Source organism: Streptomyces marispadix (genome assembly GCF_022524345.1).
In the GTDB taxonomy this organism is placed as follows: domain Bacteria; phylum Actinomycetota; class Actinomycetes; order Streptomycetales; family Streptomycetaceae; genus Streptomyces; species Streptomyces marispadix.
The window spans coordinates 2068516-2126186 of the sequence record NZ_JAKWJU010000002.1; the positions used below are offsets into that span (position 1 = coordinate 2068516).

The 57671-nt window shown below is 70.5% G+C and carries 48 protein-coding genes and 1 pseudogene (2 of these 49 only partly in view); 23 read left to right on the forward strand and 26 right to left on the reverse strand.

Annotated elements, in window-relative coordinates; all coding sequences use genetic code 11:
• Positions 1–251, reverse strand: the 5' portion of a protein-coding gene (locus MMA15_RS08830) for an RDD family protein (RefSeq protein WP_241058569.1). It extends 1612 nt beyond the left edge of the window; the window shows 251 of its 1863 coding nt (coding positions 1–251); it begins with the start codon at positions 249–251; its stop codon lies beyond the left edge, outside the window.
• A gap of 266 nt (positions 252–517) precedes the next feature.
• Here MMA15_RS08830 and MMA15_RS08835 point away from each other — a divergent pair, with 266 nt between their 5' ends.
• Positions 518–994: an SsgA family sporulation/cell division regulator gene (locus tag MMA15_RS08835; RefSeq protein WP_241058570.1), complete on the forward strand. Its 477-nt coding sequence runs from the start codon at positions 518–520 to the stop codon at positions 992–994.
• Positions 995–1184: 190 nt separating this feature from the next.
• Here the strand turns inward: MMA15_RS08835 and MMA15_RS08840 are convergent, their stop codons facing one another.
• Both MMA15_RS08840 and hppD read right to left on the reverse strand, forming a co-directional pair.
• On the reverse strand, positions 1185–2552 hold the full coding sequence (locus tag MMA15_RS08840; protein WP_241058571.1) for an FAD-binding oxidoreductase: 1368 nt from the start codon (positions 2550–2552) through the stop codon (positions 1185–1187).
• A gap of 233 nt (positions 2553–2785) precedes the next feature.
• A complete protein-coding gene (gene hppD, locus MMA15_RS08845; protein ID WP_241058572.1) occupies positions 2786–3943 on the reverse strand; it encodes a 4-hydroxyphenylpyruvate dioxygenase in 1158 nt (385 codons plus the stop codon).
• 143 nt (positions 3944–4086) lie between these two features.
• Here hppD and MMA15_RS08850 point away from each other — a divergent pair, with 143 nt between their 5' ends.
• The 5 genes from MMA15_RS08850 (at position 4087) to MMA15_RS08870 (ending at position 8782) form a co-directional block, all read left to right on the forward strand.
• Positions 4087–4599 carry an Lrp/AsnC family transcriptional regulator gene (locus tag MMA15_RS08850; protein ID WP_241058573.1) on the forward strand — a complete coding sequence of 171 codons (513 nt, stop codon included), beginning with the start codon at positions 4087–4089 and terminating at the stop codon, positions 4597–4599.
• A gap of 320 nt (positions 4600–4919) precedes the next feature.
• Positions 4920–5567, forward strand: coding sequence for an ABC transporter permease (locus MMA15_RS08855; RefSeq protein WP_241058574.1), 648 nt, complete (start codon positions 4920–4922; stop codon positions 5565–5567).
• The gene (locus tag MMA15_RS08860) at positions 5560–6882 is read left to right on the forward strand and encodes an ABC transporter ATP-binding protein (RefSeq protein ID WP_372498210.1); all 1323 of its coding nucleotides are present in this window, start codon (positions 5560–5562) and stop codon (positions 6880–6882) included. Before MMA15_RS08855 ends, MMA15_RS08860 begins: the two co-directional genes overlap by 8 nt.
• Complete coding sequence (locus MMA15_RS08865; RefSeq protein ID WP_241058575.1) at positions 6879–7793, forward strand: ABC transporter permease; 915 nt, start codon at positions 6879–6881, stop codon at positions 7791–7793. Before MMA15_RS08860 ends, MMA15_RS08865 begins: the two co-directional genes overlap by 4 nt.
• The gene (locus tag MMA15_RS08870) at positions 7793–8782 is read left to right on the forward strand and encodes a glycine betaine ABC transporter substrate-binding protein (RefSeq protein ID WP_372498211.1); all 990 of its coding nucleotides are present in this window, start codon (positions 7793–7795) and stop codon (positions 8780–8782) included. The genes MMA15_RS08865 and MMA15_RS08870 overlap by 1 nt, the downstream gene beginning before the upstream one ends.
• Positions 8783–8866: 84 nt before the next feature.
• Here MMA15_RS08870 and MMA15_RS08875 read toward each other — a convergent pair whose 3' ends face one another.
• The 3 genes from MMA15_RS08875 to MMA15_RS08885 form a co-directional block, all read right to left on the reverse strand.
• Positions 8867–9703, reverse strand: a complete 837-nt coding sequence (locus MMA15_RS08875) for a hypothetical protein (RefSeq protein WP_241063099.1) — start codon at positions 9701–9703, stop codon at positions 8867–8869.
• A 216-nt stretch (positions 9704–9919) separates the two neighbouring features.
• Positions 9920–10564 carry an IclR family transcriptional regulator gene (locus tag MMA15_RS08880; protein ID WP_241058576.1) on the reverse strand — a complete coding sequence of 215 codons (645 nt, stop codon included), beginning with the start codon at positions 10562–10564 and terminating at the stop codon, positions 9920–9922.
• A gap of 488 nt (positions 10565–11052) precedes the next feature.
• A complete protein-coding gene (locus MMA15_RS08885; RefSeq protein ID WP_241058577.1) occupies positions 11053–12846 on the reverse strand; it encodes a DEAD/DEAH box helicase in 1794 nt (597 codons plus the stop codon).
• 337 nt (positions 12847–13183) lie between these two features.
• On the opposite strand from MMA15_RS08885, the gene MMA15_RS08890 reads away from it, so the two are divergent.
• Both MMA15_RS08890 and MMA15_RS08895 read left to right on the forward strand, forming a co-directional pair.
• A complete protein-coding gene (locus MMA15_RS08890; protein WP_241058578.1) occupies positions 13184–14425 on the forward strand; it encodes an ATP-grasp domain-containing protein in 1242 nt (413 codons plus the stop codon).
• A gap of 43 nt (positions 14426–14468) precedes the next feature.
• Complete coding sequence (locus MMA15_RS08895) at positions 14469–16499, forward strand: hypothetical protein (RefSeq protein WP_241058579.1); 2031 nt, start codon at positions 14469–14471, stop codon at positions 16497–16499.
• A 177-nt stretch (positions 16500–16676) separates the two neighbouring features.
• On the opposite strand, the pseudogene MMA15_RS08900 reads toward MMA15_RS08895, so the two are convergent.
• The 7 genes and pseudogenes from MMA15_RS08900 to MMA15_RS08930 form a co-directional block, all read right to left on the reverse strand.
• Positions 16677–17755, reverse strand: a pseudogene (locus MMA15_RS08900) (YeiH family protein); the annotation flags it as partial.
• A gap of 224 nt (positions 17756–17979) precedes the next feature.
• Positions 17980–18582: a cysteine dioxygenase family protein gene (locus MMA15_RS08905; RefSeq protein WP_241058581.1), complete on the reverse strand. Its 603-nt coding sequence runs from the start codon at positions 18580–18582 to the stop codon at positions 17980–17982.
• Between the two features lie 109 nt (positions 18583–18691).
• The gene (locus MMA15_RS08910; protein WP_241058582.1) at positions 18692–20137 is read right to left on the reverse strand and encodes an NCS2 family permease; all 1446 of its coding nucleotides are present in this window, start codon (positions 20135–20137) and stop codon (positions 18692–18694) included.
• Between the two features lie 231 nt (positions 20138–20368).
• Positions 20369–21274 (reverse strand): LysR family transcriptional regulator, encoded by a 906-nt coding sequence (locus tag MMA15_RS08915; RefSeq protein WP_241058583.1) that lies wholly within the window; start codon positions 21272–21274, stop codon positions 20369–20371.
• A gap of 64 nt (positions 21275–21338) precedes the next feature.
• On the reverse strand, positions 21339–21722 hold the full coding sequence (locus MMA15_RS08920) for a type II toxin-antitoxin system death-on-curing family toxin (RefSeq protein ID WP_241058584.1): 384 nt from the start codon (positions 21720–21722) through the stop codon (positions 21339–21341).
• A gap of 3 nt (positions 21723–21725) precedes the next feature.
• Positions 21726–21929: an Arc family DNA-binding protein gene (locus tag MMA15_RS08925; RefSeq protein ID WP_372498212.1), complete on the reverse strand. Its 204-nt coding sequence runs from the start codon at positions 21927–21929 to the stop codon at positions 21726–21728.
• 41 nt (positions 21930–21970) lie between these two features.
• Positions 21971–23725 carry an MFS transporter gene (locus MMA15_RS08930; RefSeq protein ID WP_241058585.1) on the reverse strand — a complete coding sequence of 585 codons (1755 nt, stop codon included), beginning with the start codon at positions 23723–23725 and terminating at the stop codon, positions 21971–21973.
• A 150-nt stretch (positions 23726–23875) separates the two neighbouring features.
• Here MMA15_RS08930 and MMA15_RS08935 point away from each other — a divergent pair, with 150 nt between their 5' ends.
• Positions 23876–24757: an alpha/beta fold hydrolase gene (locus MMA15_RS08935; RefSeq protein ID WP_241058586.1), complete on the forward strand. Its 882-nt coding sequence runs from the start codon at positions 23876–23878 to the stop codon at positions 24755–24757.
• Positions 24758–24852: 95 nt separating this feature from the next.
• Here the strand turns inward: MMA15_RS08935 and MMA15_RS08940 are convergent, their stop codons facing one another.
• Entirely contained in the window at positions 24853–25680 is an 828-nt protein-coding gene (locus tag MMA15_RS08940) for an IclR family transcriptional regulator (RefSeq protein WP_241058587.1), read from the reverse strand.
• 50 nt (positions 25681–25730) lie between these two features.
• Between MMA15_RS08940 and MMA15_RS08945 the strand changes: the two genes are divergently transcribed.
• From MMA15_RS08945 to MMA15_RS08975, 7 genes are all read left to right on the forward strand, one after another.
• The gene (locus tag MMA15_RS08945) at positions 25731–27347 is read left to right on the forward strand and encodes an MFS transporter (protein WP_241058588.1); all 1617 of its coding nucleotides are present in this window, start codon (positions 25731–25733) and stop codon (positions 27345–27347) included.
• Positions 27344–28492 (forward strand): cupin domain-containing protein, encoded by a 1149-nt coding sequence (locus tag MMA15_RS08950; RefSeq protein WP_241058589.1) that lies wholly within the window; start codon positions 27344–27346, stop codon positions 28490–28492. Before MMA15_RS08945 ends, MMA15_RS08950 begins: the two co-directional genes overlap by 4 nt.
• Positions 28489–29376, forward strand: coding sequence for a fumarylacetoacetate hydrolase family protein (locus tag MMA15_RS08955; RefSeq protein WP_277400105.1), 888 nt, complete (start codon positions 28489–28491; stop codon positions 29374–29376). The genes MMA15_RS08950 and MMA15_RS08955 overlap by 4 nt, the downstream gene beginning before the upstream one ends.
• 107 nt (positions 29377–29483) lie before the next feature.
• Positions 29484–30053: a maleylpyruvate isomerase N-terminal domain-containing protein gene (locus MMA15_RS08960; RefSeq protein ID WP_241058590.1), complete on the forward strand. Its 570-nt coding sequence runs from the start codon at positions 29484–29486 to the stop codon at positions 30051–30053.
• Between the two features lie 102 nt (positions 30054–30155).
• Entirely contained in the window at positions 30156–31334 is a 1179-nt protein-coding gene (locus tag MMA15_RS08965) for an FAD-dependent oxidoreductase (protein WP_241058591.1), read from the forward strand.
• Between the two features lie 9 nt (positions 31335–31343).
• Positions 31344–31682 carry a trypco2 family protein gene (locus MMA15_RS08970; protein ID WP_241058592.1) on the forward strand — a complete coding sequence of 113 codons (339 nt, stop codon included), beginning with the start codon at positions 31344–31346 and terminating at the stop codon, positions 31680–31682.
• Positions 31669–36375 carry a trypsin-like peptidase domain-containing protein gene (locus tag MMA15_RS08975; protein ID WP_241058593.1) on the forward strand — a complete coding sequence of 1569 codons (4707 nt, stop codon included), beginning with the start codon at positions 31669–31671 and terminating at the stop codon, positions 36373–36375. The genes MMA15_RS08970 and MMA15_RS08975 overlap by 14 nt, the downstream gene beginning before the upstream one ends.
• An 84-nt stretch (positions 36376–36459) precedes the next feature.
• On the opposite strand, the gene MMA15_RS08980 is transcribed toward MMA15_RS08975, so the two are convergent.
• Positions 36460–36942 (reverse strand): acyl-CoA thioesterase, encoded by a 483-nt coding sequence (locus MMA15_RS08980; RefSeq protein ID WP_241058594.1) that lies wholly within the window; start codon positions 36940–36942, stop codon positions 36460–36462.
• 363 nt (positions 36943–37305) lie between these two features.
• On the opposite strand from MMA15_RS08980, the gene MMA15_RS08985 reads away from it, so the two are divergent.
• Both MMA15_RS08985 and MMA15_RS08990 read left to right on the forward strand, forming a co-directional pair.
• Positions 37306–37998: an HAD family hydrolase gene (locus MMA15_RS08985; RefSeq protein ID WP_241058595.1), complete on the forward strand. Its 693-nt coding sequence runs from the start codon at positions 37306–37308 to the stop codon at positions 37996–37998.
• A 137-nt stretch (positions 37999–38135) separates the two neighbouring features.
• Positions 38136–38729, forward strand: a complete 594-nt coding sequence (locus MMA15_RS08990) for a GNAT family N-acetyltransferase (RefSeq protein ID WP_241058596.1) — start codon at positions 38136–38138, stop codon at positions 38727–38729.
• A 73-nt stretch (positions 38730–38802) separates the two neighbouring features.
• On the opposite strand, the gene MMA15_RS08995 is transcribed toward MMA15_RS08990, so the two are convergent.
• Complete coding sequence (locus MMA15_RS08995) at positions 38803–40227, reverse strand: hypothetical protein (protein ID WP_241058597.1); 1425 nt, start codon at positions 40225–40227, stop codon at positions 38803–38805.
• 24 nt (positions 40228–40251) lie between these two features.
• Positions 40252–40584, reverse strand: coding sequence for a hypothetical protein (locus MMA15_RS09000; RefSeq protein ID WP_241058598.1), 333 nt, complete (start codon positions 40582–40584; stop codon positions 40252–40254).
• Positions 40585–41167: 583 nt separating this feature from the next.
• On the opposite strand from MMA15_RS09000, the gene MMA15_RS09005 reads away from it, so the two are divergent.
• From MMA15_RS09005 to MMA15_RS09025, 5 genes are all read left to right on the forward strand, one after another.
• Positions 41168–41458 carry a WXG100 family type VII secretion target gene (locus MMA15_RS09005; RefSeq protein WP_241058599.1) on the forward strand — a complete coding sequence of 97 codons (291 nt, stop codon included), beginning with the start codon at positions 41168–41170 and terminating at the stop codon, positions 41456–41458.
• Between the two features lie 33 nt (positions 41459–41491).
• Complete coding sequence (locus MMA15_RS09010) at positions 41492–42724, forward strand: putative T7SS-secreted protein (RefSeq protein ID WP_241058600.1); 1233 nt, start codon at positions 41492–41494, stop codon at positions 42722–42724.
• A gap of 41 nt (positions 42725–42765) precedes the next feature.
• On the forward strand, positions 42766–43890 hold the full coding sequence (locus MMA15_RS09015) for a hypothetical protein (protein ID WP_241058601.1): 1125 nt from the start codon (positions 42766–42768) through the stop codon (positions 43888–43890).
• An 82-nt stretch (positions 43891–43972) separates the two neighbouring features.
• On the forward strand, positions 43973–44293 hold the full coding sequence (locus tag MMA15_RS09020) for a hypothetical protein (RefSeq protein ID WP_241058602.1): 321 nt from the start codon (positions 43973–43975) through the stop codon (positions 44291–44293).
• A 32-nt stretch (positions 44294–44325) separates the two neighbouring features.
• Entirely contained in the window at positions 44326–44595 is a 270-nt protein-coding gene (locus MMA15_RS09025) for a hypothetical protein (protein WP_241058603.1), read from the forward strand.
• 69 nt (positions 44596–44664) lie between these two features.
• Here MMA15_RS09025 and MMA15_RS09030 read toward each other — a convergent pair whose 3' ends face one another.
• The 9 genes from MMA15_RS09030 to MMA15_RS09070 all read right to left on the reverse strand — a co-directional run.
• A complete protein-coding gene (locus MMA15_RS09030) occupies positions 44665–45945 on the reverse strand; it encodes a S8 family serine peptidase (protein ID WP_241058604.1) in 1281 nt (426 codons plus the stop codon).
• Between the two features lie 89 nt (positions 45946–46034).
• Entirely contained in the window at positions 46035–47435 is a 1401-nt protein-coding gene (locus MMA15_RS09035; protein WP_241058605.1) for a WXG100 family type VII secretion target, read from the reverse strand.
• A gap of 21 nt (positions 47436–47456) precedes the next feature.
• Positions 47457–47786, reverse strand: a complete 330-nt coding sequence (locus MMA15_RS09040) for a hypothetical protein (protein WP_241058606.1) — start codon at positions 47784–47786, stop codon at positions 47457–47459.
• Between the two features lie 383 nt (positions 47787–48169).
• Positions 48170–50500: a xanthine dehydrogenase family protein molybdopterin-binding subunit gene (locus MMA15_RS09045; RefSeq protein ID WP_241058607.1), complete on the reverse strand. Its 2331-nt coding sequence runs from the start codon at positions 50498–50500 to the stop codon at positions 48170–48172.
• A 208-nt stretch (positions 50501–50708) separates the two neighbouring features.
• Positions 50709–52790, reverse strand: a complete 2082-nt coding sequence (locus tag MMA15_RS09050) for a 2Fe-2S iron-sulfur cluster-binding protein (protein WP_241058608.1) — start codon at positions 52788–52790, stop codon at positions 50709–50711.
• On the reverse strand, positions 52787–53647 hold the full coding sequence (locus MMA15_RS09055; protein ID WP_241058609.1) for an FAD binding domain-containing protein: 861 nt from the start codon (positions 53645–53647) through the stop codon (positions 52787–52789). The genes MMA15_RS09050 and MMA15_RS09055 overlap by 4 nt, the downstream gene beginning before the upstream one ends.
• A gap of 428 nt (positions 53648–54075) precedes the next feature.
• The gene (locus MMA15_RS09060) at positions 54076–55842 is read right to left on the reverse strand and encodes a beta-N-acetylhexosaminidase (RefSeq protein ID WP_241058610.1); all 1767 of its coding nucleotides are present in this window, start codon (positions 55840–55842) and stop codon (positions 54076–54078) included.
• A gap of 72 nt (positions 55843–55914) precedes the next feature.
• On the reverse strand, positions 55915–56784 hold the full coding sequence (locus MMA15_RS09065; protein ID WP_241058611.1) for a carbohydrate ABC transporter permease: 870 nt from the start codon (positions 56782–56784) through the stop codon (positions 55915–55917).
• Positions 56781–57671, reverse strand: partial view of a carbohydrate ABC transporter permease gene (locus tag MMA15_RS09070; RefSeq protein ID WP_241058612.1) — the 3' portion only. 84 nt of this gene lie beyond the right edge of the window; 891 of the gene's 975 nt are visible here — the last part of the coding sequence; its start codon lies beyond the right edge, outside the window; the stop codon is at positions 56781–56783. The genes MMA15_RS09065 and MMA15_RS09070 overlap by 4 nt, the downstream gene beginning before the upstream one ends.

A 57671-nucleotide genomic window follows, 5' to 3' on the forward strand; every position in this document is an offset into this window, starting at 1 on the left:
TCGTCCAGGAAGACCGGGCCCGTCTCCTCCGCAGGTGCGGGCTCCTCACGTGTGGGAGGCGCGACAGCCGACGAAGACGCGGCGGCCGACGGGGGCGTGGGCAGCGGTTCGCCCTCTTCAGGTTCGGGACGGCTGGTGCCCGGCACCCACGAAGTGCCGTTCCAGTAGCGGATGTAGCCGGGGATGGACGGGTCCGGATAGAAGCCAGGGGCAGGGCTGCCGCCGGAGGATCCTGAGAGGGGCGCGCTCATATTGTCCAGGTCCCGTATCTGTTCGACCGTTGTGTCGTCTTGTGGCTTGTAGATGCTCCGCAGTTGACCGGCGCGGTGCAACCGTGAAGCGTAGTGTCCACATCTACCAGACAGGGCCGGCAGCTTGCCCACCCGAGCCGGACGCGTATGCCCTCCCCCGGAGGAAGAATGAGGCGAACTCGCGAGACCGGCACGGCCTGGGCCCTCTTCGATGCATGCCTCGACAGGCTGCGCGACTGATCACGGGATCACGAAAGGGCGGTCCGATGAACCTCGTCGTCGAATGCGAGCTCGAGATCCGGCTTGTGCTCTCGCCCGAGCACGGGCTGCCCGTACAAGCGCGCCTCACCTACCGGGCGGACGATCCGTACGCCGCGCACATCGCCTTCCACGTCGGTGCCGCCGCGCCCGTCACCTGGACGTTCGCGCGGGAACTGCTCGTCGAAGGTGTCTTCCGCCCCTGCGGCGAGGGCGATGTACGCGTGTGGCCCGCGAAGGTGCAGGGGCGCGATGTGATCTGTGTGGCGCTCTCCTCGCCGGACGGCGACGCCCTGCTGGAGACGCCGTCCGGGGTGGTCTCCGGATGGCTGGAGCGGACGCTGCGGGCCGTGCCCGCGGGCGCGGAGGGCGAAGTGCTGGGCATGGACGCCGCGTTGGCGGAACTGCTGCTGGGCGACCACGGCGACGGCGTGTGCCTGAGCGACCCGTCACCGTCCGACGAAGCAGGCGACGGCGACGGGTGAGGGTGATTTTCCCTGCGACTTTCACTCGATCCGATGAATGTGCGTAGAGCGTGAAAGTCTCACGCACGACGGGGAGTTGACTCGGAGAGGCGAGAGGCTCCCTCTCCTGGTTCCCCTCCCTGATTCCCCTGGGTCCCCGAACCCGCTACCTCGCCGGACCCGCCGTCGGGCCCTCCCCTGCCGACCCCTTTCAGAGGACCTTGCCGGGGTTCAACAGGCCCAGCGGATCGAAGACCTGCTTGATGCTGCGCTGCAACTCCAGCCCCGCCGGACCGAGTTCGCGCGCCAGCCACTCCTTCTTCAGTACGCCCACGCCGTGTTCGCCGGTGATGGTGCCGCCCAGTTCCAGGCCGAGCGCCATGACGGCGTCGAACGCCTCGTGCGCGCGGCGCGTCTCGTCCTCGTCGTCCGGGTCGAAGCAGACGGTGGGATGGGTGTTGCCGTCGCCCGCGTGTGCGCAGACGCCGATGGTCAGGCCGTACTTCTCGCTGATCGCGGCGGTGCCGTCCAGCATCTCCGCCAGCTTCGTACGCGGGACGCACACGTCGTCGATCATCGTCGTGCCCGGCAGCGCCTCCAGCGCCCAGTGCACGCTGCGGCGGGCCTGTAGCAGCAGCTCCGACTCGGCGGGGGTCTCCGCCGGTACGACCTGGCTCGCGCCCGCCGCCTCGCACAGCTCGCCGACGGCGGCCAGGTCGGCCGCGGGGTCGGGGGTGTCGAACGCGACGAGCAGCAGGGCCTCCGTGGAGTCGGGAAGCCCCATGCCCGTGAGGTCGTTGACGGCGCGCAGCGTCGTGCGGTCCATCAGCTCCATCAGCGAAGGCACATGGCCGCTCTCCATGACCCTGCTCACGGCGTCACCGGCAGCGGACGCCGACGGGAACTCGGCGGCCAGCGCGAGCTGTCGAGGCGGCTGCGGCTTGAGCGCGAGCACCGCGCGCACGACCACGCCGAGGGTTCCCTCGGAACCCACGAACAGCCGCGTCATGTCGTAGCCCGCGACGCCCTTCGCGGTCCGCCGCCCGGTGGAGATCAACCGGCCGTCGGCCAGTACGACATCGAGCCCGAGCACGTACTCGGCGGTGACCCCGTACTTCACACAGCACAGCCCGCCCGCTGCCGTGCCGATGTTGCCGCCGATGGTGCACTGCTCCCAACTGCTCGGGTCCGGCGGGTAGTTCAGGCCGTACTCGCCGGCCTTGCGGGAGAGCGCGGCGTTGACCACCCCCGGTTCGACGACGGCGATCCGGTCGGCGGGGCTGATCTCCAGGATGCGGTCCATGCGGATCAGGGAGAGGACGATGCAGCCGTCGGAGGCGTTCGCCGCCCCGGACAGGCCCGTACGTGCGCCCTGCGGTACGACGGGGACGCGCAGGGCCGTGGCCGTACGCATCACGTGCTGCACCTCTTCGACGGTGCGCGGCAGCACGACGGCGGCAGGCGTGCCCGCCTCGCAGAAGTCGGCCATGTCACGGGCGTAGGAGCCGGTCACGTCGGGGTCGGTGAGTACGGCGCTCTCGGGCAGGCCGTCCCTGAGCCGCTGGATCAACTCGCTCATGGGCAAAGCGTCGCACCTGCCCGCGGCGCCGGGAAGGGTCGGCTGCCGCGGGCGGTGGGACTGCGGTCGTCAGCGGGCGGGCACCCGCTGACGACTGGCAGATGACGGCTGGCAGATGACGGCTGACGGCTGACGGCTGTCAGATGACGGCGGGCGGATCACAGACATCAGCTTTCAGATGTCAACTATCAGGTGACATCCGACAGATGACAGATGACAGATGGCAGAGAATGTCAGAGGTTGCCCCGCCTCTCCTGCTCCCGCTCGATCGCCTCGAAGAGCGCCTTGAAGTTGCCCTTGCCGAAGCCCATCGAGCCATGGCGCTCGATCATCTCGAAGAACACCGTCGGACGGTCCTGAACGGGCTTGGTGAAGATCTGAAGCAGATAGCCGTCCTCGTCGCGGTCGGCGAGGATCTTCAGCTCCCGCAGCGTCTCCAGCGGCACCCGCGTCTCTCCGACCCACTCGCCGAGCGTGTCGTAGTACGAGTCCGGGGTGTCCAGGAACTGCACGCCCGCCTCGCGCATCGCCCGTACCGTCGCGACGATGTCGTTCGTGGCGAGCGCGATGTGCTGCACGCCTGCGCCGCCGAAGAACTCCAGGTACTCGTCGATCTGCGACTTCTTCTTGCCGACGGCGGGCTCGTTGAGGGGGAACTTCACCTTGCGGTGGCCGTCGGCGACGACCTTCGACATCAGCGCGCTGTACTCCGTGGCGATGTCGTCGCCCACGAACTCCTTCATGTTCGTGAAGCCCATGACCTTGTTGTAGAAGGCCACCCACTCGTCCATCTTGCCGAGTTCGACGTTGCCGACGCAGTGGTCGATGGCCTGGAAGTTGCGCTTCCGCGGCTCTACGAGGGGCTTCGCCGCCACATAGCCGGGCAGGTAGGGGCCGTTGTAGGCGGAGCGCTCGACGAGGGTGTGGCGGGTCTCGCCGTAGGTGGCGATGGAGGCGAGTACGACGGTGCCGTGCTCGTCCTCCTCCTCGTGCGGTCCGGCGATGCCGTCGGCACCCTGGGAGACGGCGTACTCGTACGCGGCACGCGCGTCCGGGACCTCGATGGCGAGGTCGATCACGCCGTCGCCGTGGGCCGCCACGTGCTCGGTCAGGAAGCGGCCCCAGTCGGTGGAGGGCTTGACGACGGAGGTGAAGACGAAGCGGGCGCCGCCCGATTCGAGGACGTAACTGGCGGTCTCGCGGGTGCCGTTCTCCGGTCCGCAGTAGGCGACGAGCTTCATGCCGAACGCCGTGGAGTAGTAGTGGGCCGCCTGCTTGGCGTTGCCGACGGCGAAGACGACCGCGTCCATGCCCTTCACCGGGAAGGGGTCGGCCTGACGGGCGCCCTCTTGAGGTGTCGCGCTGGGGGCTGCGTGGGTGGTCTCAGTCATGCTTCAAGGCTCCCCCTGCTTCACAAGGTGCGCAATACTTTGCGTATTCACTGGTCACCTTGCTCAGTCGTACTCGGCAAACGCCCGACGATCTGTACAAGGTGCTCAGGAAGCCGAAGGCCGGAGCCGAAGAAAGGACAGCCGTGGGAATCGACGGGCTCGACGGACGACTGCTCGAACTCCTCGCGGACGAGCCGAGGATCGGCGTGCTCGAGGCGTCACGGCGGCTGGGCGTCGCACGCGGCACCGTGCAGGCGCGGCTGGAGCGCCTCAGGACGGCGGGCGTGATCCGCGGCTTCGGGCCGGACGTCGACCCGGCGGCGATCGGCTATCCCGTCACCGCGTTCGCCACGCTGGAGATCAAGCAGGGCCAGGGCGCGGACGTCAGGGCCCATCTGGATTCCGTGCCCGAAGTGCTGGAGCTGCATACGACGACGGGGCACGGCGATATGCTCTGCCGCCTCGTCGCGCGGTCCAACGCCGATCTTCAGCGGGTGATCGACCGCGTGGTGGGCTTCGAGGGGATCGTGCGGGCCTCGACGGCCATCGTCATGGAGAACCCGGTGCCGCTGAGGATCGTCCCGCTGGTCCGCCAGGCGGCGGGCCATGCCGCGCAGCCGGGCCGGACCCCGGGCGGGCTCACGGAGAGCGGCTGACGCCGGGCGACGGGCGATGTCCGGCGCGTACCGGCCCCGGGCGAACCCGGCAGCGGGCCACGCGGCCGGACACTGCGAACGACCCTGGTGAACGGCCCGAGCGAACGACCCTGTTGAACGGGCCCGAGCGAACGACCTCGGCGAACCCCGTCGGCGAACCACCGCGGCGGTACGGCCCCGGCGCGAGCCGCACGGCCTTCACCGAGTCGTGACGCGTCGTTCTCCGCTCGCCGGGCAGAAGAGCACGCGGTCGCCGTGTACGCGGCGAGGAGGACCGGACGGAGAGGCTGCGACGACGTGACGACGCGAGGGGCTGCGCAGTGAGCTTCTGGGAGTATCTCGGCAACCGCCACACGCAGCTACTGGCGGATGCCCTCCAGCATGCGAGCGCGGTGTTCCAGTGCATGGTCGCCGCTACCTTGCTCGGCGTCGCCATCGGCGTGCTGACCTACCGCAGCGAGTGGGCGGCCGATCTCGCCAACACGACCGGGGCGACGATCCTGACGGTGCCGTCGCTTGCCCTGATCGGGCTGCTGATCCCGCTCGTAGGGCTCGGGGTGGCGCCGACCGTCATCGCGCTGACGCTCTACGGGCTGCTGCCCATCGTCCGCAACGCGATCGTCGGGCTGCGCGGCGTCGATCCGGCGCTGGTCGACGCGGCACGCGGCATCGGCATGTCCCGCGCCCGGCAGTTGCTGAAGGTCGAACTGCCCCTCGCCTGGCCGCCGATCCTCACCGGCATCCGCGTCTCCACGCAGATGCTGATGGGCATCGCCGCCATCGCCGCGTTCGCCTCCGGGCCCGGCCTGGGCAACTCCATCTTCCGGGGCGTCGCCTCCCTCGGCAGCGCCAACGCCCTCAACCAAGTGCTCGCCGGGACTCTCGGCATCGTCGTGCTCGCCCTGCTCTTCGACGGCGCGTACGTCGTCGTCGGGCGCCTTACCACCCCGAGGGGGATACGTGCCTGAGACCTCCACCCCTGAGTCGTCCGCCGCGTCCGGGGCCACGGCCGGCGCCGGGACCGGGGCCGCCGGTCCCGGCGGGGCCGCCGCGTCCAACGGTCCCGGTGGCACCACCGGCGCGACCATCCGCCTGGAGGGCCTGACGAAGCGCTACTCCGGGTCCGGCACTCCCGCAGTCGACGACGTCAGCCTGGAGATCAAGGCGGGCGAGACCGTCGTGCTCGTGGGGCCGTCCGGCTGCGGGAAGTCGACGCTGCTGAAGATGATCAACCGGCTGATCGAGCCGACTTCGGGCCGCATCCGCATCGACGACGAGGACGTCACGGGCATCGACGCGGTCAGGCTGCGGCGCAAGATCGGCTACGCGATCCAGTCGTCCGGGCTCTTCCCGCACATGACCGTCGCGCAGAACATCGCCCAGGTGCCCAGGATGCTCGGCTGGCCGAAGGCGAGTATCCAGGCGCGGGTCGAGGAGATGCTCGACCTGGTGGGGCTCGACCCGGCCGAGTTCCAGGGCCGCTATCCACGGCGCCTGTCCGGCGGGCAGCAGCAACGCGTGGGCGTGGCAAGGGCGTTGGCCGCAGATCCGCCCGTACTGCTGATGGACGAGCCGTTCGGCGCGGTCGACCCCATCACCCGCGACCATCTTCAGGACGAACTGATACGGCTCCAGCACGAGTTGCGGAAGACCATCGTCTTCGTCACCCACGACTTCGACGAGGCCATCAAGCTGGGCGACCGCATCGCGGTGCTGCGTGAGCACTCGCACATCGCCCAGTTCGACACTCCGGAGGCCATCCTCACCAATCCCGCCGACGACTTCGTGTCCGGCTTCGTCGGGGCGGGCGCGGCGCTCAAGCGGCTCAACCTCACCCGGGTCCGGGACGTCGACGTCGTCGACTTCCCCACCGCGACCGTCGACGAGCCGGTGGAGCGGATCTCGGAGATGCTCAGCGCCGGTACGACCAACGAGGTGCTGCTGCTCGACCCGAAGCAGCGTCCGTACAAGTGGCTGCGCCGGGGCGATCTCGCCCACGCCAAGGGCTCGTTGGCGCGTGCGGGCACCCTCGTGCACGACACCGTCACCCGTGACGCGACGCTGCGCGACGCGCTGGAGGCGGTGCTCACCGACAGCGGTGGACGCGTCGCGGTGACGGGCAGGCGCGGCGAGTACACGGGCGTCGTGGACCTGGAGACGCTGATGAACTGCGTGCACGAACTCCTCGACGCCGACCGGCTGGAGGCCATCGAGCACCGGCACAGCCTCAGCGAGGCGGAGGCGAAGCGCACCTACGCGGCGCAGGAGGGCCTCACATCGTGAGCGGAGCCTCGACACACGTACCGGGACAGCCGGGGAAGCCCGAACAGCCGGGCGGGCGCGGGGAGTCGGAGCCGCAGGACCGGCCGGACCGGACGCGGCGGACGGGCGGCCCGGAGCGCGCGGAGCGGGAGCAGGCGCCCGCGTCCGCGCCACTCGCCGACGAACGGCGCCGCGACAGGCTCACCTGGCAGAAGCTGACGGTGCTGCCGGGAGTGCTCGCGCTCGTGCTGCTCGGCACCTGGCTGTGGTTCCAGGGCGCCGAACTCGACACCATCGCCCGCAACTCCCTCACGGGCGGCAACGTCGTCCTGCGGCTGCGGCAGCACATCGAGATGACGGCGATCTCCACCTTCTTCGTGCTGATCATCGCCATCCCGCTGGGCATCGCCCTCACCCGTCCCGGGCTGCGCAAGGCGACGCCCGTCGCGATGGCGGCGGCCAACCTGGGGCAGGCCGTGCCGTCCCTGGGCCTGCTGGTGCTGCTGGTGTTCTGGCTGAGCATCGGGCAGACCACCGCCGTCGTCGGCATGGTCGTCTACGCGGTCCTGCCGGTGCTCGCCAACACCATCACCGGGCTGCGCAACATCGACCCGGGGCTGACGGAGGCCGCCAAGGGCATCGGGATGTCGCCGCTCGGCGTGCTGGCCAAGGTCGAACTGCCCCTGGCGGTACCGCTGATCCTCGCGGGCGTACGCAACGCCCTCGTACTGAACGTCGGTACGGCCACGCTCGCCACGTTCATCGGCGGCGGCGGCCTGGGAGACCTGATCTCCTCCGGCATCACCAACCAGCGCATGCCGGTGCTGATGCTCGGCTCGATACTCACCGTCGCACTGGCCCTGCTGGTCGACTGGATCGCCTCACTCGTCGAACTGCTGCTGCGCCCGCGCGGCCTGGAGGGATCGTCCTGATGCGCAGGCACGGGCGTACGTACGCACTCGCCGCCGGCGTCACGGCGCTGGCGCTCACCGGCACGCTGAGCGGCTGCGGCCTGGTCAGCGGAAGCCCGATGACCGACAAGGTGCGGCCGGGCAGCGTGGGGGCGGGGCAGCCCCTCAAGGGCGCCCAACTCACCGTCACCTCGAAGGAGTTCACCGAGCAGATCATCCTCGGGAAGGTCATGGGGCTGGTGTTCCGCGCGGCGGGCGCCGACGTCGTCGACCGGACCGCCGTGCAGGGCTCCATCGGGGCGCGCTCCGCCGTGGAGACCGGCACGGCCGACGGCATGTACGAGTACACCGGCACCTCCTGGATCACCTACCTCGGCCACACCAAGCCGGTGGTGGACCCGATGGAGCAGTGGAGGGCCGTACGGGACGAGGACCGGGCGAAGGGCGTCGAGTGGCTCGCGCCGTCCAAGCTCGACAACACCTATGCGCTCGTCGTCAGCGACAGGCTTCAGAAGAAGTACGGCACGAAGACCCTCTCCGACGTGGCCGAACTGACGCGTGAGAAGCCGGAGTCGGCGAGCATCTGCGTCGAGAACGAGTTCGCCTCGCGGCAGGACGGTCTGAAGGGCATGGCGAAGAAGTACGGCATGCGCTTCCCCGAGGGGAAGGTGCACAAGATGGCGGGCGGCGTCGTCTACACCCAGACCGCGCACGGCAAACCGTGCGTCTTCGGCGCCATCGCCGCGACCGACGGCCGCATCCCGGCGCTGAAGCTGAGAATCCTGGAGGACGACAGAAAGTTCTTCCCGAACTACAACGTCGCGCCGGAGATGAACAGCAAGACGATGAAGGAGCACCCGGAGATCGAGAAGCTGCTGGCGCCCATCACCGAGGCGCTGGACAACAAGACGGCGCAGAAGCTCAACGCCAAGGTCGACGTGGACGGTCAGGACCCGCACGACGTCGCCAGGGACTGGCTGGTGCGGGAGGGCTTCATCAAGACCGGCTGAGGGGCCCACGGCTGACGGATTCCACACCGGCGCCCAAGTCGCCGCGGAGCGGCGGGTACCGGCGCCCGGGTCCGTGAACTCCCGTCAGCAGGCGGGCACTCGGCCGCCGCTCTTCAGCGCCCTGAGCGCCTTCACGGCACCGCCGAGCGTGTCGACCGGCACGAGCCGCAGCCCCTTCGGCCGCTCCGCCAGCGCGTCCGCGCACTCGGCACGCGGCACGAGGAATACGCTCGCACCGTCCCGCTTGGCGGCCTTCGTCTTCAGCGGCACCCCGCCCACGGGGCCCACCGTGCCGTCCGCCTTGATCGTGCCCGTACCGGCGATGGTCCGTCCTCCGGTGAGGCCCCCCGCGTCGTCCCCGCCGCCGCTACGGCCGCTGCCGCCGCCGAGCTTGTCGATGATGCCGAGCGAGAAGAACAGCCCCGCGCTGGGGCCGCCCACGTCGGCGAGGCGCAGCGTGACCCGTACATCGCGGGGCGACTTGTGCAACTGCCGCAGGGCCGCCTTGACCGCGGCCGTCTGCGACTTGTGCATCTCGCCCTTGTTGTGCTTCTCGATCTCCTTGAGGGTGTCGCCCACCGGGTAGACGGCCTCGGTCGGCATCGCCGCCCTGTCCGTACGGAACCAGCTCTCGACGACGTCCGGCAGCCGCACCGTCGCTCCCGGCGGCGTCGCGGCGATCGTCGTCATCAGCAGCTTCCCGTCGGCTTCGCCGGTTCTGCGGCCCTTCTCGCCGGAGAGCGTGATGACGGGCTTGTTCTTGCTGTCGCCGATCACGTTCGCGGTGAGGCCGGGCTGCGCCAGTGCGAACGGCAGCGGTGCGAGCGCCGTCACCGCGAGCAGCGCGGCCAGCGGCGCCGCACAGACGAGAAGGGTGCGCTGCCGCCCCGTGAGCCGCCGCGGGCCGAGTACGGCGCCGATGCGGGAGGGCAGCGAGGAACCAGGGGCCGGTGTGTTCACCCCGGCAACCTAACAACAGCGCCTGGTGCGCTCGCCCCTGCGGGCCCGGACCCGGCGGAGTCGACGGAGAGCCACCGCAGGACGCACCGGACTCACCGCCCACACCGGACTCACCGCGCTCACCCGGCTCCCCGCCCACACCGGACTCACCGGGTACGGCCGCCGGGCACCGGGATGTCAGCGCAGCGCGTCGGACACTTCCCTGGCGGCGCGCACCACCCGCTCCCCGACCTGCGGGGGCACCGCGTCCGTCAGCATCACCACGCCCACGCTGCCCTCGATCCCCGTGACGCCCCGCACGGGTGCGGCGGCGCCGCCCGCGCCGGTCTCCAACTCGCCGTGAGTGAGGACGAATCCGGGACCCAGCTCGCTGTCGGGGCCGCGCCCCGCGAGGATGGCGCGGCCCGCGGCGCCCTTGTCCAGCGGGTGGCGGAAGCCCGTGCGGTACGCGACGTGGTAGTCGGTCCAGCTCGGCTCCACGACGGCCACGGCGAGCGCCTCCGTACCGTCGACCAGCGTCAGATGAGCCGTGGCCCCGACCTCCTCGGCGAGGGACCGCAGCGCGGGCAGCGCCGCCTCCCTCACGAGTGGATGCACCTGCCGCCCCAGCCTCAGCACGCCGAGCCCTACGCGGGCACGCCCGCCCAGATCACGCCGTACGAGGGCGTGTTGCTCAAGGGTGGCGAGCAATCGGTAGACGACGGTGCGGTTGACGCCCAGCTTGTTCGACAACTCGGTCACGGTCAGGCCGTGGTCGGTGTCGGCGAGCAGCTTGAGGACGCGAAGTCCACGGTCGAGCGTCTGAGAGGTCTCCGCAGTCACGGACGCGCTCCTCTCCTCTGGTCGTGGGGGGCGGCGGCACCGGGTGAAGGCACAGCCGTGGGAGGCGTCGCCATGGGCGCGGCCGGTGGGGGCACAGCCGTCGGGGCCGCGGCCGACGAGGGCCGGCCGTGGCCGGGATCACGCTGTGGCCTTGCAACTTAGCGACCCTCTCCGCTGACCGGAAGAGTGCGTCCAGAATCCGGTCACTGCGACTTCGCCCCGCACATGCGGTTCCGTACGACCTCCGACTCGCGCGGGAACCGCTGGACACGGGGCTCTACGGGATCTGCCCGGCGTATGCGGCGTAAGGGACGTACGGCGCACTACGCGAGGCAACGGGCCCTCGGTGTCGGCTCGCAGACGAAGGCGTCGGTCGGCCCACGGCACGGAGCGGAGCGCCGGGCGGAGCGGGTGCGGCACCCCGGAAACGGCACGCAGGGCAGCGGCGCACCGGCGGAACAGCGCCCGAAACGGAACTCGAAGGAGCGCTACCGCATGCGTGTCGCCCACTCCCGCACCTTCGCGATGCGCTGCTCGATCTGCCCCGCGGTGGCCTCCGCGCTCGGCGGTCCCCCGCACACCCGTCTCAGCTCGTTGTGGATCACACCGTGCGGCTTGCCGCTCTGGTGGACGTACGCGCCGACGAGGCCGTTCAACTGCTTGCGCAGCTCCAGCAGTTCCTTGTGTGTGACGACGGGCCGGCGGTCGGCGGGCAGCTCCAGCAGGTCCGCCTCCGCGTCGGGCTTCTTCCTGCTGTGCGCCATCTGCCGGGCCTGCCGCTTCTGCAACAGCGCCTGCACCTGGTCCGGTTCGAGCAGCCCCGGGATGCCGAGGTAGTCCTGCTCCTCGTCGCTGCCGGGATGCGCCTGCATGCCGAACTCGGCGCCGTCGTACATGACACGGTCGAAGACGGCGTCCGACTCCAGTGCCTCGAAGGGCAGTTCGTCCTGCTCGCCGGTGTCCTCGTCCTGCTCGCGTTCGGCCTCCTTGAGCAGGTCCGCCTCCTCCGCGTACGGATCGTCCTCCTGCGCCTTCTTCGGCTTGTCGAGGACGTGGTCGCGTTCGACCTCCATCTCGTGCGCGAAGGTCATCAGCATCGGAATCGTCGGCAAGAACACCGACGCCGTCTCGCCGCGCCGCCGCGACCGTACGAAACGGCCCACCGCCTGCGCGAAGAAGAGCGGCGTCGAGATCGTCGTGGCGTAGACGCCGACCGCGAGACGCGGCACGTCGACACCCTCGGAGACCATGCGGACCGCGACCATCCAGCGGTCCTCGGAGCCCCGGAAGTCCTCGATGCGCTGCGACGCCTTGCTGTCGTCGGAGAGCACGACGGTGGCGGATGAGCCCGTGACCTCGCGCAGCAGCTTCGCGTACGCGCGTGCCGAGTCCTGGTCGCTGGCGATGACGAGCCCGCCCGCGTCGGGCACGGCCTTGCGTACCTCGCTCAGGCGCCGGTCGGCGGCGCTCAGCACCGACGGCATCCATTCGCCGTGCGGGTCGAGGGCGGTGCGCCAAGCCTGGGAGACGGCGTCCTTCGTCATGGGCTCGCCGAGGCGGGCCTCGATCTCGTCGCCCGCCTTGGTGCGCCAGCGCATGTTGCCGCTGTAGGAGAGGAATATGACGGGGCGCACGACGCCGTCGGCGAGCCCGTTGCCGTACCCGTAGGTGTAGTCGGCGACGGAGCGGCGCACGCCGTCGGCGTCCTCGGCGTACTCGACGAACGGGATCGGGTTGGTGTCGGAGCGGAACGGCGTGCCCGTCAGGGCCAGTCGACGCGTGGCCGGTTCGAACGCCTCCTGGCACGCCTCGCCCCAGGAGCGGCTGTCCCCGGCGTGGTGGATCTCGTCGAGGATGACGAGGGTCTTGCGCTGCTCGACGCGGTTGCGGTGCAGCATCGGACGTACGCCGACGCCCGCGTACGTCACCGCGACACCGTGGTACTCCTTGCCGAGCGCTCCCGCGCTGTAGTCGGGGTCGAGCTTGATGCCGATCCGTGAAGCGGCCTCCGCCCACTGCTTCTTGAGGTGCTCGGTCGGCGCGACGACGGTGACCCGCTGTACGACGTGGTGGTGCAGCAGCCAGGAGGCGAGGGTGAGCGCGAAGGTCGTCTTGCCCGCGCCGGGGGTGGCGACCGCGAGGAAGTCCCTCGGCTGCCGCTGGAGATACGCGTCCATCGCCGCCTGCTGCCAGGCGCGCAGCTTGCCGGCCGTGCCCCAGGGGGCGCGGCCGGGGAACGCGGGCGACAGGTGGTGGCTGGTGGAGGAAGTGCTGGTAGTCACGGTCTCCGGTGTGGTCGGGTGCGTGGTCGTCCGCGTGGGCGTCGGCGTGACCTCCGCCCTGGTCCGGGTGGGCGCCGGGCCGTGGCGGCAAGGTCCGTTCAGCGTACCGGCGGCCGGTGACAGGCCCCGGCGCGGAGTCCGTTTCCGGCCGAATCGCCTTGCGGGGTACGGCAGTCGGACGGACGACGCGGGCGGGCCGGTACAGCCCGACAGCGTCGGCTTGGCCGCGACCTTGCGCCGGGTGAGGTGCGTGCGCGGCAGGTCGGCGGGTAAGCGCTGAGTACGGCCATGCCATTCACGCCGTCGATGCGCGCACGCGCCGAAGGAGAAACGGTCTATGCCACAGGGCGAACCGGTCACCAGGGACCCGGACAAGGGCTATGTAGCGCTTCTTGGCTGGAGTATCAATGCGGTGGAAGCTCTCGACCGGTTCGACCGGAGATACGTCGTCGTGGCGCCGGAGTGGGCCGAAGAGTACTGCGTCGAGCACGACATCCCCTACGTGCCCTGGAACTTCGAACGGCTCAACGACCGCTCCATGGAGATCGCCGAGACTCTTCAGAAGAAGGGTGTCGACGTTGCGATCCCGCTGTTCGAGGAAACGGTCGAATGGGCAGGGGCGATCAATTCGGTTCTGCTGGACAACCCGCGTCTGTACGGTCAGGCCATGCTGCTGCGGGACAAGGCGCTGATGAAGCGCCGCGCCCAACTCGGCGGCATCCGGGTCGGAATATTCGAGGAAGCCCACGACCGGGACGACGTGATCCGGTTCCTCAAGCGCGTCAATCAGACCCTGCTCAAGCTGGACGGCGACCCCAACGACCCGATCCACCTCAAGGCGTTCGACAAGGCAGGGTGCCTCGGGCACCGCGTCATCCGCACTCCCGACGAGATCGACACGATTCCGGAAGAGGAGTTCCCGGTCCTCATGGAATCCCACCTCGACGGCTGGGAGTTCGCGGTCGAGGCGTGGGTACACAACGGGAAGATCAAGTTCCTCAACATCTCCGAATACGTCACGCTGGGATATTCGGTGTTCGTGCCGGCGACACCGGAACTGGAGCGGTACCGCCCGCAGATCACGTCACAGATCGAGAAGCTCATCAAGACGTTCGACATCGAGTTCGGCTTCGTGCACCCGGAGTATTTCGTCACCAGTGACGGCGAGATGTACTTCGGCGAGGTCGCCTACCGGCCGCCGGGTTTCAAGGTGTTCGAACTGCTGGAGCGGGCCTACGGATTCAACGCCTACCATGGGCTGGTGCTGGCCTTCGACCCGAAGACGACCGAGGAGGAGATCGACGCCTTCTTCCCGCGCGAGGTCGTCGACGCGTCCGGAGTCGCCGGCTGCTTCGGTGTCTACCCGCGCCGTCGCGTCGTGAGCGGCCTGGAGATCCCGGAGGAGACCGAGGACGACGACTACTACGAGTCGCACGACCTCTCGACGCCGCTTGAGGAGACCGTCACCAAGAGGACCGCGTTCGGCACCCACTGGGGCCTGGTGTACTTCTTCGGTGAAGACCCGTACCGGATGCGCGACCTGCTGAAGAGGCAGGAAGAGCTCGACTTCTACGTCTGATCGACCAGTTGACGCAGGAGAACAACCCGAGGGAAGCAGCCCAGTGAAACCGACCGCCGACGTCAGCGGTGAGGCCACGACGCTGGACAAGCGCGTGGCCTCACTCGACGACGCCATCCAGGCCATGGCCGAAACCCGCGACTTCGGCAAACACACGAAGGTGCGGCGAGTCCTGGAAGCACTGCGGCGGGTGCTCCTGCAGCCGGGCGGTGCCGCGGCGGTCCAGGCCAGAGCGCAGGCCCTTGAGGAAGCCGGGCTTTTCCAGGGGACGGACTGGGCGTCGCCGGAGATCCTTGTCCCGTCGCTGGTCGGCCCCGGCCTGCACAGCGGAGACGCGGACACCGTCGTCTTGGAGGCGACCAGCGAGCTGCGGATGCTGGCCGTCGCCCGCGGCGACTTCGCGCACCCGACGTTTCCCGCCGAGGACGCCCGCCAGTTCCTGTCCCAGGTACTGGCGACGAACCTGGAGCTGCTGTTCACCCCGCCCAGCGAGGCGGAACGAATCCAGCAGGGCCGGACTGCACAGCTCATCCGGGACCTGTTCCGCCACATCGCCGGCGAGATCGGTTACGACAGCGTCCTGGACAACCTGGTCGACGAGATCTGGCGGATACTGCGCCAGCGTCCGATCCAGGTCGAGGCGGTGCAGTCACTGATCACCCGGATCGCGACCTACCGCGAAGACCCGGACGTCGCTCTTGGCCCGACGTCAGGCCAGGGCGTCGACCGGCTCATCACGAGCCTGTTCGGCACCACCGAGGCGTGCCGGGAGGACCCGGGCATCGACGTCTTCCGCTCCCGGCTCGAGGCGATGGACGCCGGCGCCCTGCAGTACGAGGCGACGGGCTTCGCGCGGGCGATGCACGACACCGGCCTGGTGTCGCCGTACCACGCGGAACTGCTCCGGTTCCTCCTGCGCGAGAGCGACTACCTCATCGGTGAGGCGCTCGGGCTGTCCGACACCGGCCGGAACTGCCTGCTGCGCTACAGCCAGCTCGTGCACCGGTTGATCGAGGTAGCCGTGCACCCCCAGACCGCGCAAAGCATCTACGGGCTGGCGCTGCTGCTCGACCGCGGCATCCTTTACGAGCCGCCGGTGGTGCCCGCGCTGTGGCGCCAGTTGAGGCTTGAGATCTCCCCCGTCGCGCGGGAGCGGTTGACGACGGTTTTCGGCGAGGTGCCGGGGCCGCAGGAGCGGCTGGTTGCGGGAGTGCTCTCGATGCTGGGCCAGCCGCTCGGCGTCGGTCAGGGCGACAACCCCACCTGCCAGTCGGCCCGCGCGCTGTCGATGTGGTCCTACAACGACCCGGACTACCTGCTGCAAATGGTGGTCTGGGCGGCCCGCGACGACGAGGTCCTCATGCACTTCGAGGGTCAGCCGATCTCGTCGAAGGACAGCGCGACGGGAGTCGCGAGCACGCTGCCGATGGACCTGGACCCCGTATCGCTGCTCGTGGTACCGCACTTGGACCGGATCTACGCCGAGATGGGGCGACGCTGCGCCGCGCGGCCAGGGGACCCGCACCGGTGGGTCAACCCCGAGTTTCACGGCTGGTGGGCGGCCCGTGGGTTCCACATCAACGTCGACGTCGCGACCGGAAACCTGGTCGGCCTCGATGAGTTCCTGCGGCAGTTCCACGCCAGCTACCACCCGTCGTACAACGGCGAGCAGCCGCTGATCCATCCGCAGCCGGCCGGCATCGCCGTCACCGACAGCGCGGCGCGCTACGTCGGCTGGCACGCGATCACGATTCTGCGGGCGGCGCCGGACCCGCAGGGCGTCATGCGGGTGTACTTCTTCAATCCGAACAACGACAGCGGCCAGGACTGGGGCGACAGCGTCGTCGTCTCCACCGCGGGCAACGGCGAGAGGTTCGGCGAGTCCTCACTGCCGTTCGACCAATTCGCCTCGCGGCTCTACATCTTCCACGCCGACCCGCTTGAGCGCGGCGAGCCGAAACGGGTGCCCGCGGAAGAAGTCGCGCGGATCATCGGCTATATCGAGCGCAGTTGGGGCAGCGAGCGGCTACCCGCGGGGACGCTGCAGGCCCTCGAAACGCCCACGAACCTCTGAGGCTGCGGCGGAACCCTGGGTTCTGGCGGTCGCACGGGCAGAGGTTCCGAGCTGCCCGACGCCGGCAGTGGCTGATGCGTGACCGTGGCTGGTGCACGTCGCCAGGTCCGGCCCCGGCTTACCGCTACCAACGACCGCCACCGGAACATGAAGACCGCGGTCTGCGGCTGGAGCAGCCGTCACCAGCACCCCGCCGTACGACACCCCCGCGACGACGATCCACGCGCACAGCCCGAGCGCCGCGACCCTGCTTCCCGTACGGGCGAGGGTGGGCAGATGCACGGCGCTGCCGAGGCCGAACAGGGCCGCGGCGAGCAGCAATTCCTGCACGTCGCCGGCGAACGAGAGGGCACCGGCGGGGAGAGCCGGCCCGTGCTGCGGACGGCGACCATGAGCAGGAAGCCGGCGACGAACAGCGGGACGAGCGGCGGACGCCGGCCGCCCGCGCCGGAGCCGCCGGTACCGGCAGCGGCACCCGAACCGGCGGGGGTACCGTCCACCGCAAAGTCGCCGACGGCGGCTTCACCGGCGGAGGTTCGGGCGGGGCCTTCCGCAGCCGCACGCCGCCGCGCCCGCACGGAGAGCACCACGGCGGCGACCAGCGGCGCGAGCAGAGCGACACGCATCAGCTTCACCAGCACCGCCTGCCCCAGCGCATGCTGCCCGGCGGTCTGCGCGGTGGCGACGACCTGCCCGACGTCGTGCACGCCCGCCCCCACCCAGCGCCCGAACTCCTCCGCGTCGAGGCCCAACGGGTGGTGCAGCAGCGGCAGTACGGCGATGGCGAGGGTGCCGCAGAGCGTGACGAGGGCGACGGAGGTGGCGACGTCGCGCTCCTCGCTGTCCCGTACCTCGCTGACGGCGCCGATCGCGGAGGCGCCGCAGATCGAGTAGCCGGTGGCGATGAGCAGCGGCTGGTCGCCGGGGAGGCCGAGCCTCCTGCCCAGCCACAGCGTTCCGCAGAAGGTCGCGGCGACGACGGCGAGCACCATGGCGACGGTCGCCCAGCCGAGCCCGAGGATGTCGCCGAAGCTCAACTTCAGCCCGAGCAGCACGACTCCGAGCCTCATCAGCCGCTTGCCGGCGAGCGACAGCCCCGGCCTGGCCGCTCCGCCCGCGAGGGTGCGCACGCCCGGCAGATGCGCGGCGAGTATCCCGAGCACGACGGCCGCGGTCAGCTTCGGCACGGCGGGCACCGCCAGGTGCACGGCACCGGCCGCCGCCACACCGAGCGCGGCGAGGGCGAGTCCGGGCAGCTTGCTCGCGGGGCGGGCCGAACGTACCGCCGTGCGTGCGGGGCGAGTCGGGCCGTCGGTGCCGACAGCCTTACGGACAGGGCGAGTCGCACGGGCCGAGCGGACCGGTGGGTCGACGGGGCGGGCGGCGGAACGTGTGTCCGGGTGCGCGGCGGCGCCGGTGTCCGGCGCGGATGCGGACGCCGATGCGGCCGCGGACCGGCGGTGGCCGTCCAGCAGCGCCATCAGCGGTCCGCCGGCAGCTCGTACACCCGGCGCACGCTGCTGCCCAGGCGGGAGATGTCCGCACCGTAGATGTGGAGCGAGATCGCCTTCTCCCGGCAGCCGTTCCACACCTTGTGAATGTCGCCGGGCGGCGCGAAACCGCAGACCGCGCCGACGGGGTTGACCACGTCCTCCGTGGCGACGAGCCGTGCGCTGCCGCCGGGCTCCTCGGCGGGCAGCAGCCTGTAGCGCCGCTCGTGCTCCTCGCCCTGGTGCACGCCGGTCACGCACCACGAGACGTGGTCGTGCACGGACGTGCACTGGCCGGGCAGCCACACCAGCGCCACGATGGAGAAGCTGCCGTCGGACTCGGCGTGCAGCAGATGCTGCCGGTAGCGCTCCGGGTCGCCCTCCTGCTGCTCGGGCGTGAGCAGCGCGTCCGTGCAGCCGACGGCGCCGAGGTGCGGTGCGAGCTTCTCCCCCGCGAGGTAGGCCGTGACGTCGGGCGCCATGCCGCGTGCGACCACTTCGCGTACTTCACCGACGAGGGCGTCGAGTCGCGCCGTACGGGGCGCGGTGCGTGCGGCGGTCTCCGAGGTGGGGCGCTGCGTCGAAGTGGCCATGTCCGCAGCGTGACGCCGCCGACCCATCACGTCCACTGAGGATTTCTTCGCCGGACCACAACGAACGCTTATGGACGGCGACTCGGCAGAGGCGCCCGCCCGTGCCCCGTCACTTGACGCCGAGGAGCTGCTTCAGCGGGTCGATGGCGAAGTAGACGAGGAAGAGCAGCGCCGTGCCCCACAGCAGCCAGTGCACCTCGCGGACCTTGCCCAGCCACGCCTTGATCACCACGAAGGCGAGGAAGCCCGCGCCGATGCCGTTGGTGATGGAGTAGGTGAACGGCATGACGGTGATGGCGAGGAAGGCGGGGACGGCGACCTCGTAGCGGTCCCAGTCGATGTGCTTGACCTGCGTCATCATCAGGAATCCGACCGCGACGAGCGCGGGGGACGCCGCCTGGAGGGGCACGATCGTCAGTACGGGCGTGAGGAAGAGCGCGAGGCCGAACAGGCCGCCGGTGACGAGGTTGGCGAAGCCCGTACGAGCACCCTCGCCGACACCGGCCGCGGACTCGATATAGGCGGTGGCCGACGAGGACGACGAGGCGCCGCCCGCGACGGCGGCAGCACCGTCTATGAGCAACACGCGGCCCAGATTGGGGACTTGGCCGCGTTCGTCGAGGAGCCCCGCTTCGGACGTGACGCCCACGACGGTGCCCATCGTGTCGAAGAAGTCCGACAGGATGAGCGTGAAGACCAGCAGCACGACGGTCAGAACGCTGATGTGCCCGAACGCGCCGAGCAGGTCGAACTCGCCCAGCAGCCCGAAGTCGGGCGGCGCCACCGGCTTTTCGGGAAGCGCCGGGGAGATCAGCCCCCAGGACTTGACCTCGGCGTACTCGTTGATGACGACGGCGACGACGGTCATCAGCACGATGCTGATGAGGATGGCGCCCTTGACCTTGCGGCACAGGAGCATGATCGTCACGAACACGCCCACGCAGAAGACGAACATGGGCCAGCCGACGAGGTTGCCGGTGCCGAGCTGGACGGGGACGGTGGTCTTCGCGTCGTCCGGGATGCGGGTGACGAAGCCGGCGTCCACGAAGCCGATGAACGCGATGAACAGGCCGATGCCGACGCTGATCGCCTGCTTCAGCGGCTGCGGGATGGCGTGCATGACGGCCTCGCGCAGACCCGTCATCACCAGCACACAGATCAGCAGGCCCTCCAGGACGATGATGCCCATCGCATCGTCCCAGCTCATCAGGGGCGCGACCTGGACGGCGACGATCGCGTTGAGCCCCATCCCCGCCGCCAGCGCCACCGGGAGATTGCCGCCCACGCCCATGATCACGGTCATCACCGCGGCCACGAGGGCGGTGGCGGTGGCCAGTTGGACCGGGTCGAGCTGCTCCCCGAACTTGTCCTTCGCACCGCCCAGGATGATCGGGTTGAGCACCAGGATGTACGCCATCGTGAAGAAGGTGGCGAACCCTCCGCGTATCTCCCGGTTGAAGGTCGAACCGCGCTCGGTCACGCGGAAGAACCTGTCCACGGGTCCGACGGACTTCAGCCGTGGACGGTGGACCGGGCGCGTAGGGCTCGACTGCATGGCTGCGTCTCCTGAACCTGCTGGTGAGAGGAGTGGGCGGAGCGACACCGCCGGGGCTGGGCAGCGCGTTGCTGGCGGATCATACGCGGTATGGCGGATTTCACAATTGTGTTGGGATATTTGATGTTTGAACGGCTACCATCGCCTGCCGGTGTCTCCGGCGAGCCCCGACCGCGGGCCCGTGCGCCGGTCGGCGGGCCGCAGAACCAGAGGGTGGCGGGAGGCGGGCTTCTAGCACCCGACCCGGTTCGCGGCGGCCGCCTTCAACTCGTCCAGCACCAGTGCCGTAGCAGGGATGTCCAGGTGCTCGCGCAGCACATATGCGGAGACCTGCCGCCGTGAGGCCGGGTCCAGCGCGCGTCCGGCGACCTTCCGGTGCACGAGGAAGGACAGCACCAGGCCCGGCATCATGGCGATGCCCAGCCCCTCGGCCACGAGGCTCTGCACGACGAGAATGTCGTCGGTCGTGAAGGCCACATCGGGTGCGAAGCCCAACTCGGCGCACTCGTGAAGGAAGTTGGCGCGGCACCGCAGACATCCCGCGATCCACCGCTCGTCCGCCAGCTCCGCGAGCCGCACCGCGCGCCGCCGCGCCATCGGATGCCCGGTCGGCAGCAGCACCGTCAACTGGTCCTCCATCAACGGGATCTCGACCAGCTCGTCCGGCACCTGCTCATGGAGACCGGGATAGGTGAAGGCGAGGGTGATGTCGCACTCGCCGTCTGCCACGCGCCGCATGGAGTCCGGCGGCTCCGCCTCCTGCAACTCGACCCGTATTCCCGGGTGTTGCGCCCCCAGGCTCGCCAGCGCCTCCGGTACGAGGGTCGCCCCCGCGCTGGGGAAGGCGCACATCCGTACGCGCCCGGCACGTAGCCCGGTGATCGCCGAAAGCTGCTGCTGAGCGGCGGTGATCCGGTCCAGGATCACGCCCGCGTGCCGCTCCAGCGCCTCGCCCGCCTCGGTCAGCCTCATCTGCCGCCCGACGCGTACGAACAGGGGCGTGCCGACGGACCGTTCGAGGGCCTTCATCTGCTGGGTGATCGCGGGCTGTGTGTAGCCGAGTGCCCGCGCCGCCGCCGAGTACGAACCGGCGCGGACCACTTCGTGGAACGTGCGTATGTGCCGCGAGTCGAACATGGTCGAACCATAAGCGGATTTTGGGGCCGGGCGACACAGGAGTATGAGGGCTTAGAGCGGGAGATCACCTGCCGTCGCGAAGAGACCGCAACGCACGCGCGATCACCGTCACTTCCTCGATCTTGCCCGCCGCGACGTCCATGACCAGTCCGTAAGCCGCGTCCTGGTCGGCCTCGACCATCTCCACACCGTTGAAGTCGAGGAATACGACGGTGCACATCCACCCGAGGCGCTTGTTGCCGTCCACCAGCGGATGGTTCACGACGAGCGAGTGCAGAAGCGCAGCGGCCTTCTCGAACAGCCCGGGATACGCCTCCACCCCGAACATCTGCGACTTCGGCCGCAGCAGGGCCGACGAGAGCAGACCGATGTCGCGCACCGCCACTTCCTGCTCGGGGCAGGCGAGTTGAGCGAGATCCAGGGCTTCCTGGAGGGACAGGTACTTCACCGGCTACTCCCCGAGCCTGCGCAGCAGGTCCGCGTGCTCGGTCGCGTACTTGGCTCCCAGCTTGCGGACGGTCGCGCGGTCCGCCTCCTCGACCAGATAGCGCTCCACAGCCTGAACCACTATGGCGTGCATGCTGCGGCCCTCCGCCTCGGCGCGCTTCTTGAGGGTCTCCTGAACATCGTCGGGCAGACGCAGATTCATTGCCATACCGAAAAGATACCAGCTTTGGGGCCACGGTGGTACCGCCTTCAATGCCGCTCCCGGAGCCTCCCCGCGACTCCCACGCCCAGCGCGCACACGAGCGCCGACGCCGCGTAGACCGCGACGAACGCGAGGGGACGCCCTTCCGTACCGGCCGCCTCGGCGCCGCCGGCCGCGTGCCCCGCCGCGCCGACCCGCACCGAACCGCCCCCGCACAGCGCGAACGCCGCGCCCGTGACCGCCAGCAGCACCACGTTGGAGAGGCTGTCGGACATCTGGAGGGCGGCGGAGTTCTTACCCGCCTCCTCCGGTGCGGAGAGTTCCAGCAGCAGAACGCTCGTCGAGGAGATCACCAGGCCCATCCCGTAGCAGCCGACCGCCATCGCCACAGCCAGCGTCCACACCGGCACCGCCGGGGCCAGCGCGAGCGGCGCGTATGCGATTCCGCACGTCACCAGGACCATCCCGGCACGTGCCAGGCGTGCGCGGTACGGGCCGAGCCGCGGCCGTGACTGGGTGAAGGAGCCCAGCGCCCACGTCAGGCCGCCCGCCGCCATCGCCAGACCGGCCATCGTGACCGACAGCCCGCGCTGGCTGACGAGCATCAGCGGCACGAAGCTCTCCGCCACCACGAATCCGCCGGAGGCGATGCCGCGCAGCAGCACCACCGCGGGCAGGCCCCGCGCCGCGCGATAAGTGCCGTGGGGCAGCAGCCGCAGGGCCGCCGGTACGAGCAGCGCGGCGCCCGCGACCGCGGGCAGCAGCGCGAGGAGCGTCAGCCGCTGCCCGGCGTACTGGAGCAGCCCCGCACCCGCGGCGAGCACCACCGCATAGCGCAGCCGCCGCCGGTCGTCCGGCCTTCTCGCCGCTTCGCCGCCGGGCGGCGGGCCGGACGCGGAACGGCGCAGGGCGGGCATCATCACCGCGAGCGGCACCGCCACCAGCACCGGAATCCCGAGGAACACCCAGCGCCAGCCCAGATGCTGGGTCACGGAGCCCGCGATCAGCGGACCCACGACGGCGGGCACCACCCATGCCGCCGCGAACGACGCCATCACCGTGGGCCGCAGCCGCTCCGGATAGGCCCGGCTGACCGTGACGTACAGCGCGACGATGACGAGTCCGCCGCCGACGCCCTGAAGTGCCCGCCCCAGCACGAAGATCCACATGCTGGTGGCAGTGCCGGACGCGACGAGCCCGGCGGCGAACGCTCCGATGCCCGTCGCCACCGGAGGCAGCGGGCCGCGCCGGTCGGACCACTGACCGGAGACGACCATGCCGAGCAGCGAGGTGGTGAACAGGGCGGAGAAGGCGAAGGCGTAGGCCGATACGCCGTGAAGCTCGTCGGCGGCGACGGGCATCGCCGTGCCTACGGCGGTCGCCTCGAAGGCGATGAGGAAGATCACGGAGACGATGCCGAGGGTGAGGGCCCGGTATCCGCGGCTGAGGACGGTCTTCTCACGCCGGGCCGGGGGCGGTTCGGCGGACGGCTTCACAAGGGGCGCTCGGGGCGGGGGCGCGGCGGGCGCATGCGCCGGTGCCGCCGTCGACGCCGGTGCCTGTGAGTGTGCCGGTGCCGGTGCCGGTGCGGCCGAACGGCCCCCGGGCGGCGCCGAGTCGGGCGAACCGGCTGCCGCCTCGCCCGGCGTCTCACCGATCGCCTCGTTCACCGCCTCGTTCACAGCCTCGTCCCCCGTGCCGTAACGCGTGCGGGCCCCCGTACCGCCCGGCGCCGGGCTGCCCTCGGAGCGAGGCGACTTGGGCGCTCCCGCCCGGCCGGGCTCGTCCGCGGATGCAGTCATACGACGCACGCTAAGGCTCCCCGCCTGCGGCGGCACCTGACTTTCGGCCGACTTCGGCGCCTCCCGGCTCGGCCTTTCGCCCTAGGGCGCGCCGGGGGCCCGGCCGAACGGTGACGGCTGTACGCCCCCGCTTGGGGCACGCTGAGGGGTATGCCGCACTATTCGTCGTATGACGGCGCCGAACTGAACTACCGCGTTCTCGGTTCCGATCCCCCGGGACGCGAACGGCCGCCCCTGGTCTGCCTCGCCGGCGGCCCGGCGCGCGACGCCGCCTATCTCGGGGACCTCGGCGGGCTCGGCGCATACCGGCGTCTGATCGTGCCCGACGCCCGTGGCACGGGGGACTCCCCGGCCGCCACCGATCCCGGCGAGTACTCCTTCCCCCGGCTCGCCGAGGACGTCGAAGCCCTCCGCGGCCATCTCGGTCTCGGCCGCTTCGCCCTCCTCGCGCACGACGCGGCAACGGCCACCGCCCAGACGTACGCGGCGTCCCACCCGGACCGTCTGACCGGTCTCGTGCTGCTCAACCCGGGCTCCCGGCTACAGGGCGAACTCCCCGACGACGCACGGCAGATCTTCAACTCCCGTGCCGCTGAGGGCGACTGGTGGGCTGAGGCACGCACCGCCGTTCGGCTCCTGGAGCAGGCGACCGACCTGGACGAGATCCGTACGCTTCTGCACCGTGCCGCGCCCATGGGGTACGCACGCTGGGACGAACCCCAGCGGGCGCACGCCGCCGAGGAGGGCGACCAGCTCAACCCGGTGCCCCGCGCGGGCTTCTGGCAGGGCGTCGACGAACGGGCCCGCCTCGCCGTGCTGGACGCGCTGCGCCGCGTGGAAGCCCCGGTCCTCGTGGTCACCGGAGATCTCGACGCGGTGACGGGCATGCGCGCGGGCGAGGCCGTCGCCCGGTGCTTCCCCAACTCCCGCCTCCACACCCTCAAGGACACGGGCCACTACCCCTGGATCGACTCCCCCGGTTCGCTGGTCCGCCTGCTACAGGACTTCCTGCGGGAAGCGCCCTCGGTCTGAGCGCGCCCTCCGCCTGAGCCCCCGTCTCCGCCGATCGCCCGCGCGGCCACGGCCCCGACTGCACGTCGTGCGGCGCCCGTTCGGCCCGTCGCGCGCTATGCGGCGGACGCGAGCGCGAGGTCCCGGCCGATGCCCGTGACGGCGGCGGAGATCGCCGCGACCCACACCGGCAGGACGTCCTTGCCGAAGCGTGCGGTGGGCGCGGCGAGGGAGACCGCCGCGACAGGCTGCCCGTCGGGGTCGTGCACGGCCATGCCAACGGCCGTCAGCCCCGTCTCCGTCAGGCCGTCGTTGACGGCGAAGCCCCGTTCGCGTACGAGGGCGAGTTCACGGCGGAGCCGTCGCAGACCGGGCCGGGCCGAAGGTGCTCCGGCGTCGTGACCGGCGGTGTCGTCGGTCGAGCGGCCCGTCCCGTCCCCGTCCTCGTCCCTCGCCTCTTCCCCGCCGTAGAGGCGCTCCAACTCGCCCTCCCCCAGCGCCGAAAGCAGCACCTTCCCGCCGGAGGCCAGATGCGCCGGCAGCGCGAGGCCCGCGCGGTCCCCGACGCGCAGGACGCGGTCGCATTCGACGGTGGCGAGGAACCGCACTTCCGTGCCCGCGAGCACCATCAGGTTCGCCGTCTCGCCCGCGCGCTCCACCAGCGCCTCCAGGTGGGGCCTGGCGATCCTCCGCAGCAGCGCCACCGGCGCCTCGGAGACCTCGGTGGGCCGCAGCACCGGCCCCGCGCGGTAGCGGCGGTCGTCGATCTGCTCCGCGAAGTCCCGGTAGACGAGCATCGCCAGCAGCCTGTGCGCCGTCGAACGGGACACCCCGAGCTGCTCGGCAGCGTCCGTGACGCGCAGCGGGCCCTCCTGTCGCAGCAACTGCGCGAGGTGCAGCGCGTGGTCGACGGAGCCGATGGCATACGGCGGTTTGTTCTTCACAGCAGAAAACTCTATCCCGCAGGAAGGAATCACGGGCAGTCTGCCGTGGTATGAGCCGCTTCACATCCGCCGCGAACGCTCACGCCGCGCGGCCCGGAGCCACGCCCTCCGCCGCGCACGGGGCCACGTCCGGGCCCACGCCCTCCGCCTCCTCCCCGGCCTTCCGCAGCGGCGCGACCCTCGTGACCGCGCTGTGCTGGGTCATCGTCGTCTTCGACGGCTACGACCTGATCGTCTACGGGACCGTGCTGCCCCGCCTCCTCCAGGAGCCCGGCTGGGAGCTGTCCAAGTCCGGTGCGGGGCTGCTGGGTTCGCTCGCCTTCGCGGGCATGCTCATCGGGGCCGTGCTCGCGGGCAGGCTCGCCGACCGGTACGGCAGGCGCCGCACGATCCTGGCCTGCACCGTGTGGTTCTCGGTGTTCACCGCGCTGTGCGCCCTCGCGCCGGGCCCCGCCTCGTTCGGCGTGCTGCGGCTGCTCGCGGGCGTCGGCCTCGGCGGACTGGTGCCCAGCGCCAACGCCCTTGCCGCCGAGTACGTACGGGCCCGCCACCGCTCCGTCGTCTCCACCCTGATGATGTCCGGCGTGCCCATCGGCGGCGTACTGGCGTCGGTCACCGGGATGTTCGTGATGCCGCGCTTCGGCTGGCAGGCGATGTTCCTGATCGCGCTGCTCGCGCTGGCCGTCGTAGTGCCGGTGTGCTGGCGGCTGCTGCCGGAGTCCGCCGTCTGGCTGCGTACGGAGGGCCGCCACGGGGAGGCCGAGCGGCTGGAGCGGCGCTTCGCGCTGCCCGCGGGGGAAAGCGAGGGCGAAGGCGAGCACGGGGACGGGGACGGTGACGGGCGCGAACACCCCGACCGCGGGCGGTCGTTGAGGTCCCTGCTCCGCGCGCCCTACACCGCCGCGACGCTCGTCTTCTCGCTCGCCACGGTCGCCACCCTGTTCGCCTGGTACGGGCTGGCGACCTGGCTGCCGCAGCTCATGGTGGAGACGGGCTTCGATCTCGGCTCCTCGCTTGCGTTCCTCCTCGCGCTCAGCCTCGGCGCCGTCACCGGCTCGCTGCTCACCGCGTGGGCGGGCACACGTATCGGCCCCGTACCGACGGCGGTGACCGCTGCGGGACTGGCGGCCGCGGGCCTCGCCGTACTGCTGCTGCATCCGGCGACGTGGATCGCCTACGGGGCGCTGGTCCTGGCGGGTGTCGGCACTCACGGAACGCAGTGCCTGATCATCGCCGCGGTCGCCGACCACTATCCGCCCCGACTGCGCGGCAGCGCCCTCGGGTTCTCGCTGGGCTTCGGGCGCATCGGTGCCGTGCTCGCACCGCAGACCGGCGGCTGGCTGCTGGCGGCGGGGCTCGGCGTCGACTCCAACTTCCTTGTCTTCGCGCTGGGAGCGGGCTTCGCGGCGCTGCTGCTCACCGTGCCGCGCGGCTCGTCCGAGAACAGCGGCCCGCCCGAGAACAGCGGTACGTCCGAGAACAGCGGTACGTCCGAGAACAGCGGTAAGTCCGAGACCCCGGGCCCCGGCGGTCCCATGGCCGCGGACGAGCCCGCACCGGCGGCCCCGCCTCCGGCAGCCGCCCCCGGAAAGCCCGCCCCGAACGAGCCCGCCCCGAACGAACGCGACTCCAGCACACCAGACCCGAGCGAAGGAGCACCGCAATGACCACCGCACCGGTGCGCATCACCGCCGCCGAAGGCCCAGGGCAGCCCGAACGCACCCCCGAACTGGAGGAGTTGTACCGGGGTTTCGAGTCGGAGCTGCTCGTACCGCTGTGGACGGAGATCGGCGACCTGATGCCGCACGAGCCGAACTCCCGTGCGCAGGCCCACGCTTGGCGCTGGAGGAATCTGCTGCCGCTGGCCGAACGCGCAGGGCGGCTCGTACCGGTGGGCCGTGGCGGCGAGCGCCGGGCCATCGCCCTCGCCAACCCCGGCCTGGGCGGCGCCCCGTTCGCCACTCCCACGCTGTGGGCGGCGATCCAGTATCTGGGGCCGCGTGAGGACGCACCCGTGCACCGCCACACGCAGCACGCCTTCCGCTTCGTCGTCGAGGGCGAGGGCGTCTGGACGGTCGTGGACGGCGATCCGGTGGCCATGCGCCGGGGCGACTTCCTCCTCACCCCGGGCTGGCATTTCCACGGGCACCACAACCGCAGCGACGCGCCCATGGCGTGGCTCGACGGCCTGGACATACCTCTCTCGCACTACACCGGTTCCACCTTCTTCGAGTTCGGCCCGGACGAGGTGGGCGACCGCACGGCGCCCGCACGCTCCCGCTCCGAGCAGCTCTGGTCGCACCCGGGGCTCACGCCGGTCTCGGCCGCCGGGACGCCGCGGCCCAGTTCACCCATCGCCGCCTACCGCTGGGAGCACACCGACCGGGCGCTCGACGACCAACTCGCCCTGGAGCGGGACGGGTTCGCGGGCGTACTCGAACCGGGCCATGCCGCCGTGCGGTTCACCAACCCCACCACCGGCGGAGATGTGATGCCCACGATCCGCGCCGAGTTCCACCGGCTGCGCGCGGGCACCGTGACCGCCACACGGCGCGAAGTGGGCTCGTCCGTCTACCAGGTGTTCGACGGCGCCGGCACGGTACGCGTCGGGGAGCGCGAGTGGACCGTCGCACACGGCGACCTGTTCGCCGTGCCGTCGTGGCAGCCCCTCACGGTGGCCGCGGCGGGCGGCGAAGGGCTCGACCTCTTCCGTTTCAGCGACACCCCCGTGTTCGACCGGCTCCACCAGTCCCGCGTCCACATCGAGGACACCCCCGTCGAAGACATCCCGTCCGAAGGAGCCGCACGTTGAAGCTCGCCACCCTCCGCATCAGCGACACCGGGAGCACCGCCGCCGGCGGGGCCGCCCGCCATGGCTCGCGCACCGAGGCCGTACGCGTCGACGACGACGGCCACTGCACGGGCCTCGGCTTCGCCGACGTGGGCGAACTCCTCGCCCAGGACGGCTGGTTGGACACCGCGGCGACCGCACGGGCCTCCGGTACGCGGCATCCCCTCGACGCCGCCGACCTGGCGCCGGTGGTTCCGCGCCCCGGCAAGGTCGTCTGCGTAGGACTCAACTACCGCAACCACATACTCGAGATGGGACGCGAACTCCCCGAGCACCCCACGCTGTTCGCCAAGTACGCGGACGCCCTGATCGGTCCTCGCGACACGATCGAACTCGCCGAGGAGTCCCGACAGACCGACTGGGAGGCCGAGTTGGCGCTGGTCGTCGGCGAGACCGTGCGCCGCGCCGACGAGGCACGGGCGCGGCGGGCGATCGCCGGATTCACCGTCCTCAACGACGTCACCATGCGCGACTGGCAGTACCGCACCAAGCAGTGGCTTCAGGGAAAGACCTTCGAGGCCACCACCCCCGTGGGGCCCTGCCTGGTGACCCCCGACGAACTGCCCGGCGGCACCGCGCCCGCGCTGACCATGACCTGCTCCGTGGACGACGAGCCGATGCAGAAGGCCGACACGTCCGAACTGGTCTTCAGCCCCGTGGAGTTGGTCCGCTACGTCTCCACCGTCACCACTCTCCGGCCCGGCGATGTCATCGCCACGGGAACACCGGGCGGCGTCGGCCACGCACGGAAACCCCCGAGGTATCTCGCCGACGGCTCCCGCCTCGTGACGGAGATCAGCGGCATCGGGCGGCTGGAGAACATCGCGCGGCGGGCAGTCGATTGACCGCGCGCAGCACACGGGACCCGGCGGGCAGGGCGAACTCACCCGCGCCGCACCGCACTTCACATCCGCCGGACGACTCGCCCCGCACTTCGTCGGTACGGCACTGGATGGACGACGGCACCGGCCGGTTCCTCGCCGCCGTGAACGCCCTGCCCGACAGCGGCTTCGGCGCGCCCACGGCGCTTCCCGGCTGGACGCGTGCCCATCTCGTAGCGCACGTCCACCACAACGCGGAGGCGCTGATGCGGCTGCTCCACTGGGCCCGTACGGGCGAGCGGACCCCGATGTACGCGAGCGCCGGCCAGCGCCGGGCCGAGATCGAGGAGGGCGCGCTCCTCCCGGCGCCCCGGCTGCGCACCCTCGTACACGACTCGGCCGTCGAACTGGCCTCGGCCGTCGACGGACTGCCGGACGGTGCCTGGGACAACGAGGTCGTCACGGCACAGGGCCGTACCGTCCCGGCGCGCGAGGTGCTGTGGATGCGGACACGTGAAGTGGCGGTGCACGCGGTCGACTTGGAGGCCGGTACGGGCTTCGCGGACCTGCCCGCCGGCCTCAACGCGGCCCTGGCGGCGGACGCCGCACGCAAGCACGCGAACGGCGGCGACGGCGCCGCGGTCGCCGCCTGGCTGACGGGCCGCACGGCCGAGGCGCCACGTCTCGGTCCATGGCTGTAGGCGGAGCCGTGGCGGCAGCAAGGGGAGGACAGCGAACCGTGAACCACGTGAACAGCGCCGGCAACGACAGCCGGCGAATCGGCCGAATCCGCGAAGCCGGACGTGGACGTCGTCATCGCGGGCGGCGGCATCGCCGGGCTCGGGAACGCCTACGCGCTCGCCACAGCGGGGCACCGCGTCCGCGTGCTGGAGCGAGCCCCGGACTTCACCGAGATCGGCGCCGGGCTGCAACTCGCGCCCAACGCGACGCGTGTGCTGCGTGGTTGGGGCCTGCTGGACGAGGTCGTCGAACTGGGCGTGCTGCCGCGCCGACTGGTCTTCCGCGACATGCTCGACGGCACCCCGCTGACCCGTCTCGATCTGGACGACGTCTTCGAGGCCCGCTACGGAGCACCGTATGTGCTGATCCACCGCAGCGACCTGCTCCGTGTGCTCGTCTCGGCGTGCGAGCGCGCGGGCGTCGACCTCGTGCCCGATCACGACGTCGTCGGCGTGGAGACGGACGGCGACCGTGCCGTCGTGCACACGGCAGGCGTCCGTGCCCGCCACCGCGCCCAAGTCGCCCTGGCCGCCGACGGGTTGCGCTCCCGGCTGCGCGCACGCATCAGCGATGACGAGCCGGTCCCCTCCGGTTATGTCGCCTACCGGGGGGCGTTCCCCGTGGCCGAGGTCGCCGGGCGGCTCGGCGAGGACGCCCTTCGCGACGTCGTCGTCCATATCGGCCCCGGCTGCCATCTGGTGCAGTACCCGCTGCGCTCGGGGGAGATCTTCAACACCGTCGCCGTCTTCGCCTCGCCCGGCTTCCGGCGGGGAGAGAGCGACTGGGGCGGCCCCGACGAACTCGACGCGGCGTTCGCCGACGCCTGCGAGGAGGCGCAGCGCGGCCTGAAGTCCCTCTGGCGCGACCGCCGTTGGCCCATGTACGACCGTGAGCCCATCCCCAGGTGGGTCGACGGCCGGCTCGCCCTCACCGGCGACGCCGCCCATCCCATGCTCCAGTACCTCGCGCAGGGCGCGTGCCAGGCGCTGGAGGACGCGGAGTGCCTGGCGGCCCGGACCGTGAAGTACCGGGCGCCGGGCGGCGGTTGCGACTGGCCGGGTGCCCTGCGCGAATACGAGGCGGCACGTACGGCCCGTACCGCCGAAGTGCAGTACGCGGCCAGGGTGTGGGGTGAGACCTGGCACGTCGACGGCTTCGCCCGCACCCTGCGCAACACCCTTTTCCGCGACCGCGATCCGGCGGACTTCCGCCACGTCGACTGGCTCTACGCCGCCCCATAGAATCCCCCCATGGCGTTGAACGGGGAGCGACGGCCGATCGAACTGTCAGAGCTGGTACGGCAGTTGCGTACGGAACTGAAAGCCGCGGCGGCGGAGGGCGCGGACGCGGGCGAGTCGCTCCAGTTCGAGCTGGGCCCGGTGGAGATCGAGGCGACCGTGGCCGCGGGTCGTGATCTGGGGGCCAACGGCAAGGTGCGCTTCTGGGTCGTCGAGGCGGGCGGCGACGCCAGGTTCAACCGCTCGGAGACCCAGCGGATCACGCTCACGCTGCACCCGAAGGGCGTGCGCCCCGACGGTACGGCGTACTCACCGCGCATCTCCGGCGACCGGCTCCATGGCGAACGCTGAGCCCGCCGAGCGCCCCGCGCCCGACGGCGACCGCCCCTGGACCGAGCTGCCCAACGGCCGCACCGCCGAGATCATCGTCAGCAGACAGGACGGCGGCCAGGGCCGCGGCTCGGGCCATCTGGTCGCCTCCGGCGTGGTGTTGACGTGCGCACATGTCGTCCAGGGCGCCTCCAGCGTCCAGGTACGGTTCAACGCCGAACGCGAGCAGGAGCGGAAGTTCGAGGCGTCTACTGCCTGGGACCACTCGGGCATCGACGTAGCCGTCCTCACCTTCGAGCCCGGCGGAGACCGCGCCGAGCCCCACGAGTCGCATGAGCCCCGGGAACCCCATGAGCCCGGCGAGCCCGGTGATCCCCGCGCGTCCCGCGAGACCGGCCCGCAGGTACGGCCCGAGTCGTTCGCCCGCATCGGCGACCAGGCCGTACGGCTGGGCTGCGAGGCGAAGGGCTTCCCGCTGTTCAAGTACCGCCCGCCGCCGGAGGGCCCGCTCCGCGACGTCGCGCACATACAGGCCGAGTGCGTACCGCACGCCAACTCCCGTACACGCACGCTGGAGTTGGAGGTCGTACCGGCCCCGGACCCGGCCGCGGACCCCCGCCCGCCGGAAGACCGCGAAGGCCGGTACATGCCGTGGTCGGGCATGTCGGGCGCGGTGGTCTTCAGCGGCGGCCGGATCATCGGCGTGGTCACCGAACACCACCCCGCCGAGGGAGGCCGCCTCACCGCGAGCCGCGTCGACACCTGGAAGCAACTCGTCGCCGACGACGACCGGTTCAGGCACCTGGAGGAGCTGCTCGGCAGCGGCAGCCTCGACCCGGCGGCGCTGCCCGACGCGGCGGCGCCCCCGGTGCACCTCCCCGAAGGCGTACGCACACACCGCCAGGAGCTGGCGAACGGCATCAACCAGCGCAAGTACCTCACGAATCGCCAAGTGCCGTTCGTCAGCCCGGGAGAGACCCACGAGGCCGACCCGGAGAACCTTCTCGACCGGCTCTCGGCGATGTCCACACCGGGTTCGAGGCCCGGGGACCTGGGAGTGGTGCTGGTCGGCGCCGCCGGCAGCGGCAAGACGCGTACCTGCTTCGAAGTGGCGGAGAAGGCCCACGAGCGCGGCTGGTCCGTGCTGCACGTCGGACGGGAAGCGACCGCCTCAGCGGAGGAGCTGGCCGACGCCGTCGCCGCGCTCCACTCGCGCGGCGAGGACGTCCTGCTCGTGCTGGACTACCTGGACCGCTACACCGACCTCGACCACGACTTCGCCAACAAGGTCGAGGACCGGCGCACTTCGCGGGCGCGGCTGGCGTGCATCGCCTCGCTCCGCCCCGGCGCGGTGCAGAACGTGGAGGACCGCGAGCAGCTGCGGCTCTTCGAGACGATCGAGGTCTGCCAGGAGGAGTCCCATCAGCAGAGCGTGACCCGCGGCATCGTGGCGAAGGCCGCACCCGCCGCCGTCTACGCCTACGGCACCGACGAGGTCGCGGCCGTCTGCGGCACCCGGCCCGTGCTCGCTCTGCTCATCGCGAGAGCCATCGAGTACCGCGTCCTCGACGGCGAGGAGGACGTGCTGCCGCTGCCCGGTCTGCGCAACGACCGCGACCTGTCGTACTGGCTGAAGCAGCGGACCCGTGAGGACTTCGGAGACGCCCGTACGGGACTGCTGGCGTCCGCCGTGGCGGCCGCGGCCTGCACACAGCACTCCGACGCCGTGCACGACGCCGTGGCCGCGTTCCTCGAACGCCACGGCGACCGGGACTTCACCGGCGGCGACGTCGGAGTCGTAGGGCATCTGCGAGACCTGGGCTGGCTGCTCGAATCGGACGGCGAACTCGACGTCCTCCACGACTTCGTCGCCGACGAACTCCTTCAGCAGGCGCTGCTGCCGACCAGGACGCGGCTCGAAGGCGCCACGGCCGCCACGATGTTCTCGGCCTTCCTCGTCTCCCTGCGCACCTTCCGTCTCGCCGCCGGCCACATACGCCGCTGGAGCACCGACCTCGAAACAGGCAAACGAGAGGACGTACGGCGGGTCTGCGACAACTGGCTGCGAAGGGAGGGCGCCGAGGCCCTTGCCCGACTCGCCGCCGACGAGGCGGACTTGGCGGAGAGCGGCCGGATGCTGCTGGCCCTGCTGTCGGGGCCGCCATGGCAGTCCGGAGCGGTCGCCGCGTGGGACAGGCTCGTCACGCCCTGGCTGAAGAGGGCCGAAGACGCCGAGTACGCGGAGGAAGGCGCAGCGCACCTCGCGCACACCTTCCTCGCCGACGCCGTGCGCAACACCTCCGACTCCGTGCCCGAACGCCTCTCCGCGGCCGCCCTCACCTGGACCGAGGAGCACCCGGACCGGCGCCGCGAGACCCGTACCGTCCTCGAAGCGCTGCTACGGGCGCCCGGCCTGTGCGCGGACCACCGGGCCGAGGCCGCACGCCGGGCCGTGGACTGGCTCGGCGCACACGGCACGACCTGGGCCGCCCGCCCCCTCGCGCTCACCGAGACGCTTCTCACCCGTGACGACCTGCCCGAGGGCACCGCCGAGGAAGCGGTACGCAGGGGCCTGGACGTCGCCGAGTCGCACCTTCCGGTGCCCGCCACGGCACATGTGCTGGACGCCGTGCTGCGCGTCTCGCGCCGTCCCGCTCTCCAACCGGGGCCGCGCGAACGGGTGTTGGTCCTCGCCCTCAGATGGGTCAGACGCCATCCCGGCTCGGACGCCGCCTCCTTCGTGCTCGCTCCGCTGCTCCAGCAGCCCGACCTGGACGACGCCCGTACGCAGGCCGTCTTCGACCGTTCCCTGGACTGGCTCGGCGACCGCCGCACAGCGCCCCTGGCCACCTTCGTACTGCGGCATCTGCTCAAACACCCCGCGCTGACCGGGAAACGGCTCGGCAACGCGACCGGCATCGCGATGGACTGGCTCGCCGAGCGGGGCGGGGACCGCTACGCGACGTTCCTGCTGACGCCTCTCCTGCTGCGCTCCGACCACGGGCAGGACACCGGCACGCTCGTCGCCCTCGGACTGGACTGGCTGAAGGCCCACCACCACCGCGAGGAAGCACACTTCCTGCTGCGCGCCGTACTGGAACAGCCCCGACTGCCCGAAGGCGCACCGGAGTCGGCGGCGGCATACGCGAGGGCCTGGCTGGGCAAGGACGACCACGGCGTCACCGAGAACGCCAGGTCCGTGCTCTCACCGCTGCTGAAGCGCCGCGAGCTCTCCCACACCTACGACCACTGCGCCGCCGCCCTCCGCTGGCTCGGCGTGGAGGCCAACCTCGGCTCGGAGCAGGCGAGTTTCGTACTCGGTCCCCTGCTGAACCATCCCGCGCTCGGCCCGCACACCCGGGATGCGGGCAAGATCGCCCTCCGCTGGCTGGACCGTCATCCGCAGTCCGAGAACGTGTCGTACGTACTCGGGCCGCTGCTGTCGCTGTACGGCTTCGACGGGGACTGCGAGGGAGAGCGGGCCGGGGGGCGGGACGGCGAGCCGGGCGCTGTGGGCCGGGGCGCCGAGGCGACGGGCGTGCGCGGGGGCGCCGAGGCGGGCGGCGTGGGCCGGGGCGCCGAGGCGGTCAGTGTGCGCCGGGGCGCCGAGGCGGGCGGCGGGGCCGACCCGGTCGCCCTGGGCTTCGACTGGCTTGCGGGGCACGGCACTTCACCGGCGGCACGCTTCGTACTGGCGCCTCTGCTGCGCCCGGACCGGGCGGGAGCGCGGGCGGCTCCATCGGCCCTCGCCTGGCTCGGCACCGGCGACAACAGCACGCTCAACGACGCCCTCTACGTCCTGGAGCGGCTGCTGACATGCCCGGGGCTGGACTCGGACCTCACCTCCGAGGCAGTCGCCCATGCGCTCGACTGGCTCGACGTCCACCACGCCTCGCCGGGCGCCCTGCGGGTACGTGAACCGCTGCTGCGCGGCCCGCTCACCGAACTGCCGCTGCGGGACCGCACGGTGACGCGAGTCCTGGACTGTGCGGGGCACGGCCACCTGTCGTTGTCGGGCTCGATTCTGCGGCGCCTGCTCGACCTGGGCCCCCTGTCTCCCGGACCGGCCGCCGCCCTCGCCCGGTCGGCGTGGGAGCGAGCCGACGCACAGGCGAGCAAGGGGGCCCTCGAGACGCTGGCGTGGGCCCTGGGGCGCGACGACGTCCCCTCCGACGCCTTGGAGAAGCTCGCCGACCTGGCGCTGCAACGGCTCGACGGCGACCAGTTGCTGAGCAACTCCCGTACGAAGCTGCTGAGGGCCCTGCTGAGCCGTACCGACCTGGACGCCACACGGTCCGCCGAAGCCGTGTCCCGGGCGCTGGCGTGGCTGGACGCGCGGGGCGACGTCTCCTTCGCGGGCGTGATCCTGGGGCTGCTGCTCCGGCGCCGGGACGTCATCGGTCGTACGGGGCCGCCGGGCACAGAAGCCGCCCCCGGCGCCGAAGGCGGCCACCACGCCGAAGGTGGCCCCGGCCGACTGGTCGCAACGGCCTTCGAATGGCTCGGCGTTCACGCCACGCACCCCTACGCGGCGGACGTCCTCTGCGGGCTGCTCGAAGCGTCCACTACGGGCGGGAGTGAGCGCCGAGGGGTCCTGACGAGCGAGCAGGAGGCCGAGTGCGTACGCCTGGCCCGCGCCTGGTTCGAGGAGGCGGACCTTCAAGACCGGCCCGCCGGACGGCGGTTGGCGGAGCTGATGGGAGGGCGGGGGTAGGGCGTACGGCACGGCGGGTGCGCGGGGCGCGGCGGGCGTCGGGGCGCCGTGCGCACCTGGGTACTCCCGGGCCGGGTCCCGGGGTCAGATCCCGGGGTCGAAGTCGCTCACCAGGGCCCGTGCGCGGACCAGTTGCTCGTCCGGCATCGGACACGACCGGCGGGACTTCGTATCGAAGTGGACGCCGGTCAGCACCGTGACGGCGGCGACCTCCCCGGTGGCGACGTTCTCCATCCGATGACAGAAGCGGATCACCTTCTCCCGCACCTCCAGCAGCGCCGACCGCACCGCGACCACGTCCCCCGCCAGCAACTCCCGCTGGTAGCTGATCCGTTGGTCGACGGCGACCATGCCATGGCCGCTGCCGCGCAGATACTCGGGCGTCACTCCGAAGCCCGCGAAGAGCTGCCATGTGGCCTCGTCGAACTTCCCCACGTACCACATGACGTTCATGTGCCCCATCTGGTCGCAGTGCCAGGGGTAGACCGTCCCGCGGTACGTCTCCACCCACCCCGCAGTCGCATCCGCGGCATCGGCGGCGGCATCGACTGCCTCCTCGGCGGCCATGGCCTCGTCTCCCTCGCTCGCCCCCGGTACGTGCATGTACGTCCCGTGCCCGCACGGCACGTTAGCCGACGTTAACCGCAGCAGGCGAGGCTTGCCGCGCCGGCCGGAGCATCCGCCCGCCCGGGGCACGCCCCGGCGGCTCCTCGCGAGACGGGAACAAGCCGGGCACCGTATGAGTAAGCCCCTCCCCGGTTCATACGGTGCCCACATCGCCGGAGGCCGCGCCCGCGCTGAGCCCCGCCTCCGGCCCCGGCCGCCCTCCCGAAAACCCCTGGCAGGCGCTGCCGCGCACGGCTACCGTCCGGGCAAAGGACACAGAGCGTGGCCCCGCGGAGGTCCATGCGGACCAGGGGAGGCCAAAGGGTGAGGCACGAACGCCAAGTGCTCGTCTTCGACGCGGACGACACGCTGTGGGAGAACAACGTCCTCTTCGAGCGGGTCATCGAGGACTTCCTGGACTGGCTGGCACACCCCACCCTCGACAAGCGCCAACTGCGCGCCGTGCTCGACGACATCGAGCGGGCCAACACCGTCGCACACGGCTACGGCACACAGTCACTGCTGCGCAGCCTCGGCGACTGCGTGGAGCGTCTGCGCAGCCGCCCGGCGACAGCACAGGAGCACGAAGAGATCAAGGAGCTGGCCGCGGCGCTCATCGACCACCAGGTGGAGCTGATCCCGGGAGTCGCCGAAACCCTCACCGCACTCCGCGACCGGCACGACCTCCTGCTGCTCACCAAGGGCGACCCGGACGAGCAGCAACGCAAGATCGACATGTCACAACTGGGCCACCACTTCCGGGAGATCGGCATAGTCCCGGAGAAGAACGACGCGACGTACCGCAGCTTCATCGACACCCACGGCCTCACACCGTCCACGAGCTGGATGATCGGCAACTCCCCGAAGTCGGACATCCTCCCCGCCCGCCAGGTCGGCATGAACGCCGTCTTCATCCCCAACCCCCACACCTGGGTCCTGGAGCACGACGAACTCGACCCGGCCGACAACCAGGTCCTGCACCTTCAGACCTTCCGCGAACTGACGAACCACTTCTGAGGCGCGAGGTGTCCGAGGATCGGGCTCACGGCCTACGGATCACTGGGCACGGGTCACGGGTCACAGCCCACGGATGGAGTGTGGGCACCGGGGCGAACTGACCGCGCCGGTGCGCTGAACTCCCGTTTGGAGGAACGATGTTCGCGATAACCCTGGGCGACGACGCCGAACTCCGCCCCCTCGAACCATGGCAGGCCGAGGAGTTCCTGGCCCACATGGACCGCGGACGGGAGTTCATCGGGCAGCACATCGGCCTGCCCGACGCCGTCCCGGACCTGGAGTCCGCCCGCGCCTACCTCCAGTCGTACGCGGACAAGGCCGCATCCGACACCGGCCGCATCTACGGCATCTGGAAGAACGCCACCCTGGTCGGCGGCGTCCTCTTCCGTACCATGGACGTCCCCCAAGGCACCGCCGAGGCAGGCTGCTGGCTGGAACCCTCGGCCACGGGCAAGGGCCTCGTGACCCGCGCTTCACGCATCATCATCGACTGGGCTGTGCGGGAACGCGGCATCCACCGCATCGAATGGATCACCTCCTCCGAGAACGCCCCCAGCATCGCCGTCGCCCGCCGCCTGGGCATGACGCAGGACGGCGTCCTCCGCGAGAGCTACCCGTACCGGGGAAAGCGCCGCGACATGGAGATCTGGTCGGTGCTGGGCCCGGAGTGGCGAGAGCGGCGGGCAGCGCAGCGAGCGGCGTCCGGCACGGTCGCCCCCAACGAGCGCTGAGCGCCGACGACTTCACGAACGCGCGCACCTTGGGGGCCGGGGGATGGCGGCCGGACCTCCGCTGCGCCCTCGCTCAGTTATCCGACTCCTCGACATGATGGCCGGGGCGCTCGCTCTGTACGCCCCTCTCGTCCTGCGTACGCGAGGAGTAAGGGTCATCCGTACGCCGGGAGTACTTGGTGGGACCACCGGGACGCACGGGCCGCCCCAGGGCGCCGGCAGCCAGCGGACCGTCGCCCTCCCGGCCCCGCTCGCCCGCCAACGCGCCGCCACGGCTGAAGTGCAGGGCCCGGCCTCCCTGTTGGGTTCCCGTCTCTCCCCGCTGCGCGATGTGGTCGAGGTTGCCGCCTATGCCTTGGCGCGCGGACGGCACCGACGGCGTCGACGGCCTACGACCGGCGGCGGCGTCCATGGCCCTGCCACCGCTCCCTGCGGATACCCCCGGCACGGCACCGGCACCGGCACCGAGACCACCTGGCACCGCGCCTCCGGCGCCCCGGCTCGCGCCCACGCCTGAACCGGGCGCGGGACCGCCACCCATGACCCCGCCCCCGGGCACGCCCGAACCCGTAATCCCCGAAGAACGAGGCGGCACTTCCCCTCCCTGCGGGCGCGGAGCGTTCGCTGTCCCGCCCGAGATGCCGTCGACTCTGATGGCGGCGGCTTGATTTGCGGCAGAGCCGGACTGCTCCGGCATGGGCACGCTCCTCCCGACCACGGGCCCGCCGCTCCCTGCCGCACCGACGATCACTGCCCCGTCGGCCCGTCGGCCGAGGCTCACCGGACCGGAGACGGGAGCGACACCCCCGGGCTCTCCGGGATAGTCACCCCCGTCGCCCCCCTGCCCGGGCGGCAGCTTCATCTGCCACGAATTCATCGCCTGCGTCTGCGAGTTGTACGTAAGAGCCAGCTCCACCATCAGGGCCACTGCCTTGGACCGGTCGTCCTTGCCCGCCGGGAGGCCGGGATCGCCGTCGTCCGGAGCCCTCCGCTCGCCCAGGTCCCCCCGGAATCCGGGGTCCAGCCTGCCGCCGCCGCGCGAAAAGGCACCGCCGATCCGGTTGACGGCGTCCCCGAAGCTGCGGCGCTTCCCCAGCGCCTCGATCTTCGGCTTGATCTCGCTGAGCCGCTCGCCCGCGTTGCGCATCGCGGTCGCGATGTAACGCGCGTACGTACCGCAGTCGCCGAGCTGCTTGCTGACCTTGCCCGCTTCCCTGGCGAACGCTTCGGCGGCCTCGCCCTCCCAGTGCTGAAGCAGATTCCGCACGGTCCGGTCGAAGTCGCCCTTGACGCTGCCGCCGCCGTGCACCAGGAGATCGTGGATGTTCTCCCATTCCTCGGCGACGTTCAGGACCAGCTCAGGCTTGGCGTCGACCACCATGGCCTTCATCGACTCCAGGTCCTCACCCGTGGCGAACGGGGTCTTGACCTCACCCGCGTAGTACGTCCCACCCGAGTCCCCGTACTCCCCGCCGATTCCAGCCTGTCCGCCGTCCATCTCGCACTCGCCCCCGACCGCTCGCTACTCCCCGGCCCCTGAACGAGCGCCGTTCATGCCGTTCTTCGCCTCGTACTCGGCGTTCTGATAGTTGCCGTGCACGATCTTCGTCTTCGTACCGAAGTCGTCGATCGCATCGTTGATGACGCGGATGATCTCCTCGATGTGGGCCTTCATCTGCCGGTGCGCGGAGGTCAGTTCGGTGCTCTCGACGAACCGGTGACTCCCGAGCGCCCCGTCGGGAAGGTAGGTGTTGTACTTGCTCTTGGTCACCGACTCGCCCATGGCGGTCGTCAGACGACCGAGCTTGCGCACCGTCTCCTCGAGTTCGCTGAGATCGACTCGCGTCCCACGCACCGACTGCGTCCTCCCCCGTCCCGATTCGACGCGTACGTACGGCAGTCGCGGCCTGCCCCGGCAGTGCCCCGCCCGGCGAGCACCGTCACTTCGCGGGTGCCGTACGTGTTTCTCCACACCCTAATGAGGACCACTGACAGCCCGTCAGTTCGCTGCTCGCACGCACCCCACCGCGCACGGAACCCGGCCCTACGGACGGTTCTCCCGTCACCCTGCGTCGATCTGCCCCGCAATCGAGAAACGGACTCCAGTCCTACGGAGCGAGGCACACAAACGCCGTACGCCACACCCGAGTCGCCCCGCACGGTGACACAGGATCGTGATACGCACCCTTGAGTCGCATACGAGATCTCCGCACAAACTCCACGCGGGAAATGCGAGCACCTCCACGGCAGAGGCCCGCCGCTGATGCCGAATGCGGCTCAGCAAAGCGGGAGTCGGAGACGCCGGTCAGGTCCGTCCCACAGCGATGAATGCGAACGGCCGGGGCCCGAAGGGCACTTGATGACATGGCAGCCCCCTCATGTAGCGTCGTGAGCCGATGTCTTGATCACACGGGCAGCGACAACGGGGAGAGCACGCGGTGAGTGAAGAGTTCCGGATAGACGTCCCGCGCGTCGAGAAGATGGTGGACAAGCTCGGCGAATCCACCGAGCGGATGCAGCAGGCGCGGACCCGGCTCAAGAAGGTCGGCCCGAAGACCCTCGGCACCGAGGGCCTCGACGAAGCGTGCGACACCTTCCAGTCGGAGTGGGAGGACGGCATCAAACGCATCGAGGACAGCGCCAAGGACATAAAGGACCGGCTCAAGACGACCGTCGACGCCTACAAGGCCGGCGAGGAAAAAGAAGCCAAGACGTACGGGCAAGGCTGAGCACGAACGGGGGAAGACATGTCCTGGCGCAGCATGTTCATCGAGGACGACAGCAGTTGGCCCGGCCTGGGGTTCAACCCGGCCAAGGGCGACACGGAGGCGATCGACCTCCTCGCCTCCGACGTCAAGGCCGTCGGCGACGAACTCGAAGAGCTGGACCAGTTGATCAAGTCGGTGGGCGAACGCGGCGGCGCGTGGGAAGGCGAAGCCGCCGAACGGTTCACCAAGAAACTCGGGGAACTCCCCAAGTACCTCAAGCAAGGCACCGACTCCATGCACGACTGCGCGAAAGCGTTGCGCACGTGGCACGGAAAGCTGCAAGAGCTACAGCAACGCGCGGAACGCACCGAGGCCGACGCAGTCGAAGCGCGCAAGCGGGCCAAGCAGGACGCCGACCGTTACAACTCCCTCAACGAGCGCTATGCGGGCGTCATGATGGAAGCCGACCAGGTCAAGCGCGTCAACTCCATGCTGGAAGAGGCCAAAGGCGACGTCGACGCGTCCAACGAACGCATCGACCAGCTCGTCCGCGAAGGCGAGAAGATCCTCGCCAACTGGAAGGACAGAGCAGGCGAGGCGGAACGCGCCATCCTGAAGGCCAGCGAGAACCACCCGCCGGACCTCGGCCTCTGGGGCCGCATCTCGGACGCCCTGTCGGAAGGCTGGCGGGACTTCAAGGAGTGGCTGATCGACAACGCGGACACGTTGTCGAACTGGTCGGCGGGGCTGGGGGTCGCTGCGATCGCGGTCAATGCGATTCCCGTGGTCGGCCAGGCGGCATCCGTGGTTTTGGCGACAGCTTCTTCGCTGTGCGCTGCGGGCGCCATGGCGGGCCACTGGATGGACAACGCCCGCGGCGGAAAGACACCCGGCTGGAAGATCGGCCTCGACGCGCTGGGCACCATTCCCGTTGTCGGCGGCGCCACGAAGGGGGCCATCGCGGGGATCAAGGGCGGTACCGGCCTGGCAGGCAAAGCCGGGAGTGCAGCACGCGGTTTGACCGGCAGGGTGATCGAGAAGGGCCAGCCCGTCAACCACATCTACCAGAAGCTTGAGAACCCCATCAGTACGAAACTCATCAACGGCAGCCTGAAAAAGGCGTTCGGCAAGACAGAGGACGTCGTGCCGGCCGCAGCGACCACGGCGACCATCAAGGGTGCCACCGCCGTGAAGGGCGCATGGGAACAGTTGCAGAAACCAGACCCCGGCTCAACCTCGGTTGTCGCACCTTCCAGCGATCGCTTCCACCAGACTCTCGCCGCTTGAGCTACAGGCCCAGCAGCGACCAAGGCAACGAAACGGAGCCCATGGAGACTCCACAGTCAGGCGTCAGTGCGATCCGGGACAGGGAAGCGTCCCCCGAAACGGGGGCTTCCCGTCTTCGCGCCGGGTGGATCATGCCGCCGTTCTTCCACGAACTGCCTGTTGACGCTCCCGACGCGGATTCCGCGGCCGCACGTCTTCGCGACATCGCTACCACGGTTCTGGCGGATCGTCCCGTGGACGACCAGTACGCGTTCGCCGTCACTCTCGGCTCACAACTGGAGCCGATGGCGCAGGGCAACGTCATCTATGCCGGATTGTGCTTCCTGGAGGTGGAGCAGCAGCCCACTTCCTCCACGGTTCTCGTGGCACAACTCCCGCACGACAACGACGATGAGTCCGTCGTTCCCACTCTGCTCGACACTCTGAAGCGTGCGTACCCCGACCACGAGGTCGAGCAGACGGACCTGCCCTGCGGCCCGGCCGTCTCACGTATAGGCCCGTCACCGTTTGCCGTTGAGGACGCTTCGACAGGTGACGTCACACCGGTGCAACGGCAGATCATTCAGACCTATGTCCCTTTGCCGGGGACCGGCGAGATGCTTCTGTTCGAACTCGGTGTCTTCTCTGCACAGGGCTGGGAACTGCACTCCGAAGTCTTCGCGGAAATCCTGAAAACGATCGACCTCGCCACCGATGAAGAGATCGCCGAGGCCGAGATGCTTGCACGGCTGGGCGACTCGTCTACCCGCTCTCGCGGTGAACTTGACGAAGAGACCAAGCAGGATTTCGCCGGCATCTCCGCCGAAGTGTTGCATGCGTGCGTGGGACGGGACCGGTTCGCACCGGAAGCGGAGCGGCTGTCCGCCACGGTCTGCCCCGACTGCTGGGGCAAGGCGCTGCGCTCCCCTTGTCTCGTCCGGCACGAGTGGCGCCTCAGCGATGTGCCCGAAGCGGTCCTGCGGGAGGCGACGAACAGCGCCGAGTCACGCCTTCCCAGCCTCGGGTGGCATGTGGCAGACCTCCGTCCCCACACATACATCCGGGCCCACACGGAGAGACACACGGTCGTCGTTACCATCGACGTCGCACAACGCAGACTTCTGGCGGAGGTCACGTCGATGTGCACGCGCTTGTCCAACAACTCCTTGGCGGATGAGTTCGGTTGACCGCTTCAGGAGCCGTCGAGCATCGCAGTGACGCCCCCAGCCAGTACCCTCCCACGGACTCCGCCAGTAGAGGATCGAAACCATGGCCACAAAGAAGCTCTTGGAACGGGTCAGGGACGCATTGCCTCAGAACGAGGACTTCATTGCGGCCTTCGAGTCCGAACCGTCGTCGACTTCTGGAAACAAGCCCATTGCGCCTGCGGAGTGCCGACCTTCGGTCTTCGAAGGCATGGCGCAACCAAGCGACATGTATGGCACGGTCTTCTCCCTGCTGTACAGGATCATCGCCAATGAGGTCTTCCCGAGTTCAGCACCCGTTTACAGCGATCCCGCGCAACGCGAGGAGTGCAAGCAGAAGAATCGGGTGTTCTACGGGGGTGGGGAAGCGACGCAGGACAACTGACGGCTGCGCTTCAGCCCCGCTCCAAGACCGGCGTGATCAGCGTTCTCGCCCTGACCGGCTCTGGGCTCCGCATCGTCTACATCCAGCGCCGCCGAGGAAGCATGTACCGACTGCGCAGCGGGTCCGAACTCGGCTGGGCATACCCGCTCGACCAGCTCTCATGGATCCGCAAATGTGCAGGCAAGAACGTCGAGTTCGGTTTCCCGGACGGTTCGTGGACCACACTCGTCGTCCACACCGACGAGGAACTTCAGCAGTACTTCCCCTCGATGCTGCCCGAAACGGCAGGCGTTCCGTGGTGACTCCCGGTTGCGTACAGGAAGCACAGTCCGACCCGGCTGTGACTCAGCCAGGCCGGTAGCGCGAGCCTCTCAGTTGTACGGCGGCTGCTGCGGCGGAGTCGCCGACTGGGCGTACGGGCCCTGCTGGTACGGGACTTGGCCGCCCGAGTAGCCGCCCGGGGCTCCGGGACCGCCCGGGCCCCCGGGGCCGTTGTTGCGGTTCCTCTTGCGGCGGCGTACGAGGACGATCGTCAGGACGATGCCGCCGACGAAGAGAAGCGCGAGAATGCCTGTGATGGTCCACAGGATCACGAACTCCTTGTCGGCCTGCTCCTGTTGAGCCTTCGACTCCCGTTCCTTCTCGGCTACCTTCTCTTCGTTTTGGAGCTCTTGAGGCAACGAGAGCGGGCCGTACTTGGAGCCCTTCGGGATGTCCTTCTGGAGCGCGGCGAGCGGCCGGATGGAGCCGTAGCCGTACCGTTCGTCGGGGAGCTTCGCACCCTTTTCGGCGGCGGGCATCTCGGCTGTCTTCGTCAGGCGGTTGACGATCTGGCCGGCGGTGAGGTCGGGGTACTTCGAGCGGACGAGAGCTGCGGCAGCAGATGCGAACGCAGCCGAGTCGGACGTTCCGGTGCCGTAGACGTAGTAGTCGCTGTTCTCCCCACCAGCGGTGAGAACACGCGTTGCTGGAGCTGTGAGCAGTGTCTTCGGTCCCCGGTTTGACTTCTCCCAAATCGTTCCGTCCCTGTTGATCCCCCCGACGGGAACCATTCCGGGGTAGGCAGCCGGGTACTCAACTGACTTTCCGGAGTTGCCAGTTGAAGCGAAGATCGGCACGTCTTTCTTCAGCGCATACGTGACTGCTTCGGCCTCATCAGTGTTCTTGATGCTGCCGCCCAGCGAAATGTTGATGACGGAAGCCCCGTGATCAACTGCGTACTTGATGGAATCAACGAGACCATCTGGGTCATCCCCCCTGTCGCGAATGGGGAGAATTTTGACTTCCGGGGCAAGCCCCATGATTCCGTCTGCCTGCCCCGCACCATGCCCGTGACCGGCGATCATTGCCGCAATCCCGGTGCCGTGATCGTCGCCCTTAGCCGGGACAGGGGACCCGCCGTTGACGAAATCCTTGCCCTTTAGAACGTTGCCCTTGAGGTCAGGGTGTTGAGCGTTGACGCCGTCGTCGATGACAGCGACAGTCTCGCCCTTCCCCTTCGTGACCTTCCAAACTGACTTAGCATCGAACGCGTCAAGCACCCATTGCTTGTCTCTGACGTCATCAGCAACGGCACTCGAAGCTGAAGCGAAGATCAGCGCCCCAGTCAGCGCTGTACTGCTGATGACACGCAGAGTTCGCGTGATGCCCATCTGTCTGAGTCCTCTTTTCCCGGCGGAAGGGGTGCGGCCTGATGGCCGCACCCCCAGCTTGCGGTACTTCGTAGTGTGCCGGTGGTTCGTCAGCCGATCGAGGGCGGGGCCACGTCGCGCCGCTCGGGCATCCAGGTCTCTTCGTCCTCGACGAGGTAGTCCGGACGCTCTCCCTGGCGGTTCTCGCCTTCCTTGCGGCGGGAGTTGTTGCCTGCGGCACCGTGACCCATCACGCCGCCGGTCTTCCCGCGCGCGCCTGCCTGCGTGCCACCGCGACTGGAGTGCAGCCCTTGGCCGCCCTGCTTGGCAGCGCCCTTCCCCTGCTGGGGGGTGTCGAGCACCCCGCCGCGCGAACGTGCAAGCGGTCCCCGCCCTGCGGCGGCGCCCACCCCCTTGCCTGCGGCTCCACCGGCACCTCCGGCACCTCCGGCGCCAAGTCCGGCGGGAACGCGACCACCGACGCCTCGGCCCGCACGTGCGCCGAGACCCGCAGCACCACGGCCCGCCCCGGCCTGGCCGACGTAGCCCGGACCGCCAGGCACGCCGCCCATACCGGGGCCAGTTCCTGCGGCAGGACCACCGCCCGAGACGCCGCCGGCAGGTGCTCCCGAACTCGCCCCTCCGGGCCGCGGGGTCGTCGCGGTCCCACCCGAGACTCCGTCCACCTTCGTGGCGGAGGCGGGCGTGCCAGAGGCAGCGGGCGACGTCGACTTCGGCGTCGTCCTACCGACCGAACTGCTGGTCCTGGAGGCACCGGCCGCTACCGCCCCCGGGCCACCGTCATCAGGAGTCACCGCAATGGGAACAGGGGCGACGCCTCCGGGGTCCCCTGGGTAGTCTTCCCCGTGGTTCCGGGGCGGCGGCTTCTTGTTCCACGACCCCATCGTCTTCGCCTGCGACGTATACGTGAGCGCCAGTTCCTCCATGTGCGCCGCGGCCTTGAGCTGTTCTTCCTTGCCCGCCGAGAGGTCGCCGTCGTGGTTGTCCAGGGCCTTCTGCGCGCCCTGGTTGCCCTGGATCTCGGCCTTCCACTTGGTGTCGTCGCGCGAGAAGCCGTCGCCGATCTTGTCCATCGCGCTGCCGAAGCCGCTCGGCTTCTCGATCGCGTCGACCTTCGGCTTGATCTCGCTCAGCTTGTGGCCGACGTTGCGCATCACGGTGGAGGTGCGCGTGGCGTAAGTGGCGCAGTCGGTGATCTGCTTGCTGATCTGCTTCGCCCGCTTGGCGAACTCGTCGGCCGACTCGCCCTCCCAATGCTGGAGGATGTGGTCGACGGCCTTGTCGAAGTCGGTTTTGACGGTGTCGGTCAGATGCTTGTGGATGTTCTGCCACGCGTCCGCCACGTCGAGGACCTGGCCCGGGTTGGCGTCCGCGAGCATCGCCTTCATCGAGTCGATGTCCTCGCCGGTCGCGAACGGGGTCTTGACCTCGCCCATGTAGCACATGTTGCCGGTGTCGGTGAAGTTGCTGAGCCCAGCCTCGTCGCCCATGTCGTCCTAGCCCCCTGACCGTTAGTTCCCGGACCCTGAACGGCCGCCGTCCATGCCGTACTTCGCGTCGTGCTCGGCGTTCTGGTACTTGCCGTGCGCCTTCTTCGTCTTCGTGCCGAAGTCGTCGATCACATCGTGGATCACCCTGATGATCTCCTCGATGTGCGACTTCATCTCCGTATGCGCGTTGTCGATGTCCGTCTGCTCCGCAAAGCCTTTGCCCAGCGCGTTCTTGGGGAGGAAGGTGTTGTACTGACTCTTGGTCACCGAATCACCCATGGCGGTCGTCACCCGACCGAGCTTGCGTACCGTCTCCTCTAGTTCACTGAGGTCGACTCGCATCTCACCCACGACTGCGCCTCCCCGTTCCGTCTCCGTCATGCGGCCTGGCCGCTCCACCCTGCGCTTTGCAGGTGTGTGTAGGCCGTTCCAGCCGCAGCGGGCGAACAGCCGTACACCATGGTGCCTTACGCGCGTATCAGGTACACCCTAGTAAGTGCCACTGACAGTCTGTCATCGGTCCACCATGACCAGCGGGCCCTTCCACGGAATCCGGCCGACGGGACCGGTTGTGCCCGCACCGTGCGCGTATCCGCCCGTGAGCGCCGAAGCGGATGCCCCGGCACCGGAGAGCAAAGGGCGCAAATGCCGTATGCCGGTGCCCAGCCGTACGGGATCAGCGATACCGGATCGTGATGCGGACAGGGAGCAATCGATGACAACCGCTCCGCCCCTCAGCCCCCCACCGCCGTCTGCGGCCGGATCGGCAGCCGGTTGACCGGCATGCCCGTGGCCGCACGTACCGCCGCCGCGACCGCCGCAGGGGACGTGACCACCGGGACCGCCGAGGCGGCCTTCGCGCCGAAGGGCGCCACCACGTCCTGTTCCTCGATGAGTTGGACGATGCGGATGTCCGGCGCGTCCAGTGCCGTCGGCAGGGCATAGCCCGTGAAGTCCGGCTGGCGCACCACCCCGCGGTTGATGCGCAGGTGTTCGGTGAGGGCCGCGCCCACGCCCTGGGTGACGCCCGCCTCGATACGGGCGTTGAGCTGACGCGGATTCAGTACGCGGCCGACGTCCTGCGCGATGGCCATCTCCACCACGCGGATGGAGCCGAGCTCGACGTCCACGTCCACGACGGCGCGTACGGCGGCGAAGGCCAGCCCCACGAAGGCGTCGCCCTGCCCCGTCTCGTCCAGCGGCTCCGTCGGATGGGGCCTGCACTGGGCGGTGGCCCACAACTCCTTGTCCTCCAGGGCCTCCACGACCGTCGTGGACAGCACCCCGTCGTAGGAGGTGATCTTCCCGTCGGCGATCGTCAGCAGCTCCGTCGACATCCCGAACTTCGCCGCCAGCGGCTGGAGAAGCTGCGTGCGCACCATCTTCGCCGCACGTTCGACCGCGCCGCCCGACACCCATGTGTGCCTGCTGTGCGCGCCCGGGCCCGCGGGCGGCTGGTCCGTGTCGACGGGGGCGACGTGCACCTCGTCGATGCCGAGGGTCTCCTGGACGATCTGGCGGGCGAGCGTCGTGAAGCCCTGGCCGGTCTCCACCGCGGCGCACATCACCGTCGCCACGGGCCCGTTGACCTTCACGGTGGCCGTGGAGACCTCGTCGGCGCCCTCCGCGCCGAGCATGTGCACCATGCCGAGCGCGTAGCCGACTCCGCGGCGCACGGCGCCCGGTTCGCCCGCGCCCTCGGGTCCGCCGGGGAGCAGCCAGTCGCGTTCGGGGCTGTCCTTGGGCAGGGCGGGCAGCGGCGTCTCCCTTACGGCGCGCAGCAGTTCGGCGACGGGCGCGGGGCAGGTGACGGTCTGGCCGATGGGCAGCAGGTCGCCGGTGGCGAGGACGTTGCGCATGCGCAGGTCGGCCGGGTCCATGCGCAACTGGGCGGCCAGCTTGTCCATCTGGCCTTCGTAGGCGGCGCAGACCTGCATGGCGCCCTCTCCGCGCACATGCCCGGAGGGCGGGTTGTTCGTGCGTACGGCCCAGCCGTCGATCGTCGCGTGCGGTACGACGTATGGGCCTGCGGCGAAGGAGACGGCGGCGGCGAGAGCGTCGGCGGTGGTGTCGGCGTAGGCGCCGGCGTCGAGGAGGATCTGGGCCTCCACCCTCAGCAACCGGCCCTCGCTGTCGGCGTGATGGCGGTAGCGCAGCAGCGTCGGGTGGCGGTGTGCGTGGCCGAGGAAGGACTCCTCGCGGGTCGCGGCGATCTTCACGGGGCTGCCGGTCTTCATCGCCAGCAGGCCCAGCGGCACCTGGAGTCCGGTGTCCTCACGGTCGCCCATCGCACCGGGCACCCCGGTGACGACGATCTTGACCTGCTCGGGCGGCAGCCCGAAGCAGGCCGCGGCGAGATCGCGGTCGGTGTGCGGGTCTGTGGAGGCGGTGTAGATCTCGACGCCGCCGTCGGGGCGCGGCACGGCCAGGCCCGCCTCGGCGCCGATGGGCGCGGGGTCCTGGCGTCCGATGCGGTAGAGGCCCTCGACGACGATGTCGCCGGTGACGTCCTGGTCGCCGAAGCGCAGCGGGATGTGGCGGATCAAGTTGCCGTCGGGGTGCAGCGGTTCGGCCTCGAAGGACTTCTCCGGGTCGGTGACCGCCTCCAGCGGCTCGTACTCGACGGCGATGGCCGCCGCCGCGAGCCGCGCGGTGTCGGGGTGGTCGGCGGCGACGGCGGCGATGGGCTCCCCGTAGTAGCGCACCACGTCGCGTGCGAAGGCGGGCTGGTCGGCGACCTTGCGGCCGTGACCGGCGTCGCCCGGCACGTCCTCGTGGGTGACGACGGCGTGCACGCCGGAGAGGGCCGCGGCCGGTTCGGTGTCTATCGAGACGATGCGGGCGTGCGGGTGCGGCGAGCGCAGGACGGCCGCCCACAGCAGGCCCTCCGCCCACAGGTCCGCGGCGTAGGGGAAGGTGCCCTCGGCCTTGGCGGGGGCGTCGGCGGAGGGAAGGGACGCGCCGATCCCATGGGTCACGGGGCCGCCGGCGGAGCCCTCCGGCAGCGGCGTGCCCTGCGCCGGGGTCGCTGTGACGGCACCGGGGCCGTCGGCCGTGCTGGTCATGCCGCTGCTGCCTTTCCGCGTCGTCCCTGCACGCGGTGATCCTGCTGCTCTACTCGTACGTCGACGGCTGCGCCCGGGGCCGCGGTTGCACTCCGCCTTACGGCCGTGAGTGGCTCCGGTGCCGCGGGCGCGGCGGAATCGCGGTGGGCGGCCTTCGCGAGGACGGCCGCCGGTGCGTTCCCGTGCCCGGCCGGTGTGGTCGCGAGTCTCATGCGCCGCCTCCTCCCGGGTACTGCGCGCCGCCGCCGTGGGTGGGCTGGTGCGGGATCTGCGCGGACGCCTCCGCCAACTCCCGTTCGTACGCCTCCGCTTCGGCCTCCGCCTCGGCCTCCTCGCGGGCGGCCTGCTCTGCGCGTTCGGTCACGACCGTACGTACGGCGTCGAGCACGCCGCGGTAGCCGGAGCAGCGGCACAGGTTGCCGCAGATCGCCTTGCGGGTCTCCAGCTCGCTGGGCGCGTGGTTGCCCTCCAGCAGGTCGTGGACCGTCATCGCGAGCCCGGGTACGCAGAAGCCGCACTGCACGGCGCCCGACTCGGTGAGCGCGCGCTGCACGTCGGAGGGGACGCCGTCGACGGCGAGGCCCTCGACCGTGCGGATCTCGCTGCCTGCCGCCGTGGCCGCCGGTACGAGGCAGGAGGCGACGAGACGCCCGTCGACCTGTACGGAGCACGCACCGCACTCGCCCTGGGAGCAGCCGTCCTTGGCGCCCGCGAGGCCGAGGCGCTCACGGAGCACGTAGAGGAGGGACTCGCCGATCCAGGCGTCGGTGACGGGGCGGTCGACGCCGTTGACGTGCAACACGTAGGAGACGTGGGGGTGTTCGCCGCCGAGTTCGGGGGCGAGTTCCAGGGGCGGTTCCTCGGAGACCTCCGCGTCGGTGGCGGTCTCGCCTTCGTCGTGCTGCACGGGCCCGGCGGCCGTTTCGCGGGTCGCCGCGGGCTGGGCCTGTGCCGTGGTCGGGCCGGGGGCTTCGGTTTCGGCACCTGCCATGTGCGGTGCGCCGGGGTCGTCCCCGGCTCGCGAGTCGTCCTCGACTCGGGGGACGTCCGCGGCTCCGGTTCCGCTGTCGGTTCCGGACTCGTCGCCGGTGTCCGTCTGCGGCTCCGTCGACGGGCTCTGCGCGGTGGTGGCGGGGCCCGACGACGGCGTGAACGGCAGGCCGGAACGGACCGTTCCCATGGGCCGTGCCTCGGGCTCGCCCGTGTCTCCCGAACTGCCGCTGTCCGCGCCGCTCTCGCCGCCCGGCTCCCGAGCGCCGGACGCCGGTGCCTCGTCGCTCTCGTGCTGCCGGTCCGCGTATGCGTCGGCGACGTCGCCGCCCGAGGAGTCCGTGGCGGGACCCGGAGGCGCGTCATGACCGTCGAACGGCGCCTGGTGACCGTCGAAGGGCACCTGGCGTCGGGCGTGCGCCTCCGCTTCGGCTTCCTGGTAGTGCGCGCTCGCGGGGCTCGACGGGCCCGCCGGACGGGCCTGTTGGGCGGTGGCCTGCTGCGGCGCCGTCATGCCGCCCGGCCGCGTGGCGCTTCCTATCGCTTCCGCTTCCTCCGCCTCGCCCGCGCCCGCGCCGCCGCCCGCGCCGAGCGGGCGCCGCGTACGTGCCTCGTGCGAACCGGCGAGCGCCGCTGCGGCGCCCTGGCCCGTGGGGCCGCCCTGCCCGCCGTGGCCGCTCTGGTCGCCGAACGCCGAGGGCCCGCCGGGCTGTTGGCCCTGCTGCTGCGAGTGCTGCTCGTACTGCCCGGCGTGCTGTCCGCCGTACTGCTGCCCGTAGGAGGCGGGGTCCTCGCCGAACGGCATCGCCCACTGCCCGGTGGACGCGGCCCCGGTCTCCGGAGGCGGCGGCACTGCCTGCCCGCCGGGCTGCTGGCCCGCGACCTCGGCCGGGTCCAGCGGGGGCGGCGTGTACCCGCCCTGCCCCGTGCCGGGCGCGGCCAGCGGCCCCCACGCCTCGACCCCGGCCCCGGGCGGCGGCAGCGGCCCCGCCGGCAGCTGTACGAAGGCGGTGGCGTCCTGGTCGGATTCGCCGCCCCAGCCCTCCTGCGGATACGAACCGTCCTGCGGATAGGACGGGTACGACTGCTGCTGCGGCCCCCCGCGTCGCTGGGCCTGCCGCTGCTGCTCGCCGTAGTCCTGGTACTCCCCGTAGTCCTGGTAGTCGCCGTACTCCGGGTATTCGCCGTAGCCGTAGTCGGGGTGCTCGCCGTACCCGCCGCCGTAGGCGTCCGCGTAACCCTGCCCGTGCCCGTACCCCTCGCCCTGCGAGTTGGGGTCGTGCGGGCTGCCGTTGCTCATGCGAGCGCCCTCCCGAGTCCTCGGCGGGCCAGTGTCGCCACCGTACGCCGCAAGTGGAAGGCCGCGGGCGGAAGTGCGGGTGCCTCTCCGCCGTCCTCGGCGGGGGCGGGGTCGGGGATGCAGGCCATCGCGACGTAGTCGCCGAACGCGGCCAGGGCCTCGGGGGCGAGACCGCGCTGCCCGTCCCAGTCGATCAGCGACGCGATCCAGCGCTCCGCCTCCAGCGGGCGCAGCGGCATCGGCGCCACCGCGCCGACCGCGCAGCGCACCCCGCGCTGCACGGGGTCGAGCACGACGGCGACGGAGGCCATGGCGCGGCCGGGCCCGGTGCGCCCCGTGGCCTTCAGGAAGGTCTGCGGCGCGTGCAGCAGCGGCACTCGTACGTGTCCTACGACCTCGCTGGGCCGCAGCATGTCCACGTTGGCCAGCAGATGGCTCACCGGGATCTCCCGGCGTGCGCCTTCGGGTCCCGCGACCACGAGTGTGGCCTCCAGGGCGGCCAGCACCGGCAGGGTGTCGCCGGTCGGGTGGGCGCTGACGACGTTGCCTCCGAGCGTTCCGGCGTTGCGGATCTGCGGCGGTCCCGCGGCTCGCGCACTGGCGGCGAGCGCGGGGATCAGCGCGGAGAAGTCGGGGCGTCCCATGCGGGCGTGGGTGAGGCCGGCGCCGAGCAGCGCCTCGCCGTCCAGGTACTGCCAGCCGCGGATCTCGCTGATGCGCCCCAGGCCCACGAGCGCCGCGGGCCGCAGATGCCCTGCGTTGACCCCGGTCATCAGGTCCGTGCCGCCCGCTACGGGCACCGCCGCGGGCACCGCCTGGAGCGCGGCCACGGCCTCGTCGAGTGTGGTGGGCAGCATGACCGACGGCACAGCCTGTGGCGCATGTTGTTCATGCTGTGCTTGCGTGCTCAATCCAGCCGCCCCTTCCCCGGTCGACCCGGCTGCCGTGCCCGTACGGTACGTGCTCACCGGCCGGACGAGGCAACTCTGGCACATCTCGGCGGGCAGGCGGAGCGGGGGCCCGTTATGGGCCGATCCGTACGCTGACATCACCCTCGTCCCCTGTCCGGAGCGAGGACCGGTAATCCCCAGCTCACACGGGCAAGCAGTGAATTGCCGCATGCTGGGAGCGTTGTGCGGATCACCGCTTCCGTGCGGACTTTCGTGCTACGAAGCCACGGCGGACGCCCCCCGGTTACGCGGCTGTTCACGCAGGCGGTCACGTGCCCGGTCATGAGGGCGCCCCCGCGGCGGTCACGAGGGTGTCCCCGCGTTCACGTGCGCGCTCACGAGGGGCCGCCCTCCGGTTCCCGCTCCCCCAGCTCGGGTTCCGGCCCGTCGAGCGGCCGTCCCGGGATGCCCGGCCGCCGCTGCCATGGACGGGGGCCACCGGGCGGACGGTAGGCCACGCCCAGCGCGTCCAGCCGTGCGTAGTGCGCGTCCGTCATGCGCCGCCGGAAGTCCTCGAAGTCCCGCCCGCCGGGCCCGGGTCGAGGCGACCAGACCGTCTCGGCGAACGCGGCGAGACGGGGAAAGGTCTGGTAGTCGACGCGCCGCTGGTCCTCGGTGCACTCGGTCCACATGTTGGCCTGGGCGCCCAGCACATGACGTTCCTGCGAAGTTCCCGCCAACTCCGGGGGCACCGGCTCGAATTCGTAGACGTCCCGCAGGGTGCGCACACGGCCGACCGGCACGGGCTCGCCGCTGCCGCCGTGCTGCCGGTGGTCCAGGTACACCTGATCCTCGGGGCACATCACAACGTCGTGGCCCGCGCGTGCCGCCGCGATCCCGCCGCTCCGGCCGCGCCAGGAGGAGACGGCGGCGCCCTCGGCGAGGCCGCCTTCGAGGATCTCGTCCCAGCCGATGAGACGGCGCCCCCGCGCGGTCAGCCAGCGGTCGAAGTGCCTTGTGAACCAGGCCTGGAGACCGTCCTCGCCGTCCAGCCCCAGCTCCCTGATACGGGCCTGTGCCGCAGCAGAGGCACGCCACTGGTCCTTGGGGCACTCGTCGCCGCCCAGGTGCACGAAGCGGGACGGGAAGATCTCCAGCACCTCCTCCAGGACGCCCTCGTAGAAGCGCAGCACATGGTCGCCCGCGGCCAGCACGTTCGGGCTCACGCCCCAGTCGGTCCACACGTCCAGCGACCCGGTGTCGACGACGTCGGTGTTGCCGAGTTCGGGGTACGCGGCGATCGCGGCCTGCGAGTGCCCCGGTATGTCGATCTCCGGTACGACGGTGATGTGCCGCTCGGCGGCGTAGGCGACGATCTCCCGCAGATCGTCCTGGGTGTAGAAGCCGCCGTGCGCACGCTCGTCCCACAGCGGCGCGTCCGGGCCGCCGCCGTCGACGCCACCGGTGCCGGGCCCGCCGCGATGGCCGACCCGGGTGCGGGCACGGGTGGCTCCCACCCCGGTCAGCCGTGGGTGGCGGCGGATCTCCACGCGCCAGCCCTGGTCGTCGGTGAGATGCAGATGCAGGACGTTGAGCTTGTGCGCCGCGAGGAGGTCCACGGTGCGCAGTACGCCGTCCTTCGGCATGAAGTGCCGTGCCACGTCGAGGAGATGGCCCCGCCAGGCGAAGCGGGGCGCGTCCTCGATGTGTACGGCGGGGACGGTCCAGGTCTCCCGCGCCGTGGTACGCGCACGCCGGTACGCGGCGGGCCCGAGCAGTTGCCGCAGCGTCTGCGTGCCCCAGAAGACGCCCGCGGGATCGCCGCCGGTGATGCGCAACGTGCCCTGCCCGGCTCGTAGTTCGTAGCCCTCCGGGCCCAGCCGCGCCGCGACGGTCTCGTCCGTACGCAGCACGAGCACCGTCCGGCCGGGGTCACGGCCGGGGTCTGCGTGCCCGCCGTGCGGCGGCAGCAGCGGCAGGCCCATGGCCGGTGTGAGGCAGGCACGCAGCCAGCACGCGGTGGCGGACGTGCCGGGCCCGGCGTCGAGCGCCGTGTCCGGACCGACGACGAAGTCCCCTGCGTCTCGGCCCTGTTGGGGCCCGGCCGTCACGGAACGGGGCGCGGGCACGAGACTCCTGTGCGGCTCGTACGGCACTCGCATCACCTCTCACTCGCGGGGCGGTCCGGTCGCTCGCGGGCGGTCCGGTCGCTCGCGGGCGGTCCGGGGCAGCCGTCAGTCCTTCACCGCGCCCCCGAGCCCGGCCACCAGCCGCCGCTGCACGAGGACGAAGAAGACCAGCACGGGCAGGGTCATCACCGTCGAGGCGGCCATCACCCCGCCCCAGTCGGGGGTTTCGGTGTCGAAGAAGACCAGCAGCGCCATGGGAAGGGTCGAGTTCTCGGTGGCGGAGATGATGAACGACTTGGCGAAGAGGAAGTCGTTCCACGTCGAGATGAACGAGAAGACGCTGGTGGCCACGAGCCCGGGAAACACCAGCGGGAAGAGAATCCGCCACAGGAACCGCGCACGTCCCGCTCCGTCGATCGCGGCCTGTTCCTCCAGCTCCTCCGGGACCGCCTTCACAAAGCCCCTCAGCATCCACACCGCGAACGGCAGCGAGAACGCCAGATGCGGAAGCACCAGCGACACAAGGGAGTTGAGGGCGCCGATATCCCGCATGAGGAAGAACATCGGAATGGTCAGCGCCTCCACGGGCACCATCTGCGCCACGAGGAAAAGGATCAGCAGCGTCGTACGGAAACGGAAACGGAAACGCGTCACCGCCGTCGCCGCGAGAAACGCGATGAGGGCGGAGGCGACGACCACCGTGCCCGCGACCAGCAGGCTGTTGAGGAAGTAGCGGCCGAAGTCCCGCTGCCCGAAGACCCGTTGGAAGGCGTCGAGGGACGGATTCAGCGTCCATGGAACGGGGTGCGCGGAGCGTACTTCCCCGGCCGGTTTGAACGCCGAAAGCACCATCCAGTACAGGGGAAAGGCCACCACGAGCGCGACGCCCACCGCCGTCGTCTCCGCCGCGGCACGCCACACCTTCGCAGTCGCCCTTACGGGCCGTCTCGCGCGTACCGCGACCGCGGATCTCACAGCTCCTCGCCCCTCCTCCTCATCAGCCGGAGATACAGCACCGTGACGGCGAGAAGTACGAGCAGCGTCACGACACCGATCGCCGCTCCGAGGCTGTACTGCGAGGACGCGAACGCCTTCTGGTACGCGTACACATTGAGCACGAGATTCTGCCCCGCGACTCCGCCGCCGCCCGTCATCACATAGATCTGCGTGAAGATCTTGAAGTCCCAGATCACCGACTGGACCGTCACGACGAGCAGTACGGGCCGCAGCATCGGCGCCGTCACACTGCGCCAAGTGCGCCACTGCGACGCCCCGTCGAGCGCGGCGGCCTCCAGCACCTCCTGCGGTACGGCCCTGATCCCCGCGTACACCGTGACCATCACCAGCGGGAACGAGCACCACACCACTTCGAGGAAGACCAGCGCGAAGGCGCTCATGCGGCCGTACGTCCAGGAGAAGTCACCGAGTCCCAGCACCCTGTTGACGGGCCCGAAGTCGGCGTCGAAGAGGAACAGCCAGACCGTGGAGCCGGTGACGGCGGGCGTCGCCCACGCCCCCAGCGCCGCCAGCGAAAGCAGCAGCCGCGGCAGCGCCCTGACGCGGGTGAGCAGCACCGCCAGCGAACAGCCGGTGGCGAGGGTGCCCACCACGCAGGCGGCGGCGAAGAGCACCGTCGCCAGCAGCACCTGCCGGAACATGCCGTCGGAGAAGAGCCTCGCGTAGTTGCCCAGTCCCTGGAAGGACGTCGGCCTGCCGCCGCTGACCTGGGCCTGGGTGTATTCGAGCAGCGAGATCAGGCCGAGCTGGTAGACGGGGTAGGCCAGCAGCCCAGCGAGCACCAGCAGCGCCGGAGCCAGACAGAGCCAGGGGGTCCGGCTCCCTTGCCGCACGGGCCTGTCGGG

Excerpts from the sequence above, each read along its gene's own strand:
- MMA15_RS08835 (WP_241058570.1), top strand. The coding sequence starts at position 518 with ATGAACCTCGTCGTCGAATGCGAGCTCGAGATCCGGCTTGTGCTCTCG.
- MMA15_RS08840 (WP_241058571.1), bottom strand. The coding sequence starts at position 2,552 with ATGAGCGAGTTGATCCAGCGGCTCAGGGACGGCCTGCCCGAGAGCGCC.
- hppD (WP_241058572.1), bottom strand. The coding sequence starts at position 3,943 with ATGACTGAGACCACCCACGCAGCCCCCAGCGCGACACCTCAAGAGGGC.
- MMA15_RS08870 (WP_372498211.1), top strand. The coding sequence starts at position 7,793 with ATGCGCAGGCACGGGCGTACGTACGCACTCGCCGCCGGCGTCACGGCG.
- MMA15_RS08890 (WP_241058578.1), top strand. The coding sequence starts at position 13,184 with ATGCCACAGGGCGAACCGGTCACCAGGGACCCGGACAAGGGCTATGTA.
- MMA15_RS08905 (WP_241058581.1), bottom strand. The coding sequence starts at position 18,582 with ATGGCCACTTCGACGCAGCGCCCCACCTCGGAGACCGCCGCACGCACC.
- MMA15_RS08910 (WP_241058582.1), bottom strand. The coding sequence starts at position 20,137 with ATGCAGTCGAGCCCTACGCGCCCGGTCCACCGTCCACGGCTGAAGTCC.
- MMA15_RS08915 (WP_241058583.1), bottom strand. The coding sequence starts at position 21,274 with ATGTTCGACTCGCGGCACATACGCACGTTCCACGAAGTGGTCCGCGCC.
- MMA15_RS08925 (WP_372498212.1), bottom strand. The coding sequence starts at position 21,929 with ATGGCAATGAATCTGCGTCTGCCCGACGATGTTCAGGAGACCCTCAAG.
- MMA15_RS08930 (WP_241058585.1), bottom strand. The coding sequence starts at position 23,725 with ATGACTGCATCCGCGGACGAGCCCGGCCGGGCGGGAGCGCCCAAGTCG.
- MMA15_RS08935 (WP_241058586.1), top strand. The coding sequence starts at position 23,876 with ATGCCGCACTATTCGTCGTATGACGGCGCCGAACTGAACTACCGCGTT.
- MMA15_RS08945 (WP_241058588.1), top strand. The coding sequence starts at position 25,731 with ATGAGCCGCTTCACATCCGCCGCGAACGCTCACGCCGCGCGGCCCGGA.
- MMA15_RS08950 (WP_241058589.1), top strand. The coding sequence starts at position 27,344 with ATGACCACCGCACCGGTGCGCATCACCGCCGCCGAAGGCCCAGGGCAG.
- MMA15_RS08960 (WP_241058590.1), top strand. The coding sequence starts at position 29,484 with ATGGACGACGGCACCGGCCGGTTCCTCGCCGCCGTGAACGCCCTGCCC.
- MMA15_RS08970 (WP_241058592.1), top strand. The coding sequence starts at position 31,344 with ATGGCGTTGAACGGGGAGCGACGGCCGATCGAACTGTCAGAGCTGGTA.
- MMA15_RS08975 (WP_241058593.1), top strand. The coding sequence starts at position 31,669 with ATGGCGAACGCTGAGCCCGCCGAGCGCCCCGCGCCCGACGGCGACCGC.
- MMA15_RS08980 (WP_241058594.1), bottom strand. The coding sequence starts at position 36,942 with ATGGCCGCCGAGGAGGCAGTCGATGCCGCCGCCGATGCCGCGGATGCG.
- MMA15_RS08990 (WP_241058596.1), top strand. The coding sequence starts at position 38,136 with ATGTTCGCGATAACCCTGGGCGACGACGCCGAACTCCGCCCCCTCGAA.
- MMA15_RS08995 (WP_241058597.1), bottom strand. The coding sequence starts at position 40,227 with ATGGACGGCGGACAGGCTGGAATCGGCGGGGAGTACGGGGACTCGGGT.
- MMA15_RS09010 (WP_241058600.1), top strand. The coding sequence starts at position 41,492 with ATGTTCATCGAGGACGACAGCAGTTGGCCCGGCCTGGGGTTCAACCCG.
- MMA15_RS09015 (WP_241058601.1), top strand. The coding sequence starts at position 42,766 with ATGGAGACTCCACAGTCAGGCGTCAGTGCGATCCGGGACAGGGAAGCG.
- MMA15_RS09020 (WP_241058602.1), top strand. The coding sequence starts at position 43,973 with ATGGCCACAAAGAAGCTCTTGGAACGGGTCAGGGACGCATTGCCTCAG.
- MMA15_RS09030 (WP_241058604.1), bottom strand. The coding sequence starts at position 45,945 with ATGGGCATCACGCGAACTCTGCGTGTCATCAGCAGTACAGCGCTGACT.
- MMA15_RS09035 (WP_241058605.1), bottom strand. The coding sequence starts at position 47,435 with ATGGGCGACGAGGCTGGGCTCAGCAACTTCACCGACACCGGCAACATG.
- MMA15_RS09045 (WP_241058607.1), bottom strand. The coding sequence starts at position 50,500 with ATGACCAGCACGGCCGACGGCCCCGGTGCCGTCACAGCGACCCCGGCG.
- MMA15_RS09050 (WP_241058608.1), bottom strand. The coding sequence starts at position 52,790 with ATGAGCAACGGCAGCCCGCACGACCCCAACTCGCAGGGCGAGGGGTAC.
- MMA15_RS09055 (WP_241058609.1), bottom strand. The coding sequence starts at position 53,647 with ATGCTGCCCACCACACTCGACGAGGCCGTGGCCGCGCTCCAGGCGGTG.
- MMA15_RS09060 (WP_241058610.1), bottom strand. The coding sequence starts at position 55,842 with ATGCGAGTGCCGTACGAGCCGCACAGGAGTCTCGTGCCCGCGCCCCGT.